This is a genomic window from Parahoeflea alexandrii (assembly GCF_027214025.1).
In the GTDB taxonomy this organism is placed as follows: Bacteria; Pseudomonadota; Alphaproteobacteria; order Rhizobiales; family Rhizobiaceae; genus Hoeflea; species Hoeflea alexandrii_A.
In genome coordinates, this window is the sequence record NZ_JAPWHB010000009.1 from 57,672 (window position 1) to 115,342 (window position 57,671).

44 protein-coding genes, 2 tRNA genes and 5 pseudogenes (1 of these 51 only partly in view) are annotated in these 57,671 nt (G+C 62.2%); 20 read left to right on the forward strand and 31 right to left on the reverse strand.

The genetic code is table 11. The features are described 5' to 3' along the window. The 6 genes from O4H62_RS23955 to O4H62_RS23980 all read right to left on the reverse strand — a co-directional run. A protein-coding gene (locus O4H62_RS23955; RefSeq protein ID WP_269391402.1) for a hypothetical protein crosses the window boundary here: on the reverse strand, positions 1 to 40 show its 5' portion. It extends 1,472 nt beyond the left edge of the window; only the first 40 of its 1,512 coding nucleotides appear in the window; it begins with the start codon at positions 38 to 40; its stop codon lies off the left edge, out of view. 15 nt (positions 41 to 55) lie between these two features. Continuing rightward, positions 56 to 874 carry a hypothetical protein gene (locus O4H62_RS23960; RefSeq protein ID WP_269391403.1) on the reverse strand — a complete coding sequence of 273 codons (819 nt, stop codon included), beginning with the start codon at positions 872 to 874 and terminating at the stop codon, positions 56 to 58. A 10-nt stretch (positions 875 to 884) separates the two neighbouring features. Continuing rightward, positions 885 to 4,109, reverse strand: coding sequence for a hypothetical protein (locus O4H62_RS23965; protein ID WP_269391404.1), 3,225 nt, complete (start codon positions 4,107 to 4,109; stop codon positions 885 to 887). Positions 4,110 to 4,417: 308 nt separating this feature from the next. Continuing rightward, the gene (locus O4H62_RS23970) at positions 4,418 to 5,341 is read right to left on the reverse strand and encodes a hypothetical protein (protein ID WP_269391405.1); all 924 of its coding nucleotides are present in this window, start codon (positions 5,339 to 5,341) and stop codon (positions 4,418 to 4,420) included. A 246-nt stretch (positions 5,342 to 5,587) separates the two neighbouring features. Continuing rightward, positions 5,588 to 6,421 carry a shikimate dehydrogenase family protein gene (locus O4H62_RS23975; protein WP_269391406.1) on the reverse strand — a complete coding sequence of 278 codons (834 nt, stop codon included), beginning with the start codon at positions 6,419 to 6,421 and terminating at the stop codon, positions 5,588 to 5,590. 60 nt (positions 6,422 to 6,481) lie between these two features. Beyond that, on the reverse strand, positions 6,482 to 7,519 hold the full coding sequence (locus O4H62_RS23980) for a Gfo/Idh/MocA family protein (RefSeq protein ID WP_269391407.1): 1,038 nt from the start codon (positions 7,517 to 7,519) through the stop codon (positions 6,482 to 6,484). Between the two features lie 237 nt (positions 7,520 to 7,756). Here O4H62_RS23980 and O4H62_RS23985 point away from each other — a divergent pair, with 237 nt between their 5' ends. The 10 genes from O4H62_RS23985 to O4H62_RS24030 all read left to right on the forward strand — a co-directional run bounded on the left by O4H62_RS23985 (position 7,757) and on the right by O4H62_RS24030 (position 18,442). After that, positions 7,757 to 8,425: a GntR family transcriptional regulator gene (locus O4H62_RS23985; protein ID WP_269391408.1), complete on the forward strand. Its 669-nt coding sequence runs from the start codon at positions 7,757 to 7,759 to the stop codon at positions 8,423 to 8,425. Between the two features lie 144 nt (positions 8,426 to 8,569). Further along, positions 8,570 to 9,574, forward strand: a complete 1,005-nt coding sequence (gene dctP, locus O4H62_RS23990; RefSeq protein ID WP_269391409.1) for a TRAP transporter substrate-binding protein DctP — start codon at positions 8,570 to 8,572, stop codon at positions 9,572 to 9,574. 37 nt (positions 9,575 to 9,611) lie between these two features. Further along, positions 9,612 to 10,175, forward strand: a complete 564-nt coding sequence (locus tag O4H62_RS23995) for a TRAP transporter small permease (RefSeq protein ID WP_269391410.1) — start codon at positions 9,612 to 9,614, stop codon at positions 10,173 to 10,175. Then, positions 10,172 to 11,467 (forward strand): TRAP transporter large permease, encoded by a 1,296-nt coding sequence (locus tag O4H62_RS24000; protein WP_269391411.1) that lies wholly within the window; start codon positions 10,172 to 10,174, stop codon positions 11,465 to 11,467. The genes O4H62_RS23995 and O4H62_RS24000 overlap by 4 nt, the downstream gene beginning before the upstream one ends. 90 nt (positions 11,468 to 11,557) lie before the next feature. After that, positions 11,558 to 12,463, forward strand: coding sequence for a LysR family transcriptional regulator (locus tag O4H62_RS24005; RefSeq protein WP_269391459.1), 906 nt, complete (start codon positions 11,558 to 11,560; stop codon positions 12,461 to 12,463). A 146-nt stretch (positions 12,464 to 12,609) separates the two neighbouring features. Further along, the gene (locus O4H62_RS24010; RefSeq protein ID WP_269391412.1) at positions 12,610 to 13,605 is read left to right on the forward strand and encodes a tripartite tricarboxylate transporter substrate binding protein; all 996 of its coding nucleotides are present in this window, start codon (positions 12,610 to 12,612) and stop codon (positions 13,603 to 13,605) included. A 69-nt stretch (positions 13,606 to 13,674) separates the two neighbouring features. Then, positions 13,675 to 14,166 carry a tripartite tricarboxylate transporter TctB family protein gene (locus O4H62_RS24015; protein ID WP_269391413.1) on the forward strand — a complete coding sequence of 164 codons (492 nt, stop codon included), beginning with the start codon at positions 13,675 to 13,677 and terminating at the stop codon, positions 14,164 to 14,166. A 1-nt stretch (position 14,167) separates the two neighbouring features. Beyond that, entirely contained in the window at positions 14,168 to 15,673 is a 1,506-nt protein-coding gene (locus tag O4H62_RS24020) for a tripartite tricarboxylate transporter permease (protein ID WP_269391414.1), read from the forward strand. A 15-nt stretch (positions 15,674 to 15,688) separates the two neighbouring features. Continuing rightward, the gene (locus tag O4H62_RS24025) at positions 15,689 to 16,546 is read left to right on the forward strand and encodes a shikimate dehydrogenase family protein (protein WP_269391415.1); all 858 of its coding nucleotides are present in this window, start codon (positions 15,689 to 15,691) and stop codon (positions 16,544 to 16,546) included. Between the two features lie 3 nt (positions 16,547 to 16,549). Beyond that, positions 16,550 to 18,442: a bifunctional sugar phosphate isomerase/epimerase/4-hydroxyphenylpyruvate dioxygenase family protein gene (locus O4H62_RS24030; RefSeq protein WP_269391416.1), complete on the forward strand. Its 1,893-nt coding sequence runs from the start codon at positions 16,550 to 16,552 to the stop codon at positions 18,440 to 18,442. Between the two features lie 25 nt (positions 18,443 to 18,467). On the opposite strand, the gene O4H62_RS24035 is transcribed toward O4H62_RS24030, so the two are convergent. The 7 genes from O4H62_RS24035 to O4H62_RS24065 all read right to left on the reverse strand — a co-directional run bounded on the left by O4H62_RS24035 (position 18,468) and on the right by O4H62_RS24065 (position 27,107). After that, the gene (locus tag O4H62_RS24035; protein WP_269391417.1) at positions 18,468 to 19,880 is read right to left on the reverse strand and encodes a phosphomannomutase; all 1,413 of its coding nucleotides are present in this window, start codon (positions 19,878 to 19,880) and stop codon (positions 18,468 to 18,470) included. 67 nt (positions 19,881 to 19,947) lie between these two features. Continuing rightward, the gene (locus O4H62_RS24040; protein ID WP_269391418.1) at positions 19,948 to 22,194 is read right to left on the reverse strand and encodes an AGE family epimerase/isomerase; all 2,247 of its coding nucleotides are present in this window, start codon (positions 22,192 to 22,194) and stop codon (positions 19,948 to 19,950) included. 141 nt (positions 22,195 to 22,335) lie between these two features. Further along, positions 22,336 to 23,328: an NAD(P)H-dependent glycerol-3-phosphate dehydrogenase gene (locus tag O4H62_RS24045; protein ID WP_269391419.1), complete on the reverse strand. Its 993-nt coding sequence runs from the start codon at positions 23,326 to 23,328 to the stop codon at positions 22,336 to 22,338. 104 nt (positions 23,329 to 23,432) lie between these two features. After that, complete coding sequence (locus O4H62_RS24050; RefSeq protein ID WP_269391420.1) at positions 23,433 to 24,773, reverse strand: FAD-binding protein; 1,341 nt, start codon at positions 24,771 to 24,773, stop codon at positions 23,433 to 23,435. Between the two features lie 2 nt (positions 24,774 to 24,775). Further along, the gene (locus O4H62_RS24055) at positions 24,776 to 26,215 is read right to left on the reverse strand and encodes a UbiA family prenyltransferase (RefSeq protein ID WP_269391421.1); all 1,440 of its coding nucleotides are present in this window, start codon (positions 26,213 to 26,215) and stop codon (positions 24,776 to 24,778) included. 241 nt (positions 26,216 to 26,456) lie between these two features. Then, positions 26,457 to 26,532 (reverse strand) — tRNA-Ala (locus O4H62_RS24060). Positions 26,533 to 26,708: 176 nt separating this feature from the next. Continuing rightward, entirely contained in the window at positions 26,709 to 27,107 is a 399-nt protein-coding gene (locus O4H62_RS24065; RefSeq protein WP_269391422.1) for a TIGR02300 family protein, read from the reverse strand. A gap of 221 nt (positions 27,108 to 27,328) precedes the next feature. Between O4H62_RS24065 and aroA the strand changes: the two genes are divergently transcribed. From aroA to O4H62_RS24095, 6 genes are all read left to right on the forward strand, one after another. Continuing rightward, positions 27,329 to 28,687: a 3-phosphoshikimate 1-carboxyvinyltransferase gene (aroA, locus tag O4H62_RS24070; RefSeq protein ID WP_269391423.1), complete on the forward strand. Its 1,359-nt coding sequence runs from the start codon at positions 27,329 to 27,331 to the stop codon at positions 28,685 to 28,687. Next, positions 28,684 to 29,325, forward strand: a complete 642-nt coding sequence (locus O4H62_RS24075; RefSeq protein ID WP_269391424.1) for a 2-hydroxychromene-2-carboxylate isomerase — start codon at positions 28,684 to 28,686, stop codon at positions 29,323 to 29,325. Before aroA ends, O4H62_RS24075 begins: the two co-directional genes overlap by 4 nt. A gap of 37 nt (positions 29,326 to 29,362) precedes the next feature. Continuing rightward, positions 29,363 to 29,998, forward strand: a complete 636-nt coding sequence (locus O4H62_RS24080; RefSeq protein WP_269391425.1) for an FMN-binding negative transcriptional regulator — start codon at positions 29,363 to 29,365, stop codon at positions 29,996 to 29,998. Between the two features lie 9 nt (positions 29,999 to 30,007). Further along, a complete protein-coding gene (cmk, locus tag O4H62_RS24085) occupies positions 30,008 to 30,667 on the forward strand; it encodes a (d)CMP kinase (protein ID WP_269391426.1) in 660 nt (219 codons plus the stop codon). 138 nt (positions 30,668 to 30,805) lie between these two features. Next, positions 30,806 to 32,512 carry a 30S ribosomal protein S1 gene (gene rpsA / locus O4H62_RS24090; RefSeq protein ID WP_269391427.1) on the forward strand — a complete coding sequence of 569 codons (1,707 nt, stop codon included), beginning with the start codon at positions 30,806 to 30,808 and terminating at the stop codon, positions 32,510 to 32,512. Positions 32,513 to 32,968: 456 nt separating this feature from the next. Then, positions 32,969 to 33,493, forward strand: a complete 525-nt coding sequence (locus O4H62_RS24095) for a GNAT family N-acetyltransferase (protein WP_269391428.1) — start codon at positions 32,969 to 32,971, stop codon at positions 33,491 to 33,493. A 966-nt stretch (positions 33,494 to 34,459) separates the two neighbouring features. Here the strand turns inward: O4H62_RS24095 and O4H62_RS24100 are convergent. Next, positions 34,460 to 34,882 (reverse strand): DUF7282 domain-containing protein, encoded by a 423-nt coding sequence (locus O4H62_RS24100; RefSeq protein ID WP_269391429.1) that lies wholly within the window; start codon positions 34,880 to 34,882, stop codon positions 34,460 to 34,462. A 197-nt stretch (positions 34,883 to 35,079) separates the two neighbouring features. Between O4H62_RS24100 and O4H62_RS24105 the strand changes: the two genes are divergently transcribed. Next, positions 35,080 to 35,421: a DUF6665 family protein gene (locus O4H62_RS24105; protein WP_269391430.1), complete on the forward strand. Its 342-nt coding sequence runs from the start codon at positions 35,080 to 35,082 to the stop codon at positions 35,419 to 35,421. A gap of 57 nt (positions 35,422 to 35,478) precedes the next feature. Here the strand turns inward: O4H62_RS24105 and O4H62_RS24110 are convergent, their stop codons facing one another. From O4H62_RS24110 to O4H62_RS24125, 4 genes are all read right to left on the reverse strand, one after another. Beyond that, positions 35,479 to 36,102, reverse strand: a complete 624-nt coding sequence (locus O4H62_RS24110; RefSeq protein ID WP_269391431.1) for a ribonuclease D — start codon at positions 36,100 to 36,102, stop codon at positions 35,479 to 35,481. A 177-nt stretch (positions 36,103 to 36,279) separates the two neighbouring features. Further along, entirely contained in the window at positions 36,280 to 37,272 is a 993-nt protein-coding gene (locus O4H62_RS24115; protein WP_269391432.1) for a BMP family lipoprotein, read from the reverse strand. A gap of 207 nt (positions 37,273 to 37,479) precedes the next feature. Further along, the gene (gene msrA / locus O4H62_RS24120) at positions 37,480 to 38,133 is read right to left on the reverse strand and encodes a peptide-methionine (S)-S-oxide reductase MsrA (RefSeq protein WP_269391433.1); all 654 of its coding nucleotides are present in this window, start codon (positions 38,131 to 38,133) and stop codon (positions 37,480 to 37,482) included. A gap of 171 nt (positions 38,134 to 38,304) precedes the next feature. Then, on the reverse strand, positions 38,305 to 38,622 hold the full coding sequence (locus O4H62_RS24125; RefSeq protein WP_269391434.1) for a hypothetical protein: 318 nt from the start codon (positions 38,620 to 38,622) through the stop codon (positions 38,305 to 38,307). A 609-nt stretch (positions 38,623 to 39,231) separates the two neighbouring features. Between O4H62_RS24125 and O4H62_RS24130 the strand changes: the two genes are divergently transcribed. Both O4H62_RS24130 and O4H62_RS24135 read left to right on the forward strand, forming a co-directional pair. Next, positions 39,232 to 39,321, forward strand: a tRNA-Ser gene (locus O4H62_RS24130). A gap of 153 nt (positions 39,322 to 39,474) precedes the next feature. Continuing rightward, positions 39,475 to 41,274, forward strand: coding sequence for a hypothetical protein (locus O4H62_RS24135; protein ID WP_269391435.1), 1,800 nt, complete (start codon positions 39,475 to 39,477; stop codon positions 41,272 to 41,274). Positions 41,275 to 41,285: 11 nt separating this feature from the next. On the opposite strand, the pseudogene O4H62_RS24140 reads toward O4H62_RS24135, so the two are convergent. From O4H62_RS24140 to O4H62_RS26570, 13 genes and pseudogenes are all read right to left on the reverse strand, one after another. Next, positions 41,286 to 41,519, reverse strand: a pseudogene (locus tag O4H62_RS24140) (UvrD-helicase domain-containing protein); the annotation flags it as partial. Positions 41,520 to 41,664: 145 nt separating this feature from the next. Next, complete coding sequence (locus O4H62_RS24145) at positions 41,665 to 42,669, reverse strand: LysR family transcriptional regulator (protein WP_269391436.1); 1,005 nt, start codon at positions 42,667 to 42,669, stop codon at positions 41,665 to 41,667. 266 nt (positions 42,670 to 42,935) lie between these two features. Next, a complete protein-coding gene (locus tag O4H62_RS24150) occupies positions 42,936 to 43,934 on the reverse strand; it encodes a dipeptidase (RefSeq protein ID WP_269391437.1) in 999 nt (332 codons plus the stop codon). A gap of 29 nt (positions 43,935 to 43,963) precedes the next feature. Next, positions 43,964 to 45,028, reverse strand: coding sequence for an ABC transporter ATP-binding protein (locus O4H62_RS24155; protein ID WP_269391438.1), 1,065 nt, complete (start codon positions 45,026 to 45,028; stop codon positions 43,964 to 43,966). Then, entirely contained in the window at positions 45,025 to 46,002 is a 978-nt protein-coding gene (locus O4H62_RS24160; protein ID WP_269391439.1) for an ABC transporter ATP-binding protein, read from the reverse strand. The genes O4H62_RS24155 and O4H62_RS24160 overlap by 4 nt, the downstream gene beginning before the upstream one ends. A gap of 5 nt (positions 46,003 to 46,007) precedes the next feature. Continuing rightward, entirely contained in the window at positions 46,008 to 46,853 is an 846-nt protein-coding gene (locus O4H62_RS24165; RefSeq protein ID WP_269391440.1) for an ABC transporter permease, read from the reverse strand. 53 nt (positions 46,854 to 46,906) lie between these two features. Further along, positions 46,907 to 47,842 (reverse strand): ABC transporter permease, encoded by a 936-nt coding sequence (locus tag O4H62_RS24170; RefSeq protein WP_269391441.1) that lies wholly within the window; start codon positions 47,840 to 47,842, stop codon positions 46,907 to 46,909. Positions 47,843 to 47,890: 48 nt separating this feature from the next. Further along, positions 47,891 to 49,420: an ABC transporter substrate-binding protein gene (locus O4H62_RS24175; RefSeq protein ID WP_269391442.1), complete on the reverse strand. Its 1,530-nt coding sequence runs from the start codon at positions 49,418 to 49,420 to the stop codon at positions 47,891 to 47,893. A 41-nt stretch (positions 49,421 to 49,461) separates the two neighbouring features. Beyond that, complete coding sequence (locus O4H62_RS24180) at positions 49,462 to 51,609, reverse strand: hydantoinase/oxoprolinase family protein (RefSeq protein ID WP_269391443.1); 2,148 nt, start codon at positions 51,607 to 51,609, stop codon at positions 49,462 to 49,464. Then, the gene (locus O4H62_RS24185) at positions 51,609 to 53,258 is read right to left on the reverse strand and encodes a hydantoinase B/oxoprolinase family protein (RefSeq protein ID WP_269391444.1); all 1,650 of its coding nucleotides are present in this window, start codon (positions 53,256 to 53,258) and stop codon (positions 51,609 to 51,611) included. The genes O4H62_RS24180 and O4H62_RS24185 overlap by 1 nt, the downstream gene beginning before the upstream one ends. Positions 53,259 to 53,763: 505 nt before the next feature. Then, positions 53,764 to 53,922 (reverse strand): annotated as a pseudogene (locus tag O4H62_RS24190) (integrase core domain-containing protein); the annotation flags it as partial. 55 nt (positions 53,923 to 53,977) lie between these two features. After that, positions 53,978 to 54,789, reverse strand: a pseudogene (gene istB / locus O4H62_RS24195) (IS21-like element helper ATPase IstB). A gap of 126 nt (positions 54,790 to 54,915) precedes the next feature. Further along, positions 54,916 to 55,932 (reverse strand): annotated as a pseudogene (locus O4H62_RS26570) (DEAD/DEAH box helicase family protein); the annotation flags it as partial. A gap of 1,175 nt (positions 55,933 to 57,107) precedes the next feature. On the opposite strand from O4H62_RS26570, the pseudogene O4H62_RS24210 reads away from it, so the two are divergent. Further along, positions 57,108 to 57,533, forward strand: a pseudogene (locus O4H62_RS24210) (ISNCY family transposase); the annotation flags it as partial. Positions 57,534 to 57,671: the final 138 nt, after the last annotated feature.

Sequence of the window (57,671 nt, forward strand, 5' to 3'; positions counted from 1 at the left end):
CGGACTCATCGCTGAAACGGACTGGATTACCAAGAGACATGAAAAAGTCCGCGCCTCACCATGATCGATCAAGGATCAGTATTCGGGGGCTCTTGCGGCCGTTCGGCCCGCTCCATCCGGGACGCTCGCAATCGATCACCAGTTCCTCTCCTCCCTGCGGATTGGCAAAGCGCGAATTCACCCCAAGCGCCGCGGTGCGGATGCGCGGGATATCCCGGAGCTTTTCGCTGTCGTCGGTGGTGAAAACGCAATTCTTGACGCTTTCCACCGTAAGCGGCCGCGGCGCGATGACCTTGACCTGCCGGCGCTTGAGCAGATCGAGAACGGCATGGGCGGCAAGGCTGTAGGCATCGGTCTCCTCGCGATCGGGGAAATAGGCCTCCATGCGGCGCCAGAAGCACACGAGCTTGTCCATGTCGCCATTTGCAAGCGCGGGGACGGGATCGATGCGCTCGGCGGCAAGGCCCTCGATCAGGTCAACCACCCGCTTGTGGGTACGGCTCACTTCTTCGACGCTGTCACTGGAGGCAAAATGCGGCGGCTCGACCGAAGCCAGCGCCTTGTGCGCGGCCAGCAGCAGAGGTTCCCGCGGCGCCTCGGCGCCCGAGGCCGGCATCGCGCCTGCAACCCCGGCCTTTTCGTTGCGCAGCCGCTCCTGCCAGTCTTCGGGAAGCCGGCCATTGGTGGTCCAGCCGGTGATGTTGGCGATCTCGTTGCGCAGTTTGCCGTTCTCGCGCCGGATCGAAGCCAGCTGGGCTTCGCTCTGGCGCAGCCGCCGGACCAGCCAGACTGCCGCGACCACGGCGGCGATCAGCAACAGGGTGATTATCACTTGTGCAATTGCGGATGTGAACTCGATACCAATCACCGCCATCTTGCGCCCTCTAGGTTCCCGCCAAGCGACTTCGTGGCTGCCGGACGATAATGTCGCCGACCGTGAACTCTACATCGGAATTCCGGCGCTTCCAGGAAATCTCGACATGCTGATCCTGGCCGCCGGCGAGCCCGCCCGGCTTGACCTGGGACTGGTCGACAACGACCTTCTGGCCGAAAATGCCGAACAGGCGGACGATCTCGTCGCGGGTGATGTCGTTCTCGCTGCCGACATCGTCCAGTCCCGGCAGAACGCGGCTGAGCCAGCGATTGGGAAGGAAGCGCACGCTCTTGTTGCCTTCGGAGCGCGACCGCGTGTCGAGATACTCGATTTCCGAGACGACCCCGCGTCCGTCGTCATGCAGAACCAGCGCATAGGAATGATCGGCGCCGTCGGTGATCTCCAGTCCGGAGGTGGCCAGGCGCGCGGCGCCGTAGACCGTGGCGTTCTTCATGTCGTCCGGGCTGAACGGCCGCATGGGGGCAGCGTCGCGCGGCTGGCCGAGCAGTTGCGCGGTGCGCCCGATGCCGGTGAAAATCGAAGGCCAGAGGCTGGCGCGACCGGTGATGGCCCATTGCGGATCCCTCAGACCCAGCCGCCGCGCTTCCCTGATCAGCATGGCGGGCACAGCATAACCCAGGGTTCTGGCGACCGTTTGCGGATTGCTTCGCGATGGATTGGCGATCGATTCGCCGGCATCGAGCAGGTCCGGCGAAATCTCGATCCACACCGCCTGTCCGCCCGTCGAGGCGGTCCTGACGCGCAAGTGAACCTTGTCATTGGAACCGGGAATGGCGGTGTCGCGCTCACTCAACGGCTGGCCGGGCGAGGCGCTGCGGAGAATGTCGTTCAATTCGACCGCAAACGAGCTGCCATCGCCCTCTTCAGCCCAGTCGTACTCGCCCTCGGAGCCCGCATTCTTCATCAGCGTTTCGGAAAGCGCCCGCTTGGCTTCCTGGACCCGCGGCAGCAGGACGGTCTTGAGGGCCTCGTCGCGCAGGAAACGGTGGTCGAGTTCGAGATCCTCGAAAACCGGTTCGGTCGACGTAAACAGCTCGCGCAGGTTCTGGATCAGAATGGCCAGCAGCGCCTCATCCAGGTTCGCCCCGCCGATGGTAGCGCCGAAATGCGCAAAGACCTTCCAGCTTTCGATGCTGTCGTGCCGCATCTTCACTTCGATCAGGCTGGCGTCGACGGTGCTGGCGCCAATGTCGATGCAGGCGAAAACCTCCGTCTGCTCGCGGCGGCCCTGCGAACGGGAAATGCCAAAATAGGCGGCGGCGAGTGCTTCCGGGATCAGTTTGGGCTCGCGGGCCGAGCGGGGATCCTGGGTTCCGGTCAGGCCCTGGGCAAAGGCCCGGGCGGCGTTCTTGTAGAGATCGCGCTTGTGATGGGCGATGCCGCTTGGATGGGTGACGACCACCTGGACATCGCTGTCGGCGGACTCGAGCCACTGGTCAAACCGTTCATCGCCGGTTTCGCTCACGATCGGGCCATCGAGCTGGTCATGCGCATAAAACAGCGAATTGGGGATCATGTAGGATCCAAGCTCGTGAAACGCATCCCTGGTCAGGGCCACCAGATTGATCTCGCGGGTCGCCTGCAGGCCATTGGCCGTGCGTTCGATGACGGATTGCTTGATGCGGTGCTTGAAGCCGGGCTCCGAGTTCATCAGCATGCGCTTGAGGTCTGGGATGACGAGCGTCTGGAGTTCGAGATAGGCGGAGCTTTCACTGTCCGTGATGAAGTCGCGATCGACCGGGATCGAAATGTCATAGGTCCGGCCAAACAGGGCCATCCGCTTCTCGGCCGCCTGCAGCTTGGTGCCGACATAGGAGAGATTGCCGTAGGAGAGCGGCGCCTTGCGCGAGCGCACGTGCCTGGCCGGGTTCAGGCCGATGGTGGACGGAATGAGGACATTCTGCCAGCGCTTCTTGTTCGGATCATACTCGGAATGGGCGCCGGCGAGACTGTAGGCGTAGGAGCCGAGCGGGATCAGCTGGCGGGCCAGGTTCCGCTCGACCCGGCCGAACCAGGCGGCAATCGCCGAGGCGCCATAGTCGAGGCAGATCAGGAACTTGGGGTCGCGCTGGCGCAGCACGATGTCGACCGCAACCATGCCATATTTGTGCTCGAACAGATCGTCCTCGGCCACCAGCGACATGCCGGCCCGGATTTTCAGCCGCCTGGCTTCAAACCGGATGAACAGCTGGTAACGGTCGGTGTCGCCGGTCTCGTCCAGCGTGGTGTTGTGGAACGGGATCAGGATCTTGCCGCCATTGGCCTGATCGACCTCGATGTCCTGCACCAGCTTGAAGTCATCGCGGCTGGTGAGCGCCATTTTCTCGCCTTCCGGCAAGATGTGGGCGTGGGCGACGACATCCCAGCTGTCGTCGAGACAGACCACGTCGAACTCGATGGTATCGCCAAGCTCGAACTGGACGCCGCCGCCGGAGATCGGCACCGAAAATTCCAGCGGGAAGCGCTCGGCAAAGGGCGCTTCGCCACGGGTCATGTTGGGCACGGCCGAGGCGTCACGGTATTTCAGCGCCAGGATCTCGCCCTGCCTCAACTGCAGATCAAAATCATAGGTACCGGAAAGCGGCGCCTGGGTTTCCTCACTGAAGACGCAGCTCCAGTCGAATTGCATCTGCAGGCTGTCGGCGCCTTCGGCGACGTCGAAGATCTCGTTGATCGAGACGATGCAGGGAACGGACACCTCGTCGCCGGCGCGCAGTTCGCAGGCGATCCCGGCGGTGGAGCGCGTGACAACCGGGCCCAGCGTGAAGTTCGCCGAAACGTCCCTGATCTCGTCGTCGACGCGACAGCTCAGGCGGCCCGACACCAGCGCGCTGGTGGGCGCGCCTCCATATTCCAGCCGGGTGACGGGCTGTCTGATGTTGAGGGTGAAGAGATCGACCTCGTTGCGCTCCTGCCTTTCGACCCGGCTCAACTCCGGAATCGACAGCTGCCGGGTCTGCACCAGCGGCGGCTGCCATTTCAGCGTCTGCAGGCGCAGGCTGGCAAGTTCGACCTTGAGATTTTGCGACTGCCCATCGGCGCGTTTGGTCTGCAGCGTGATCGAGAGCGTGAAATGGTCGCGGGATGCGTCGGCTATCTCGTCTTCGGTCGGCTCGCGCGCGCACTCAAGAACCAGATCAATATTCTTTGCCTTGCCCAGCTCATACTGAAGCAGTGTCTCGCCAGTCCCCGCATTGCGCAGGGTGGCGTTCAACCATGGAGCTTCTTCTATGTATCCGGCAACAGAAATCTTCAGTGTTTCGTCGGCCAGCAAAGATGAATTGGAAATCGTAACTATACGAGAGAACCTTCCAAGATCACAGATCACGGAACAATTCTCTGCGCGCAGCAGCGTCTTCTTTGGGTTACTTAGATCCCAATTCAACATTAAAGACCCAACGCTAGTACATACCCGATACGAACCCGAACGATATAGTTTATGAATCGTTAGCGCAACAGCCTGAGGTCCAATGGCTGGCGCTAAAGTAAATGATTAAAATGCAACATAATTCTTTGAAATTATTATGAAAGCCACTTCAATGGGATGGGTTCGCTGCCGATCTTGCGGTCAAGGCTGTCGGACGATCCGGAAGTATGCTTAACGCCACTTTCGGAGCGAAGATTTTCTTCACTCCTGATGATTGCAATCCTGAGCGCATGCAAGTCCGGGGCTTCGATCGCGCTGCCGCGGTGGCCTGGGAAATAGCTGACCGCGCCCGGGGTCAATTGCGGATCCAGCCCGAGATTGAGGATGAACTGATCGGACTCGCCGGGGCGCAGCGGAAATTTTCGCGGCAGCGAGGAAATGACATCGAGATCGGCTGCGATCAGGGCCGCAGGCCTCTGCTTCTCCTCTTCCGCAACCATCCGGGACACCGTCCAGCCGACACGCCGGGTGATGGCCTGGAAGGCGGATCCGAGCTGGATCTGGCGGCGCTGGCTCAGATTGTCGAACCAGTTGACGTCCCGCGCCTCGAATGCCGGCAGCTCGACCGGCCGCATCTGCGGCACGCTCGGCTGATCGAAGACGAACGGCTGGGCGACGAGCGCCTGCTCGCACCAGGAAAACAGTCCCGGCGGGATCTCGTGCCAATCGTGCACATCCGGCAGAAGCAACGTGCGGGACAGGAGAAACTGCCGCCCGCCCTCGCCCTCGCCGGCCTCGGCACGGTAGCGCATCCGCATGATGGCCAGACCCTCGCCGACCGCCTTGACGATCAAGGCGCCACGTCCGGCGAATTCCGGATCGATCATGCTCGACGTGAGATTTGCATTTCCCAGGAAACTGGCCGGAATGAAGCGCAAGGGATCGGCGATGCCCGGGGTGACGGAACTGACGCCGTAAAGGGCGCTTTCGTGCAGCGGCCCGTCGATCGTGCGCACGGGCTTGCCGTAACAGACTTCCTCAAATCTTAAAGCTCTTGCTTCGCCAGGAACAGTTTCCACAAGATCCTCCCTTCGCAGAACTTCAAAACGAACATACTACGAATTTACAAAGCCGATCTGGAGAAAGACTGTATCGACATGCAGGCGGAAATCAACGGTGGAGCGCAAACACCGGCCTGCTCACCCGGCGACGGCCGTGACCGCCGGGACCGGCGGCAAAGCCGGTCGTCCATCTGAACGCGAGGCGGAAAGGCGTCCCGCTCAGACGGCGTCGCCGCGCGGCATGTCGCAACACCAGCTTCAGGACTAGTAGGTCAGCCTCGAAATGCCCCGCAGTTCATCCGAAGTCGCGGCGGGAAACCCGAAGAACTCGAGATAGGCCGGGATCTGTTCGTAGAGCATGTCGGCGCCGATCTGGGTCATGCAGCCGCGCGCGCGCGCTGCCGCCAGGAAGGGCGTCTCGGCCTGCTTCATCACCACCTCGCCGACAAAGGCCGCCGGATCGATGCGGGAGACGTCGACCGGCATCGGGTCGCCGGCATTCATGCCGAGCGGCGTGGCGTTGACGACAACGTCCCAGCCGGCTGGGTTATTGGAGCCCGTGCGGATGACAAGGTCCGGGCAATGACGCCGCAATCTCTCGGCCAGTTCATCGGCGACCTGGCTTCGGGTGTCGAAAAGCCCGATCTCGGCAACGCCTGCCTGCGCCAGCGAGGCGGCGATGCCGGATCCCACGCCGCCGGCGCCGACGACGAGCGCCCTGCTGCCCGCCACGTCGCGACCCTTGCGCCGCATGCCACGGACGAACCCCTCGCCGTCGAACATGTCGCCGACGAGCAGACCGTCGGCATCCTTCCTGACCGCATTGCAGGAGCCGGAGATCAGCACCGCGGGATTGGCCTTGTCGAGCAGCGCCACGGTGGCGATCTTGTGCGGCATCGTCACCAGCGCGCCATCGATGTTGCGCAGCCGGAACAGCAGCGGCAGGAAGGCCGCGTAATCCTCGGTTTCACAACCCATCGGCACGACCCTGGCGTCAATGCCCTTGGATTCGAACCAGGGATTGTAGATCAGCGGCGCGCGGAAGGATTCGGTCGGAACACCCAAATGCGCGATCAGCCTGGTTGTGCCTGATATCATGGTGTCCTCATCGGTGGCCGCGGCCATCGGGCCACGACGCTGCATCCGGCAAATGATGTTTCACGGCAGGGTCACCGTCTGGCCCGACAGCGCAGAGCGCTGAACGGCATCTATGACCTCAAGGGTTTTCAATCCTTCCCGGGCCGAAACAAGGGGCGGCTCCTCGCCCCGGATCACGCGGGCGAACTGGGCGATCTGGCGCGCGAGCGGGTCCTCGTGGCTGACCGGGTACCGGGTCGCCGAGATCGGCTCCCACCAGCTTCGTGCATTCGGATTGGTCCAGATCTTGGCGTTGGGCAGCTCGATCGAACCGTGTGTGCCGCCAATGAAGTAACAGGACTGGCCGGTGGGCGGATAGGCCGGGTTTTCCGCGGCGGTCAGTTCCCAGCTCCACGGCGAGACGATCGTGTCCGACAGGCTGAAAGTGCCGAGGGCACCGTTGTCAAACCGGAAGACGAGTGCTGCGGTTTCCTCCACCTCGTTGCCGCGCACCGCGCTGGATACGAGCGCCTGAACGGAGACGATTTCTCCGACGAGGTGACGCAGCAGATCGACATCGTGGATCAGGTTGAGGAAGATCGGGCCGCCACCGGGCTGGCGCCGCCATCCGGTGTCGAAATAGTCGTCCGGCTTCATCAGCCAGAACATGCCGTGCGCCGCGACCAGCGTTCCGAGCGCGCCGCCTTCGATGCGCGCCTTGGCTGCGGCGATCAGCGGATTGTGACGGCGGTGATGGCCGACGAGCAGCGGGACGCCCGCGGCCTCTCCGGCAACGACAAGATCACGGCCGGCGTGCAGATCGGTCGCCAGCGGCTTTTCGATCAGCGCCGGAACCCCTGCCGCAACACATTCGAGACCGTTTTCGACATGAACCTGGTTCGGGGTGGCCAGCACGATGCCGTCAGGCTTGCTGGCGGCCAGCAGGCCGGAAAGCGACCGGTACCAGTCTATGCCGGCGGACCGGGCATGATCGCCCGCGGCGTCGGAAGGATCGACGATCGAGTGCAACTCAGTGCCGGGCGTCGCGGCGATGGCATCGATATGCCGCCTGCCGATAAGGCCCGCCCCGGCCACCGCGATCCGCACTGTTCCGGTCACCGCTGAGCCCCGCGGATAGACGCGCTCGCGCCAGCCGTGATCCGCCTTGCAGCTTGCGCGGCTTTGCCGGGTTGCATCATGATGCGGGAACGATGAAACACTGTCTCTTTTCCACGTGCGGTGTGAAAGGATGGCAAGCGGATCAGGTTTCGATTGCCCCTGATTTTAAATTGCCTATATTGTTCGTTATGTCCTACATTCTCTCCTGCAGTCAAGACAAACCCCGGAGGTGACAGCGTGATAGAAGCGGCAGATCACGACACGATCGGCGACAGCGCCTACCGCAATATCAGGAACGACATCATATTCGGCCAATTGCGGCCGAGCGAGAAACTGCGGCTTGAGCCTCTGCGCAAGCGCTACAATGTCAGCGTCACCACGCTGCGGGAGATCCTCAACCGCTTGACCTCGGACGGGCTTGTCGTTGCCGAGGGGCAGAAGGGCTTCGAGGTCGCCAGCGTCTCGGATGCCAATCTGTGGGAAGTCGCGGAGTTGCGGCTGCTGGTCGAGGGGCATGCCATTGCCCGGTCGTTCGACCAAGGCGATCTCGACTGGGAAGCGCAGGTGGTGGCCGCACACCACAAGCTGCACCACTTCGAAGGCCGGATGATTTCCGGCGACATGAGTGCGCGGGAAGACTGGAAACGGGCGGACTGGGGGTTTCACCGGGCGTTGATCACCGGCTGCGGTTCGAAGACGCTGATGGACCTGCATGGGCAACTCTTCGACAAGTATCTGCGCTATCAGATCCTAACCCTGGCATTCCGTGGGCAGCCAGGCGCCGACGAACATGCCGAGCTGCTGGAGGCGGCCTTCGCGCGGGACGTCAAGCGGGCCACGGACATTCTGAGCAAGCACATCCTGGGCGGTGTCGAATTCATCATCAAGTCACGCAAGGAGGACTAGTCAGGAGCATCGTTCAATCCTGCAAAATCGATAATATCCTACGAAACCGATTATGTATGTTGAAATAACCCGTACTTTGTGACAGGTTTTTGTCAAATCCGTCAGGGCGAGACGCCAGCGGATGGTCATTGGGAGGAGAAAACCATGAATAGCATTACCCGCCGCATGCTGCTCGCATGCGCAGTATCCGTCGCTGCCGCCGGCTTCGTGCCCGCGAGCCATGCCGCGGACAAAATCACCCTGAGAATGTCGACCCCGGCATCGGAAACCGACCAGCGTTCGGTTGCTCTGGCAGGCGTCTTTGCGCCAGCAGTGGCGGACTTCGCCACCTATGAGCCGCACTACAACGGCTCGCTGATCGCACAGGGCAGCGAGCTGGAAGCCATTGCCTCGGGCGACCTGGAAATGTCGATCGCATCGGCCCAGGAACTGGCCACCTTTTTCCCTGAATTCTCGATCTTCGCAACCGGCTATGTTCACCAGAACGCCGCCCACCAGGTCGCGGTCTTCAACGATCCGCTGATGGATCCGTTCAAGAAGAAGGTCGAGGACGAGCTCGGCGTGAAACTCCTGTCGGTGATGTATCTCGGCCGCCGCAACGTCAACCTGCGCCAGAGCAAGGACGAACTGACGGTGATGAAGCCGGAAGACCTGGCCGGCGTCAATCTGCGCATGCCGGGTTCGGATGCATGGCAGTTCCTCGGCAAGGCGCTCGGCGCCAACCCGACGCCGATGGCGTTTACCGAGATCTACACCGCGCTTTCGACCGGTTCGGTCGACGGGCAGGACAATCCGCTGCCGACCGTGGTCGACGCCAAGTTCTACGAAGTCACCAAGCAGGTGGTTCTGACCTCGCATCTGGTCGATCTCAACTATGTCGCCTTCTCCAAGGCGGTCTGGGACAAGCTGACGCCGGAGCAGCAGGCAGCGGTGCAGAAGGCCGCCGACGATGCCGCCGAAAGCGGCCGCCAGGCGCAGCTGAAGAAGGAAGAGGACCTGGTCGCTTTCCTTCGCGAGAAGGGCATGGACATCTACGAGCCCGACCTCAACGCCTTCCGCACGCATGTGCAGGCGCAGTATGTCGGCTCCGAGTTTGCCAAGAGCTGGCCCGAAGGCGTGCTGGACAAGATCAACGCGCTCGGCAACTGATCTTCCGATCCGAGCCTGAAGCCACGGAGACCCTGACATGAAGACACTCGTCAAGTGGTTCCTCCGTGGTACCGAATTCGTGGCGGCCATGATGATGGCCGCCATGTTCCTGACCTTCATCCTGCAGATCGCCGTGCGCTATTCGGCGAAACTCGACTGGCTGGCCAAGGCCTTTCCGATCCTGGAACCCAGCCGATACGGCTGGACCCTGGAATTCTGCCTGGCGCTGTGGGTCTGGATCGTGTTCTGGGGAGCGGCCTTCGTGGTGCGCGAACGCGATCACGTTACCTTCGACATCATCTACGGGCATGTCAGCCCGAAAACGCGCAGATGGTTCGCGATCATCGGCGGCGCGGCGGTCTGCGCCGGGCTGTTGTGGTCGGTGGAGCCGACCTGGTCGAAGTTCTTCATCCTGCGGCTGAAGAAGACAGCGACTCTCGACAATCTGCTGGGAGACTGGGTCCGGATGCGCGACATCTACTCGGTCTACATGCTGTTTCTGATCGTGGTGTCGCTGCGCTACGGCTGGCGCGCGATCAGCGCGTTCCGCCATGGCGCCGATATCGACCAGCCGGGCCATGACGGAGCCGCAAGACCATGACTGTTCCGTTCGCGCTTTGCCTGCTGACGCTGTTCTTTCTCGCCGGCATCGGGCTTCCGGTCGCCTATTCGATCCTGATCTCGGCATTCGTCTATCTCGGCGTCAACGGCCAGGGCGTGGGGATTGCCGGCAAGGTGCTGATGGACGGGCTCTACCAGAGCTTCATCCTGCTTGCCGTGCCGCTGTTCATCGTCGCCGCCAACATCATGAACGCCGGAACGATCTCGGAGCGGCTCCTGCAGTTCTGCGTGGCGGCGGTGGGACGCTTCCGGGGCGGGCTCGGCCACGTCAACATCGTCGCCTCGCTGATCTTCTCGGGCATGTCCGGCTCGGCGGTCGCCGATGCCGCAGGCATCGGCAAGATCATCATCGGCATGATGACGAAGAGCGGTCACTACACGCGCGGCTATGCCGCTGCGATCACCGCGGCTTCGGCGACCATCGGGCCGATCATCCCGCCCTCGATCCCGATGGTGCTCTACGCGCTCGTGTCCAACACCTCGATCGGCTACCTGTTTCTGGGCGGGATCGTCCCGGGCCTGCTGATGGGCGCGGTTCTGATGGTCATGAACACCATCATCTCCACCCGCAGGCAATTCGCCATCGAGGAACCGGTTCCGCTCAGGGACCTGCCGCGCCACACCGCCAACGCCTTTCCGGCGTTGCTGATGCCGGCGATCCTGCTCTACGGCATCTATGGCGGCGTCACCACGCCGACGGAAGCCGCCGCGGTGGCTGCCGCCTATGCGCTGCTGCTCGCGGGCCTGTTCTACAGGGCGCTGTCGCTGCGCGCGCTCTACGGGATCCTGGTCGAGAGCGCCCGCTCGTCGGCAGCCGTCGGGCTGGTGATCGGCGGCGCGCTGATCCTCAACTACGTGGTCGCGTCCGAGAACATCCCGAACCTCGTCGCCCAGTCGCTGGTGGGCCTCGACGTGTCGCCGCTGACCTTCCTGATCGGCGTCAACATCCTGTTCCTGCTGCTCGGCTGCGTGCTCGACGCCACGACGATCATCCTGGTCATCATCCCGCTGTTCCTGCCTGCCTGCAGCGAGCTCGGGATCGACCTCGTGCATTTCGGCGTGGTCGCCGTGGTCAATTGCATGATCGGGCTGATCACCCCGCCCTATGGCATCCTGCTGTTCGTCATCAACGCGGTGACGCGGATTCCGCTGCGCGAGATCATCGGCGAGATCTGGGCCTTCCTCGCGGTTCTGATCCTGGCGCTCGCCGCGCTGATCCTGTTTCCGGGCATCGTGCTGTGGCTGCCGCGAATGTTCGGGTATCCGGGATGAAAAATGCGATCCCGGGCTTCGAGGGGCGCGCTTGAATGATGATCCTGACGGTCATTGAGGAGAGCGTTTGACATGAGCGGTGGCCGCGACATCAACCTCACCCTGCGTCAGATCGAGATTGTCCAGGCAATCATGATCTCCGGCTCGATTGCAGGCGCCGCGCGGTTTCTCAACGTGGCGCAACCGGGTATCAGCCGGACGCTGAAGCATCTCGAAGGCAATCTCGGCATCACGCTGTTTACCCGGCACGGCGGGCGGCTGGTTCCCGCCGCCGAAGCGAAGGATATCTTCGAGCAGCTCCAGGAAGTTCACGAAAAGCTCAGGCACTTCAATTTCTCGCTCAACCAGTTGCGGCGCGGCAAGGGGGTGGAACTCTCCATCGGCTCGGTGCCAAGCATCGCGCAGGCGATGGTTCCGCAGGCGGCCGCGCGATTCCGGGAGAGGTTTCCGGAAGTGCGGATCAATATCGAACTGCTCAAGATCGAGGAAGCGATCGACTATCTCATGCTGCGCAAGGGCGAGGTCTGCTGCATGAGCTATCGCCTCGACAATGCCTCGATCGAGTTCGTGCCGCTGGTCAAAGGACATCTCGCCTGCCTCGTGCCACGCGGGCACCCGCTGGCGGGAGCGGGACCGGTCGGCGTACGCGACATCGTCAAATATCCGCTGATCGGAATCGATCCCAAGGATCCCTACGGGAAAATCATGGCGGACCTGTTTGCCGGCCATGACCTCGACTACGACACGCCGATCAGGGCCCGTTTCGGATCAACGGTGATTGCGCTGGTGCGCCAGAAGCTCGGTGTGGCCGTTCTCGACAGTTTCACGCTGCAGGATGTCAGACACGGCAGCTCCGATCTCGTGGTCATTCCGATCCTGGAGAAAACGAGCTTCCAGACCTATATCGCGCGCCGGCGCGATATCGAGCTTTCGGGCTTCGCGCAGCACTTCCTGGCGGACCTCAAGGCGATCATGATGCAGGCATCGGGAGCATAACATGATGTTATATTCAATGGATAAAACGGTAATTGCGGTAACTCCATATCGGCGTTAGACCGCTTGCTGAGGAAGAGACACGCGAAACGGCATCCGGACAGCCGGGTGGTTTCGGTCAGGTGGAAGAACATCAAGAGGAGGAAAAGATGTTTCGAAAAATTATTGCTACGACCGCGCTGATCACGATGATGACAGGGGTTTCGGTTGCCGCCGATTTCCCCGAGCGGGAATTGCTCGGCGTGGTCATGTGGGGCGCCGGTGGCGCGACCGATACCGTCGCCCGCGCTGCCAACCCCGCAGCCGAGGAAGCGCTTGGCAAGCCCATCGTCGTGCTCAACAAGTCGGGCGGCGCAGGCGCCATCTCGACGGCCTATGTCAACGCGGCGCCCTCGGACGGATACACGTTCCTGTACGGTGCGGAGAACCCGCAGCTTCACCCCATCATGGGCGTGAGCTCGCTGGATTACTCGTCGTTCTACCCGGTCAACATCCTGGGTCGCGGCGTGGCCGTGATCGTGGTGCCCGCGGAATCCAAGTATCAGACGATGGCCGACCTGATGGCCGATATCGCGGCCAACCCCGGTGCGGTGAAAATGGGATCGACCGGCCCTGGCGGCCTGCCGAGCACCATCGCGGCCCTGATCAAGAACTCGGCGGACTTCGAAGTGACCGCCATTCCGTTCGACGGTGAAGGGCCGGGCCTCACCGCCATGCTCGGCAACGAGGTCGATTTCATGCCGGCAGGCATCTCGGCGGCCGCCGAGCAGATCAAGGCCGGCAAGATGCGCGCACTCGCCGTCGTCAACCCGGAACCGGTCGACACCCTGCCTGACGTCCCGGCGATCACAGATGCCGTCGCCGGAATGTCGAAGTTCCTGCCCTGGGGTCCGTTCTACGGCGTCTTTGTCAAGAACGACACTCCCGACGACGTCAAGGCCAAGCTGGTCTCGGCGTTCGACACAGCCGCCAAGAGCGAGGCCTTCACCACGCTGATGGCCAACAAGGGCAACATCATCATGAACATCTCGGGTGATGAAGCGTCCGCCTTCCTCAAGAAGTGGCAGCAGGTGACCGCCTGGGCTCTCCAGGACACCGGCGCGGCGAAGGTGAGCCCGGAATCGCTCGGCATCGCTCGGCCCTAAACTGCCGCACATCCAGCCCCGGCAGGGACCGGGGCTGGCTTCTTTCATCTTCGAGATCGGGAGGAATGAATGTCTGGTCAGTCAATCCGCCGGCCGGGTGAGCTGGTGTTCGCCTGCCTGCTGGTGATCTTCAGCGCAGCCGCCCTGTGGCAGGCCTACGGCATCTCCGGTTTCAAGGGACTGTCCCAGCCGGGCGTCTTCCCGATGCTCGCGGCGGCGACGATGCTGGTGAGCTGCCTGTTCGTGCTTCGCGACACGCTGCGGGCGCGCGAAACCGAACAGCCCGGCACGGCCGGCGCCTCCTGGAGCAGCATCCTGCCGCTGCGCCTCCTCGTCATCCTGGCGATGGTCGCGATCTATCTCTATGCGATGCCGTGGCTGGGGTTTGTCCTGGCGTCCGGCCTGTTCCTGTTTTCCTGCATTGCCTATCTGTGGCGCAAGGGCATCGTGATCTCGCTCGCCCTCTCGATCGCAAGTCTTGCTGCGATCTACTTCCTGTTCCGCGTCGTGTTCGAGGTGGTCCTGCCGCAGGGGTCCGTGATCCCGGCAGGAGTGTTCTGACATGCTCGAGGCGCTGGGAAATTTCGGGATCTCGTGGCTCGACCCGTGGCTCCTGCTGCTGACGGCATCGGGCACGCTCGCCGGGATATATGTCGGCGCCATTCCGGGCCTGTCGGTCACGATGGCGACGTCGATCCTGATCTCCTTCACGTTCAAATGGCCGGTCAATGATGCGCTGGCGCTGATCGCCGGCGTCTTCATGGGCGGTGTCTATGGCGGTTCGCGCACCGCCATCCTGCTCAACATCCCGGGCGCGCCGAGCGCCATTGCGACCGCGATCGAAGGCTATCCTATGGCCAGGCGCGGGGAAGCGGGCGAAGCGATCGGGCTGACGACCGTCATGTCGGTCTTCGGCGGCTTTGTCGGTATCGCAGCGCTCGCCATGCTGGCTCCGGCGATCTCCAGTTTCGCGCTGATGTTCAATTCGCGCGACTACCTTCTGCTCGGGCTGATCGGCATCCTGCTCGTTGGTACGCTGTCCGGCGAAAGCTTCGCCAAGGGCGCTTTCGCCGGCGCGCTCGGCGTTCTCATCGGCATGGTCGGCCTCGACCCGATGACAGCGGAAGGCCGCTTCACCTTCGGCTCGATCTCGCTGATGGGCGGCATTCCCTACGTGGCGGCTATGATCGGGTTCTTCGGCGTGGCCGAGGCCCTGGTCCAGCTCCAGACCCTCGACGTCCCGGCGATCAAGCAGAAGATCGACCGGGTGATCCCCAAGTTCTCGGATGTGAAGCGCTATTTCTGGCTCGCCATGCGCGCCTCAGGGATCGGCACGATCATCGGGGCCCTGCCGGGAACGGGCGGCGACATCGCGGCGCTGCTGGCCTATGACGATGCCCGACGCAGCGTCAAGAATCCCGAGGTGCCGTTCGGCGAAGGGGCAAAGGAAGGTCTGGTCGCCCCGGAGGCCGCCAACAACGCGGCCGTGGGCGGAGCCTTCATCCCGATGCTGACGCTTGGTATTCCGGGCGATGCCGTCACTGCGGTGATCATCGGCGCGCTGTTCATCCACGGCCTCAAGCCCGGGCCGCTGATGCTGGTGGAAACCCCGCACCTGTTCTGGTTCACCGTCGGCAACCTGGCGCTCGCAAACGTGTTCCTGCTGATCTTCGGGCTGACGGGGATCCGCATCTTCACCAAGATCGTCGAATGCCCGAAGGCAATCCTGATCCCGCTGATCATCGTTCTGTCGGCGGTCGGGACCTACGCGATCGAGAACAATCCGGTGCACATCTACTGGATGCTGCTGTTCGGTGTCTTCGGCTACTTCCTGAAGACCTACGGGTTCCAGGTCGGCCCGGTGATCCTGGGCGTCATTCTCGGGCCGATGATGGATTCGAACTACCGAAGGGCGATGATCGGTGCCCGTGGCGATGTCGGCGAGTTCCTCTGGAACTTCGTCTCGCACCCGATTTCGCTGGTTCTGTCGGTCGGCTTCCTGTTGATGCTCGTGTCGCAGACACCGCTCTGGCCGTGGATCAGGAAAAAGGCGGGCTTGCAGCGATGAGCCATGGGCGCTGACATGACGAACAACCTGCCTGGCCAACCGGCGCCGATGCCTGCTGTCACCGGCACCACCTGGTGCCTGCCGCTGGTGGGCCACCCGGTGGCACAGGTGCGGACACCCGCAGGCATCAATGCCTGGTTTGCGGAATGCGGCATCGACACGGTGATCTTCCCCGTCGACATTCCGCCGGACAGGATTGCCGGGTTCTTCGACATGCTTCGCGGCTGGAGCAATTGCTGCGGCTGCTCGGTCACCGTGCCGCACAAGCAGGCCGCCTTCGCCGCCATGGATGCGCTGACCGAGCGCGCCCGGTTCTGCGGCGCGGTCAACATCATTCGACGCGACGCCGACGGACGGCTCACCGGCGACGCGACCGACGGGCTGGCATTCGTCCGCGCGGTCGAGCGGAATGGACGATCGATTGCCGGCAGCAAGGTGCTCCTTGCCGGGGCCGGCGGCGGAGCGGGCTCGGCGATCGCCCATGCCGTTTGCAGCGAAGGCCCTGCCGAGATTGCCCTCCTGGAACCGCACAAGGCCAGGCGCAACGCCATAACCGCCAGGATCACGGCCAAATGGCCCGAAATACGCTGCACGGCCTCACCGGAGGGCGCGGACTACGATCTGGCGATCAATGCCTCGGCGCAGGGCATGCTTCCGACCGATGAAATGCCATTCGATCCGCGGCTTGTCCGCCAGGACGGTCTTGTCGCGGACGTGATCACGAAACCGGTCACCACCGCCCTGCTTGCGTCTGCAGAAGCGCTGGGCCTGAAGACCCAGAACGGCTTCGAAATGGCGGATGCGCAGCTCGAGTTCCAGATGCGGCATCTGCGGCTCTGGACTGAACGCAACGCGACCGAAAGGGACGATTGAGCCATGAAAACCGCAATTGCCACCGTTTCGATCGCCGGGGATCTCAGCGAGAAGCTTGCGGCGATCGCGGCGGCAGGGTTCGACGGGGTCGAGATCTTCGAGAACGACTTCCTCGCCTATGACGGCAGTCCGCGCGATGTCGGGCAGATGGTGCGGGATTTCGGGCTGGAGATCTCGCTGTTCCAGCCGTTCCGCGATTTCGAAGGCATGCCCGAGCCGCAGCGGGCAAAGGCGTTCGATCGTGCGGAACGCAAGTTCGATCTGATGGGAGAGCTCGGCGCCGACCTGGTGCTGGTCTGCTCAAATGTCTCGCCCGCTTCGCTCGGCGGCATCGACCGGGCCGCGCAGGATTTCCGCGAGCTCGGCGAACGCGCCGCCAGGCACAATATACGAGTGGGCTACGAGGCGCTCGCCTGGGGGCGCCACGTCAACGATCACCGCGATGCGTGGGAGATCGTGCGCCGGGCGGATCATCCGAATGTGGGACTCATCGTCGATTCCTTCCACACGCTGGCGCGCAAGATCGATCCCGACACGATCCGCTCGATCCCCGGCGACAAAATCTTCTTCGTCCAGCTTGCCGATGCGCCGAAGATCGACATGGACCTGCTCTACTGGAGCCGGCATTTCCGCAACATGCCGGGCGAGGGCGATCTCGATGTCTACGGCTTCATGCGGGCGGTGGCCGCGACCGGCTACAACGGCACCCTGTCGCTCGAAATCTTCAACGACCAGTTCCGCGGCGGGTCGCCGAAATTCATCTCCGTCGACGGGCACCGGTCGCTGGTCTACCTGATGGACCGGGTGCGGCGGAGCGAGCCGGACATCAGGATCGAGTGCCCGGAGATGCCCGACCGGATCGCGGTCGACGGCGTCGAATTCGTCGAGTTCGCGGCCGACGAGGAGGAAGCCACGGAACTCGGCGGCCTGCTCCGCACGCTCGGCTTCACCCGCGCGCTCCGGCACGTCTCCAAGGATGTCGAGCTGTGGCGGCAAGGGGACATCAACATCGTTATCAACACCGAGCGGGAAGGCTTCGCGCACGCCTCGCACGTGGTCCACGGCATGAATGTCTGCGACATCGGCCTGAAGGTGGAGGACGCGGTCGCCACAGTGGAGCGGGCAAGGGCGCTCAACGCCGAGCCGTTCGAGCAGCCTGTCGGACCGGGAGAGCTGACGATCCCGGCCATCCGCGGCCTGGGCGGCGGGCTCATCCATTTCATCGACGAGCGCAGCGACCTGGCCCGGGTCTGGGACATCGAGTTCCGCCCGGTTTCAGATCAGCAGGCGGCCCGGAGCGTCGGGCTGACGCGGATCGACCATGTCGCCCAGACCATGAATTACGAGGAAATGCTGACCTCACTTCTGTTCTACACCTCGATCTTCCAGACCTCGAAAACACCGATGATCGACGTGGTGGACCCGGCCGGGCTGGTGCGCAGCCAGGCGATCGAGAACGAGGCGGGTACGCTCCGGATCACGCTCAACGGTGCGGAAAACCGCCGCACGCTGGCGGGACATTTCATCGCCGAGCGGTTCGGCTCGGCGGTGCAGCACCTGGCGTTTGCGACCGCCGACATCTTCGCCACCGCCGCTGCGCTTGCCGGCAACGGATTCGAGCCGCTGGCGATCTCGGCCAATTACTATGACGACCTGGCGGCCCGTTTCGATCTCGAGCAGGACTTCGTGGACCGGCTGCAGGCCTCGCACATCCTCTATGACCGCGACGAACAGGGCGAATATTTTCAGCTCTACAGTCCCGGCTTCGGAGAGGGTTTCTTCTTCGAGATCGTTGAGCGGCGTGGCGGATATGGCGGATATGGCGCGCCCAATGCGCAGTTCCGGATCGCCGCGCAGAAGCGGCGGATGCGGCCCAAGGGCATGCCCAGGAGCTAGGGACGGACCGCGGGTCTCAATATGGTCAGGCGGAGCTCTGCCTGATCCGCTCGATGGTTCTGGCAATCACCTCGTGCGCCAATGCTTCGGTTTTCGCCTCGCTGTAGACCCGCATTTCCGGGGCATTGCCGGAGGGCCTCAGATGCACGATGTCACCGTTTCCGAACGTGACCCGGAGACCGTCGGTCAGATCGACATTCGATATCGCCCCGAAAGGCCCGAAGAAATCGGTCCGCGCCGCCTCGTCCCCTGAAAGGCGGGCGACGAGGGCCTGGCTTTCAGCCGTGGGGAAGTTCTCGATGCGGTCGCTGGCAGCGACCGGGAGACCGAGAGCGGCGACATGGACCGACAGCGTCTGACCGGCGGCGCGGGCGGCGGCAAAGGCACAGAGGATCGGCAGGGCGCTGTCGCGGGTCGGCAAGGGCGCGAGGTCGGCCGTCCCGGCGCTGATCCGGTTGCCGGTCAGAACGCCGCCATTGGCCTCAAAGCCGATGACGCATTGGCAGCCTCTCGCCAGAGCTTCGCTCATCCCGGCAATGACGAAAGGTGAGCCGACCCTGGTGCGGGATACTTCCGCCTCGCAGCGGCTTTCGATGCCCGAGTTCGACGTCACCGGCGTCACCACCGCATCGGCGCCGAGATAGCGCGCGACAATCAGACCAAGCGCATCGCCCCGGAGCACCTGCCCCGTCTCGTCGACGACCAGCGGCCTGTCGCCGTCGCCGTCGGCGGAGACCAGCCCGTCAAGCGCTTCGGACCTTACCCAGCCGGCAGCCAACGTCCGTGTCGCCTCGGAGACCGCCTCGGTGTCGACCGGGATGAAGACGCTCGATTTGCCGAGCCGGATGATTTCGGCACCCGCCTCCTGCAGAATGGTGGCCAGAGCATCGCTCGCCGCGGAACTGTGCTCGTAGAGACCGATGCGTAGGCCGGAAAGACCTCCGTCCGGAACAAAGCCGCGATAGCGTTCGATGAAGCCCGCATTGGCTTCGGAAGAGCGGTCGCGCATGAGCTTTGCCTGCGGCAGGGCGCCCGCGCAGTCCGGCGCCAGGTGGGCGATTGCCGCCTCATCGGTCTTGTCGATTTCGCCATCGGGCCGGTAGAACTTGACGCCGTTGCGGTCGTCGGGAATGTGCGAACCGGTGATCATCAGCGCCGCGGCCCGCTCACCCATGGCGTGAAGCGCCAGCGCCGGGGTCGGCAGCACGCCGCAATCCACCGGCTCGAGGCCCTCGGCGAAGAGTGCGGCGGCGCATTGGGCCGCGATCTGGGGGCTTGAGGCGCGCATGTCGCGGCCGATGAAGACCGGCGCTCCTTCGGCCGCCATGCCGGTCTGCTTGAGATGGCGGGCAAAGGCGCGGGCATGGGCGGCGGCCGTGCCGTCCGTCAGCTCGCCAACGAGGCCGCGAAGCCCGCTTGTGCCGAATTTCGCAGCCATATGCGTTTTCCTCCCGTTCGTCCCTTCACCCAGCGCAAGCCGCCAGCCGGAGCCGCTGCCACGCCCCTCAGGGCAGCATTTCCTCGTGCCTCAGATACTCCACCAACGCGCAGAACACGTGGTAGAAGGTGCTTGTCGGCATGTCCTTGGAGATCACCCGGCCCTTGGGATCGATCTGGTCGTACCAGCCGCCCGGCGCCGGCGCCGTCAGGTAGCGGTTGAAGATCACGTCGAGCATGCGGATGAACAGGGTCTCGTCGCCGGGCAGGCCTTCGGCGCGGGCCAGCAGCCCGGCCTTGAGCGCCTCGGTCTGGCACCAGAGCCGCGCCGTTCCGAGCATCTCCGAGCCGTCGGGAGCCATTGAATCGCAAACTGCGTCGGTGCCGCGCGCATGGCCGAAGGCGTGGCTGGTGGCATAGAGCTTGCGGCAGTATTCCTTGAGCTCCGGCTGACCCGCGAAGCGCGCCTGGCGCAACAGCAGCCAGACCCACTCGTAGTGATGGCCGGGCTCGACGCGGGCCGGCTTGTCCTGGCGCACCGACCAGTCGCGCTCGAAATGCTCGGTCACGCTCCAGCTCTCGGGATCGAAGAACACCGACTTGAACAGTTCCACCGCCGTCTGGGCGCGGTCGAGAAACGCCCGTTCGCCGGTAACCTCGTACCAGGCCTGCATCGCCTCGAGATAATGCATGTGCGGATTGGCGCGGCGGTAATCGAGCCTGAGGCTCGATTCGTAAAACCCGCCATTGGCGCGGTCGACCAGATGGTCGTCCATATAGGCGATGGTGCGCTCGGCCCAGACCCGGGCTTCCGGCCATTTCGTTGCCTTCCACAGCCAGGCCAGCGCCAGCAGAACGAAGCACTGGTCGTAGGTGTCGCGCTGCGGATCTTTCACCGTTCCGTCGACGTTCCAGAGGTGGATCCAGCCTCCATCGGCATGCCAGCCGGTGGTGGTGAGCGTGTTGAAGCAATGCTCGAGCACCGCGCGCGCATTGCCGTCCCATCCGAGGAGTTCGGCATTTGCAAAGCAGTAGATCTGCCGGGCCAGAACCCTCAGCCGCTTGTAGCCGAGATCGGCGGGGCTGCCGTCATGATTGAGCGCTTCGTGCACACCGCCATGCACCCGGTCGACGCCGACACCGGCCCAGAGCGGCAGCGCGGTGTCGAACAGCCACTTGCGGATCACCCTTGGCGAGGGCACCGGCCGGCCGGAATGGGCCACCGCCAGAGGGGGCCATTCGCCGGTGTTCTTGACGCCGCCGGCGATGTCCTTGACCAGGTGCGACTTGTCGCGATGGACGATCAGCAGCGCGTCGGGCTGGGAGACCACGATGATGTTGTCGAGCCCCGCGACGGCCAGCAGCCGGTCTTCCGAGCGCAGGTAACTGTTGTGCACGTCGATGGTCATCACGTCGCCGAAGCGGGCATTGCCATGTTCGTCGAGCGGCGAGCCGTCGTGAAGCTGGTTCCATGAACCCAGGTCGTTCCAGTCGAAACTCGCTGCAACCACGCCGATGCGCGGTGCGTTCTCCATCACCGCGTAGTCGATCGAGATCTTCGGGCTGGCGGCAAAGGCTTCCGGATCGAGCCGGTAGCACTTGCCCTCGACATCGGCGCGCTCGACGGCGAGCTTCGCCTGGGCCCAGACCTCGGGCTGCTGCCGGGCCAGTTCGGCGCCCATTTCGCCGGCGCGGAACATGAAGATGCCGGCGTTCCAGAAGAACCGGCCCGAGCTCAGAAAGCTCTCGGCGGTCTCGAGATCGGGCTTCTCACGGAACCGCGACACGTCGTAGACGGGGCCGTCGCCGTCTCCGCGCTCGATATAGCCGTACTGGGTCTCGGGCCGCGTCGGCGCGATGCCGATGGTCATGATGCCGCCACGCTCGGCAAGCGCCTGCGCGCCGGTACGGATCACGTCGAAAAAGGCAGCCACATCGGAAATCTGGTGGTCGGACGGCAGCACCAGCACCATCCGGTCCGGATCGGTCTCGGCCAGGTCGGCGATCGCGGCGGCGATCGCGGCGGCGGTGTCGCGGATAAGCGGCTCGAGCACGTAGCGCTCGACCTCGACGCTGCCGGTTTCACCCTGCTCGGTCAGCAACGCTTCGAAATCGATGCCGCCGACGATCCGGGTCGGCAGGTAGCGCAGGCCTTCACCCCTGTGATCGACGCGCTCGAGCGTGTTGGTCAGCAGGGTCTTGTCGTTGACCAGCTTGTGAAACTGCTTGGGCTTGGAATCCCGTGACATCGGCCAGAGCCGGGACCCCGCGCCGCCGCACAGGATAACTGGCGTGATGGTATGGCTTGCGACCATGAAATGCTCCGATTTCCGCGCGACCGAGCGGCCGTCTTACTGGATTAGCCGATTAGAAGGGCAAAAAATGAAGAATCCGCTCACGCAAAGGGACGCATATTCCGAAAGTTGAATGCCTTGCAACAGTGACCGCGTCCTCGCTCAGCCGGATGTGCCCGGGCTTTCCGCCTTGATCGGCCGCGACATCAGCGCCGCCCTTGCCTCTTCCGCCGACATCTGGCCCGCAAGCACCAGTCCCGCCGTCTGCATGACCGGGCAGGAAATCTTGTGCCTGGCGGCAATCTCGTTGGCGATCGAGACCGTATGGACGCCTTCGGCCAGCTTCAGGCCGGACACGTCCTGACCGCGCCCCACAGCGATGCCATAGGAGAAGTTGCGCGACATTTCGGACGAACAGGTCAGCACCAGGTCGCCCAGGCCCGACAGTCCCATCAGGGTTTCGGCCCGCGCGCCCATCGCCACGCCGAGCCGCACCAGCTCGGCATAGCCCCTGGTGATCAGCGCGGCTTCGGCGCTTGCTCCCATGCCGCCGCCGCGGCAGATGCCGACGGCGATCGCCATGACGTTCTTGAGCGAGCCGCCGATCTGCACCCCGAGGGTGTCGTCCGACGCGTAAAGCCGGATCGCGTCTCCCGAGAGATCCTGCGCCAGCGACCTGGCCATCTCCTGCTCCGGCATGGCAAGGGTGAGTGCGGTAGGCAGGCCGCGAACCACGTCGGCGGCAAAACTGGGGCCGGAAAGAACGCCCACCACGTGATCCGGCAACTGCCCGGCGATGACTTCGCCCTGGGTCTGTCCGCTGCGGTTGTCGATGCCCTTGGCACAGGCGATCAGCACGGCGCCGGCCGGCAGATGCGGCGCGGCCTGCGCCGCCACTTCACCGGTCGACTGGGCCGGCGCCACGAACAGCACGATGTCGGTATTGTCGAGCGCGTCCGCCATGTCGGTCGTTGCGCTCAGCGTATCGGGCAGGCCGGCGTCGCCGAGATAGGTACGGTTGGTGTGCTGACGGGAAATCTCGTCGCAGGTGCCGGCGTTGCGGCCCCAGATGCGCACATCGTGACCCTGCTTGACGAAAGCCGCGGCCAGCGCGGTTCCCCAGGCGCCGGAGCCGAGAATACATAAGCGGGACATGGTTCGAGGTCCTTCGCGGTTTCAGGCGGGCCGGAGCCGGAACAGGCTCGTCGGGCCACTCACATACTGAGCAGGCGCTATCGTGGCAAGGTGCAAGAGACCGCTCAGGCGCTCACGGCCTGCTTGAGCGACGGCTGCGCCCTGGCCAGGACCATGGCCGTGCGACGCCAGAAATCCGACATCACTGCGGGATCGCGCATGGCCTCCATCTCGCGCCACTGCGGGAACGATGCCTCGAACATCGCAGGCGACATGCGCTGGTCCTTGTAGGGATTGAGCGCGCCGCCGGCCGCAATCACGATCTCGTCCAGCGCATCGAGCATGCGCAGTGTGCGGTCGCCCGAATTGGCGAAATCCAGCGTCAGGGTGAAACCGGGCCGCGGAAACGACATCAGGCCCGGGGACGGCACATCGCCGAAGCGCTTGAGCACGGTCAGGAACGAGGCCGCGCCGTATTTCTGGGCACACTCGATCAGGGCGATGGTGGTCTCGCGGGCATTCCGGGACGGATAGACGCTTTGATGCTGGAACAGTCCGCGCGGGCCGTAGAGCCGGTTCCAGCCGGTGATGGCGTCAAGCGGATGGAAATAGGATGCCCAGGACACGATGCCGGTTTGCGGCAGCTTCGGCGCCCGTCCGTAATACAGCGCATTGAAGGCCTTGAGCGTCAGGCGGTTAAGCAGGTTGACCGGCGGCGAAAACGGAACCGCGAGCTTTGGCGCCGAAGGCGGCCTGGCCGGACCACCATCATCGGCGTGATCGCCGGCCATCAGGACGCCCCGTCCGAGATCTCGGCCGCGGGCAAGCTGATCGATCCAGGCGACGGAGTATTCATGGCCCGCGTCGATCGCGTCGATGGCATCGAAATAGCCGTCAATGGAGGCAAAGCGGAACGCGGTCTGGCGGACATTGGCGGAGGGCACCTTCATCAGCCGGATCGACGCCTGCTCGATGATGCCGGTCAGACCCATTCCGCCGATGGTGGCCTGAAAGAGGTCAGTATTGGAGTCCTGCGAACAGAGCCTGTTTTCGCCGTCACTGCCGAGCAGGCTGAAACTCACGACCGAGCCGCCGAAGGTGCCGCGCCGGTGATGGTTCTTGCCATGAACGTCATTGGCGATGGCGCCGCCGAGCGTCACCTGCGCCGTGCCCGGAGTGACTTCGAGGAAGAAGCCGTGCGGCATGACAAGCGCCAGGATCTCCGAGAGCAGGACGCCGGCATCGGCGGTCAGGATGCCGGTATCTGGATCGAAGGCGCTGATGGCGGCTCCGGGCCGCATGGCAAACAGGTGGCCCTGATCATTGTGGCAGGTGTCGCCATAGGAGCGGCCATTGCCGAAAGGCAGGAAACCGCCCGGCGCTCCGGGCCTGAAATCGCCAGGCTGTGCCGCCGCACGTGCTCGCCGGTTAACCCTGCCCCAGCTGTCGAAATCCGGACTTGCCATGGTCACAGCTGGACGGCCGCAAGCAGCACCAGGCCGGCCCCGGCGATGGTGGTGAGCTGGCTGCGCCAGTCGCGCATGATGAAGACCACCGGATCCTCGTGCATCTGCGAGCGGCGCGCCAGCACCCAGATTCTGAGCAGCATGTAGAGGATCAGCGGACACAGCGGCCACAGAAGCGCGGGCTGCGGATACATGGAGACGACCTCGTTGCTGTGAACATACATCGCAAGCACCATGGCGGAGGAAAATGCAGAGGCTATTCCGGCCTGGCCGATCATGTCCTTGTCGCTGCCGACATAACCGCGGCCCTTGAGCTGCGTATCCGATTCCTCGGCGAGCTCGTCGAGTTCGACGTAGCGCTTGACCAGAGCAAGGCTCAAGAAGAAGAAGATCGAGAAGGCCAGCAGCCAGAACGACAGGTCGACACCGGTTGCCGCCGCACCCGCGACGATGCGCACGGTATAAAGGCCGGCAAGCGTGAAGACATCGACCAGCAGCTTGCGCTTGAGCACGAAGGTGTAGGCCGTCGTGATTGCCGCATAGAGTCCGAGAACAGCCCAGAACAGCGGCGGCAGCAAGCTTGCCAGGCCGACCGACGCCAGCAGGAGTGCTGCGGCCGTGGCGCTGACGACCGGGATGGACACCGCGCCCGATGCAAGCGGGCGCAAGCGCTTGCGTGGGTGCTGGCGGTCATTGGCAAGGTCGGAAATGTCGTTGACGATGTAGACGGCCGAGGCCAGGAAGCTGAAGGAGAAAAACGCCACGATCGCCGCCAGCAGCAGGGTGAAATTGGCGAATTCGTGGTTGAGAATAAGCGGCACCACGATCAGGATGTTCTTGAGCCACTGGTGCACGCGGATGGATTTGAGGATCGCCAGCGGCGAGATCCGCTCGACCGGCAGCACTTCCGCTTCATGGCTGTTTCCCCAGCGGCTGGCGGCACGGTCGGGTGCGACGATGATGGCGCGCCGCGCCGCATCGAACACGGCGAGATCATCGCGGCTGTTGCCGGCGTAATCGAAACCGCCGTCGCCGCACAGCGACACCAGACGTTCGCGCTTGCGGCGGGAGGTGAGGTTCTCGGTATCGGACGAATGCAGGACGCGATCGAACAGGCCGAGATGGTCGGCGATGGTCCTGGCCGTCGATTCGGCCGCACCCGTGACAAGCCAGACCGGCTGGCCGGACTCGCGGGCGAGCCTGATCCGTTCGATGACCTCGTCCCGGTAGGGCCATTCGTCGCCGTTTCGCACGTAACGCGCGGCAATCTCCCGCTTCAGCACGGCTTTTCCGGAAATCGCCCAGCCAATGACGGCAAAGAACAGCCAGGGCCGCCGGATCAGCACCGCGACCAGTCCTTCCCAAAGCGTATCGGTGGCGATCAATGTGCCATCGAGATCAATGCAAAGTGGTACGTGCCGGTTGTCGCTCACAGCATCCATGATTGTTTCCCCGCTTCTGTCCAGGCCGAGCTTTGGGGGGAAAACACTTCAATTCCGGTAAAGGATGCCGCTTTCCGCCGGTTTTCTGCGACGAGGACGGGCTGTTTTGCGCGGCGTGGTTATCAAAATATTGTGTGAGAAACTGCGAGATCTGAATGTGCCGTCACACAACCGGCGCAAGAGAAGCACCGGCACGGCCGGCTGCCTGACAAGATCGCAATCCGGATTTCAAGGAAGGAAATGGTGGAGCCAAGCGGGATCGAACCGCTGACCTCCTGCATGCCATGCAGGCGCTCTCCCAGCTGAGCTATGGCCCCGGGACGCAAGGGATTGATCAAAGGCTTCAATCCCCGGCGAGTCGCCAACCACGCTTGCGTGGTGGGCAGGTGCGGCTTCATACTTCTGCAGCCGCACAAGATCAAGATGAAAATTCAATCCTTTTCGCAGTTTTGAAAACCTTGCCGGCTTTCAGCACGCGGACGGATTTGAAGTCTCAATCGTCGTCGTCGTCATTGACGCCAATGATGTCGCTGACATCGTCGTCGTCATCGTCGTCATCGTCGTCGGCGAGGAAGGTGTCGTCGTCGTCATCGTCGAGTTCGACGTCGTCGTCGAGATCGGGCAGGTCGTCCGACTTGCCGGTGCTCGACACGTCGTCATCGGCCTCTTCGAGCGATACGATTTCCACGTCAGCCGATTCTGCCTCGACTTCCGCTACTTCTTCGTCCTCTTCCTCCTTCTCGATGACGGCGATCTGGGCCGTCTCCTCGAAATAGGAAATCGGGTATTCTTTCCCGGTATAGGGGGACACGATTGGATCTTTGTTCAGATCATAGAATTTGCGCCCGGTTTCGGGGCAAACGCGTTTTGTTCCAAGTTCCGGTTTTGCCACTGTCGAAGCCTCTTGAACTGGCAGGAGGGCGAAGGTTGAAGTACCTGCCATCCCGTTTCGGCGGTCCGGTCCCCATAATGATGTTGAACGCGGCTGTCAAAGCCATTCTCGTGAAAAAATGAAGCAGGCCGGATGACGCTTCCCCCGGGCCTGTGATAGTGACCGCTGCACAACAGCCGCATGGCTGGCTTCACCCGACCAATACAGCCGGAAAACAACCCATGGGCCCTGCCGCCGCATCTCTTCGCCCCGCCAAAGCCTCGAAGAGCCATGCCCTGAAAGGCGATGTCCGCATTCCCGGCGACAAGTCGATTTCCCACCGGGCGCTGATGCTCGGTGGACTTGCGGCGGGCGAGACCCGGATCACCGGCCTGCTCGAGGGCGAGGACGTGCTCGCCACCGGCAAGGCGATGCAGGCCATGGGCGCCGCACTCCGCAAGCAGGGCGACACATGGATCATCAACGGCGTCGGCAACGGATGCCTGCTGGCGCCGGAAACCGCGCTCGATTTCGGCAATGCCGGCACCGGCTGCCGCCTGACCATGGGGCTGGTCGGGCCTTATGATTTCGAGACCAGGTTTACGGGCGATGCATCGCTGTCGCGCCGGCCGATGGGCCGCGTACTCGAGCCGTTGCGGCTGATGGGCGTCCAGGTCCACGCGGAGACCGGCGAGAAGCTGCCGGTCATCCTGCGCGGTCCGCGAACGCCCGCACCGATCAGCTACCGGGTGCCGATGGCGTCGGCGCAGGTCAAGTCCACCGTGCTGATGGCAGGCCTCAACACGCCCGGCGTCACCAGCGTCATCGAGCCGGTGATGACCCGCGATCACACCGAGAAGATGCTGAAGGGCTTCGGCGCAGCGCTGGAGGTGGAAACAGGTGCGGACGGCGTCCGGACCATCCGGCTTGAAGGCCGCGGCCAGCTTGCCGGCCAAACCATCGACGTACCCGGCGACCCCTCCTCGGCCGCCTTTCCGCTGGTCGCGGCACTGATCGTGCCGGGATCGGACGTGCTCATCCGCAACGTGCTGATGAACCCGACGCGCACCGGGCTGATCCTGACGCTTCAGGAGATGGGGGCGGATATCGAGATCCTCGATCCGCGCCAGGCCGGCGGCGAGGATGTCGCCGACTTGCGGGTCCGGGCCTCCGACCTCACCGGCATCACCGTGCCGGTCGAGCGGGCGGCGTCGATGATCGACGAATATCCGGTGCTCGCCATCGCCGCGAGTTTCGCGCGCGGCGAGACGGTGATGCGGGGGCTTGCGGAATTGCGGGTGAAGGAAAGCGACCGGCTGGCGGCCGTGGCGCGCGGGCTGGAAATCAACGGCGTCGACTGCACCGCAGGCCCGGACTGGCTGTCAGTGCGCGGGCGGCCCGATGGCAAAGGTCTCGGTGCGGTCTCGAAGGACGCCGTTGTCGCCACCCGGCTTGACCACCGCATCGCCATGAGCTTCCTTGTCATGGGCCTTGCCAGCGAGAACCCGGTGCAGGTCGATGACTGCTCGATCATCGCCACCAGCTTTCCGGAGTTCATGGCCTTGATGAGCAGCCTGGGCGGGGAGATCACCGAACAATGACATCGCGGACAATCGAACTCCATTACGACCTGATCTCGCCCTATGCCCACGTGATGCTGGCGCGGCTCGATGAATTGCCGGGCGACGTGACGGTCAGGCCGGTTCCGGTGCTGCTCGGCGCCATTCTCAATCACTGGGGCCAGCGCGGCCCGGCGGAGATTTCCGCCAAGCGGCTCCACACCTACCGGCAGTCGGTGTTTCTTGGAAAGCAGCACGGGGTGGATCTCAGGTTTCCGCCGCGCCATCCGTTCAATCCGCTGAAAGCGCTGCGGCTGATGGCCGGCGCGGATGCGGATCTCGACACCGTGCGCCGCGCTTTCGATTTCGTGTTTTCCGAAGGCCGGGCGCCGGATACCGACGAGGAACTCGCGGCCTTTGCCGAAACCGTCGGCATTCCCGTGGAACTCGCCGGCGACGACCAGGCCAAGGCGGCGCTCCGGGCCAACACCGAGCGGGCGATCGAACGCGGCGTCTTCGGCGTGCCGAGCATCGTCTGCGAAGCCGGTTCAGGACACGAGGTGTTCTGGGGCGTCGACGCCTTCGAAATGCTGCTGGCCTGGCTCGACGACGAGACGCTGTTCGACCGTGAGCCCTACCGGCATCTCGATGACGTCACCATCGGGATCGAGCGCAAATGAGCGGGCTGACAGTCTCTTCCCGCCGGGAGACAGCGTGATGTACCAGCCACCACACTTTATTGAGACGGACGAGACCGTGCTCAGGGCGCTGATCGAGGCGCATCCGCTGGGGCTGCTGATCTCGGCCTCGGGCGAGGATGTGCTGGCCAACCCGGTGCCGTTCCTCGTTTCGGTCAAAGACGGCATCACCACGTTGCGCGCGCATCTGTCCAAGGCAAATCCGCAATGGCGGCACATCAGGGACGGCGCCAGCGTGCTGGTGGTGTTCCAGGGCGCTGACAGCTACGTCACGCCGTCCTGGTATGCCTCGAAAGCCGAGCACGGCAAGGTGGTTCCGACCTGGAACTACGCGATGGTGCAGGCGCGCGGCACCGCTAGCGTTCACGAGGGGTCCGAATGGCTCAGGCCGCAGGTGAACGAGCTGACCGACCGGCACGAAGCGGATCGCCCGGCGCCGTGGAAAGTCGATGACGCGCCGGAGGCCTTCGTGGAGGCGCAGCTGCGCGGCATCGTCGGCATCGAAATCGCCGTCAGCCAGTTGACGGGCAAATGGAAAGTCAGCCAGAACCGCCCCGAAGCAGACAGGCGCGGGGTGCATGCCGGCCTCACCGGTCAGGGCGATGAGGCCATGGCCGGACTGGTCGGGCGCTATGGCGGCCTCGAGGAAACATAAGGTTTCGAGATGACAGCAGAAAAGTCCCACATCGTGCCCCACATCGTGATTGCCGTGGACGGTCCGGCTGCCGCCGGAAAGGGCACGCTGTCGCGCAGGCTCGGCCAGCATTACGGGCTCAATCACCTCGACACCGGCCTGACCTACCGCGCCACGGCCAAGGCGCTGCTTGATCGCGGGTTGCCGCTCGACGACGAGGAGGTGGCGGCAGCAACCGCGCGCGCGCTTGACCTTTCGGATCTCGACCGCTCGGTTCTCTCGGCCCACGAGATCGGCGAGGCCGCCTCGAAGGTCGCGGTGATGCCGAAGGTGCGGCGGGCGCTGGTGGAGGCGCAGCGCGCCTTCGCAACAACCGCGCCCGGCGCAGTGCTTGACGGCCGCGACATCGGCACGGTTGTCTGCCCGGACGCGCTGATCAAGTTCTATGTGACGGCAAGCCCGGAAGTGCGCGCCAGGCGACGCTACGACGAGATCACCGGCAATGGCGGTGAGGCCGATCTGGCGTCGATTCTGGCCGACATCGAGAAACGCGACGCCCGCGACACGGAACGCGCCGACTCGCCGCTCCGCCCCGCACCCGATGCGCACTTGCTAGATACAACCGAAATGGGTATAGAAGCCGCGTTCGCAGCAGCCCGTCATCTCGTTGATGCCGCGCTCGAACGTTGAACTGATACCAGCGAGCCTGTCCCGCGCCGTACTTGTCCCGCCTCGATGAAGGTCAGGGACAGACAGGCATCGCCGGTCCGACCAACACAAACCAGGCGCATCCGACTGCAGGACTATATGCGGTCGCCAGGAGAATTCATGTCTAACACTGCAAACATGACAGAGGATTTCGCATCCCTGTTTGCCGAGTCGCTTGCCACGCAGGACCTCGCCGAAGGCTACGTCGCCAAGGGCATCGTCATGGCCATCGAGAAGGACGTCGCCATCATCGACGTCGGTCTCAAGGTCGAGGGCCGCGTCCCGCTGAAGGAATTCGGCGCCAAGGCCAAGGACGGCACGCTCAAGGTCGGCGATGAAGTCGAAGTCTATGTCGAGCGTATCGAAAACGCACTTGGCGAAGCCATGCTGTCGCGCGAGAAGGCTCGCCGCGAGGAAAGCTGGGTCCGTCTCGAAGAGAAGTTCAACGCGCAGGAGCGCGTCGAAGGTGTCATCTTCAACCAGGTCAAGGGCGGCTTCACCGTCGATCTGGACGGCGCCGTGGCGTTCCTGCCACGCAGCCAGGTGGACATCCGTCCGATCCGCGACGTTTCCCCGCTGATGCACATCCCGCAGCCGTTTGAAATCCTGAAAATGGACAAGCGCCGCGGCAACATCGTGGTCTCGCGCCGCACCGTGCTCGAAGAGAGCCGCGCCGAACAGCGTTCGGAAATCGTGCAGAACCTCGAAGAAGGCCAGACCGTTGAAGGCATGGTCAAGAACATCACCGATTACGGTGCGTTCGTTGATCTTGGCGGCATCGACGGCCTGCTGCACGTCACCGACATGGCCTGGCGCCGCGTCAACCATCCGTCGGAAATCCTGTCGATCGGCCAGACCGTCAAGGTCCAGATCATCCGCATCAACCAGGACACGCACCGCATCTCGCTGGGCATGAAGCAGCTGGAAAGCGATCCGTGGGATGGCATCGGCGTCAAGTACCCTGCCGGCAAGCGCATCACCGGTACCGTGACCAACATCACCGACTACGGCGCATTCGTCGAGCTGGAGCCGGGCATCGAAGGCCTGATCCACGTTTCGGAAATGTCCTGGACCAAGAAGAACGTGCACCCCGGCAAGATCCTGTCGACGACGCAGGAAGTCGACGTGGTCGTTCTCGAAGTCGACCCGAACAAGCGCCGCATTTCGCTCGGTCTCAAGCAGACGCTCGAGAATCCTTGGGAAGTGTTCGCCCAGAGCCACCCTGCCGGCACCGAAGTCGAAGGCGAAGTCAAGAACAAGACCGAATTCGGCCTGTTCATCGGCCTCGAAGGCGATGTCGACGGCATGGTTCACCTCTCCGACCTCGACTGGAACCGTCCGGGCGAGCAGGTCATCGAGGAGTTCAACAAGGGCGACATGGTCAAGGCCGTCGTGCTTGACGTCGATGTCGACAAGGAACGCATCTCGCTGGGCATCAAGCAGCTTGGCAAGGACTCGATCGGCGAAGCAGCCGCCTCCGGCGACCTGCGCAAGAACGCCGTCGTTTCTGCCAAGGTGACCGCGATCACCGATGGCGGCCTCGAAGTGGTGCTGGTCGATCACGAAGACCTGTCTTCGTTCATCCGCCGCTCCGACCTGTCGCGTGACCGCGACGAGCAGCGCCCCGAGCGTTTCTCTGTCGGCCAGACGGTCGACGCCCGCGTCACCAGCTTCTCGAAGAAGGACCGCAAAGTCGGCCTGTCGATCAAGGCGCTGGAAATCGCCGAAGAAAAGCAGGCCGTCGCACAGTTCGGTTCGTCCGACTCGGGCGCCTCGCTCGGCGACATTCTCGGCGCAGCCCTGAAGAAGCAGAACAGCGAAGACTGATCCCTACCGGATCTCAAGTCTGAAACACGAAACCCGCCGGAGCGATCCGGCGGGTTTTTTCGTGGCGGGTGCACCAAGAGGAATGCGCCAGTCTCCGCCGCCCCGGGGTCGTGCAGGACAAGGTCGAGACGGGCCACTTCCCCGAATCTCCCCCCTTGAGGGGGAGATGTCACCGTAGGTGACAGAGGGGGGTGGAGCGAGTTGGACGCGGCCGTGTTTCAGATCGCCACCCTCACCGTCGTCATCCCAGGGCTCCGACCCTGGGATCCATTCCGCGATCTCTCCCAATCCCGCAGGGCGTCGATGGATCACGGAATGGATCCTCGGCTCGGGGGCCGAGGATGACGAAATGGGAGGACGCGGCATCCGCCTCTCACTTGGTGGACGGTCGGAGAGAACCGGCATAATAGAGTGCGCCGTAAGGTACTGGCGGTCTATCTGTCTCGAACTTGACCGATGGAAAACGAGGTGACGCGCTGGTTGCTTGAAGCTAGTCTCGATCTCATGCAAGTCCCCGGCATTCCCCCTGATTTGGCATTTCGGATGCTCACTCCAACTGATGAGGAATTTGAATTCTCATTTCAGGCGAAGAAGCAGGCCCTCGGTCCTCACATCATTCGGCAATGGGGCTGGGATGAAAAGTTCCAGCGCACCGTCCACGATCAGCGATTGCGCGACAAGCCATTCTGTCAGATCGAGCTGAATGGCCAGCCAATCGGAACTCTCTCGCTGCAATTGCTGCCTGAGTTCGTCCGCTTCGGGGAATTCTATCTGATCGACTCATATCGTGGCATCGGCATCGGCTCAAGAATTCTCGGGCACTGCCTCGAACTTGCGGACAATGAAGCTCTCCCCGTTCGCCTCGAATACCTCTTGTGGAACCCAGTTGGCAGTCTCTACCGGCGAAACGATTTCGTTGAAGTGGGACGCACTGCAACCCATGTTCTCATGGAGCGACCGAAGCGCCTCACCCCCCGCTAGAGAGCCTAGTCGAGATAGCATCAGTGACCATCGGAAGCCGGTCTTGACAGCGTCCCTCCTCTCCCCTGGTGGGAGAGGAAGAAAAATCATGGTCTTGGCGCGATAGCGCCAAGTCATAGATTTTCCAGGTGAGGGGGACGTTCCGGCGCCAAACAGACCCCCTCTCTTGCAAAATCTATGACTTAGCTAAAGCTAAGCACATGATTTTGCTTTCTCCCCCACCAAGGGGGAGAAGAGACGCGCCGCGCCATCGCACGAAAATCCCTCCATTTCTTCCACACCCTCCAAACCCCGTGCCATCATCTTTCCACTCCCGTCACCGGATGGACCGGAAACGTATCGGTCCAGGCGGGGGGAAGGCCTCCGGGTGGTTGCCGTAACGTGCGGCAACCGCCTTGAGGAGGCAGGAACCAGCGTGGCTCCGCTGGCGGATTTGGTTGCCCGCAAGGGCGGCACGGTCCAGTCAGCCACCGGGACGACCTCGCAATCCGCAGCCGCCTGATGCACTGCATCATCTCAAAGGCGGAGGGGCGGGTTGGACAGCGGCCCGGGCCTGTGGCGAAGTTCTGCCCCGTCCCGCATCAACAGCGGTGGGGAGAAGCTCCGTGCCGGAAACCGCGCGACAAGCTTCCGCAGCGCCCCTCGTCCAGGGCGTGGCTCGGGGAAACCCGAAGAACACCGCGTCGGGTGAAAGCCCATGAAGCGGAGAAGCGAAGCGGCGACTGCCTGTCGGATGCGGACATCATCCGGCGAAATTCGGGCCGCGCGCGAGCCGCGCCACCGTTTACTCATCATTTCAGAAGGCAAAGCCCGCGGGCGGCCCTCCGGAATACGAGACCCCTTCACAACCCGGCGGTTTTACCGCGCGGCGCCGTTGGCGCATGCCCGGCCGTCCGGACATGGAAAAGGCGTCCGGAGCAAAATCCGGACGCCAGGTGCTGCCAACAGGGGGGCAGTGGTATCGCCTTATTTGGCGGTGACGACCGCCATGATGAGCTTGCCGTCGACGCGGACCGGGCCGTCTTCCTTGGCGCCGAGCGTGTATTCGAAAATGCCGGTCCTGGTGCCGCCTTCCTCGCCATGCAGCATCAGCATGAGCATGTCGCCGCTCTTGACCGGCTCGGTCAGGATGGCCGTGACGTCGGTGTTCTCGCCGGCCTTCAGCGGCGCGTAACCCACCACCGGGCCGGGCTTCATGTCGGCGTCGGTGCGGTGGACCACCAGCCAGCCATTGGCGCCGGCCATGATCTGGGATGCCGTGACGGTGCCGCCGGAGACGTCCTGGTCTTCACCCATCACCGAGAGGCCCGAGTGGCTGGCGGCAAGGGCCTGGGTCACAAAAAGGCCGGCGGCAAACAGGGCGGAGGTGGTCAAAGCAGTCTTCTTCATCACGATATCCTTCTCTTCTTCGATTCCGAATGACGCGAAAGCGCCGACCCCCGCAAGGACGGGCGCGGCCCGGGGAAAGTTTCACCGGGGCAGCAATAATTCTTCGAAAGGCGAGATCCGGCCGGTCTTTTTTGATGCGGGCAGTTGACCGGGCGGCTGATCCGGCCATCTTTTGTGCAGAAGGAAACGGGAAGCCGATGCCGCTCAAACTACCGGGCGCAAACAGCCAGACCGCGACTGGCAACACGTCCGTCGACGCCATCGCCCACGAAGCGATGGCCGAGACCGCGGCGGCACTCGGGCGTATCGGCAGAAAGCTCGAGGAAGCGCTCGCGGAACTGCGCCGGCACGATGCCACCCCCGGCTCCAACCGTGACCGCGAGGACCTGGTCCAGGCGGCCGCCGACTGCGCCTGGGTGATGTTCATCCAGCGCGATTATCTCGGGCTGAAAACGGATCACCATCTGTTTGCCTGCTATGACATTCCGAGAGAGGTTCTCAACCGGGTCGGCGTGCGCCGGGCCACTCGCCAGGTCTGACCTCTGTGCGCTCCGCTTGTCCTGCACCGGCTCGGCTGCCGACGCAGGATTGCCGGTTCAGCTGTGCGCGAAGATATCGGTCTCGTCCCAGCCCAGCAGGTCGAGCTTGGCGCGGGTCGGCAGGAAATCGAAACAGGCCTTGGCATGGGCTTCCCGGCCATCACGGACGAGGCGTTCGGTGAGCTTTTCGGTCAGCGCGTGCAGATGCAGAACGTCGGACGCCGCGTAATCGAGCTGCGCCGGTGTCAGCTTCTCCGCGGCCCAGTCAGACGATTGCTGTTGCTTGGACAGATCAATCTCCAGCAGTTCCTTGGTGACGTCCTTGAGGCCGTGGCGGTCGGTGTAGGTGCGGGTCAGCCGCGAGGCAATCTTGGTGCAGAACACCGGCGTGGCGGTGACGCCGAAGGCATTGTAGAGCACGGCGATGTCGAAGCGGCCGTAATGGAACAGCTTGCGCTTCCTGCGGTCTTTCAGCAGCGCCACCAGATTGGGCGCCCGCTTCTGGCCGCTGGCGATCTGGATCACGTCGGCGGTTCCGTCGCCCGGCGACAGCTGCACGACACAGAGCCGGTCGCGGCGCGGCACCAGGCCAAGCGTCTCGGTGTCGATGGCAATGTCGCCCGTGTAGCGGGCCATTGCCTCATCGGAGATGTCGCCCTTGTGGCTGCGGATTTCGGCCATTTTCAAGTGTCCCTGTCTGCTCTGCAAATGCATGTCCTGCGGCGTCCCTTGTGCATCCAACAGGATGCGCGGCGCTGCAACGGCTATAGCGTGCGCACCGGCAGGCGCGCAACAAAACGGCCGGGCAAGAGCCCGGCCGCATGGTCTTCAGATCGGCGAGACCGCCGGACAACCGCCTCAGTACGGGCAGTTGTTGTCCGACATGTAGTCGTGGACGGAGATCTTGCCGGCAATGATGTCGGCCTTGGCGGCTTCCACGGCAGCCTTCATCTCGTCGGTGACGAGCGAGGCGTTGTTCTCGTCCATGGCGTAGTCGACGCCGCCCTCGGCCAGGCCGAGCGAGCTGAAGCCATAGGAGAACGTGCCGTTCTTGGCATCCATGAAGGCATTGTAGACAGCCACATCGACGCGCTTGACCATCGAAGTCAGCACATGGCCGGGCTGCAGGCCGTTCTGGTTGGAATCGACGCCGATGCCGAGCTTGCCGGCGTCAGCGGCGGTCTGCAGCACGCCGATGCCGGTGCCGCCGGCAGCCGCATAGACCACATCGGAGCCCTGATCGATCTGCGACTTGGTGATTTCACCGCCCTTGACCGGGTCGTTCCATGCATCCGGCGTCGTGCCGGTCATGGCTTCAAGCACCTTGGCGTCGGCTTTGGTTGCCATCACGCCGCCCTTGTAGCCGCAGGAGAACTTGCGGATCAGCGGAATGTCCATGCCGCCGATGAAGCTGACAGTACCGGTCTGGGACGCCTTGGCGGCCATCACGCCGACCAGGTAGGAGCCTTCCTGTTCCTTGTAGACCACGGAACGGACGTTTGGCGCTTCGACGACCATGTCGATGATGGCGAAATTGGTGTCCGGATATTCCGGCGCGATCTTCTCAAGCGCCGCACCCCAGGAGAAACCGGCCATGACGATCGGGTTGTTGCCGTCCTTGGCGAAGCGGCGGAGGGCCTGCTCGCGCTGCGCGTCATTGGCGATTTCGAAATCGCGGTAATCAATCCCGGTCTCGGTCTTGAACTTCTCGGCGCCGCCATAGGCAGCCTCATTGAAGGATTTGTCGAACTTGCCGCCGAGGTCATAGATGATTGCCGGCTTGATGTCGGCGGCCATGGCGGTCGCCGACATGGCGGCCATAGCGAGGAAGCTCAAAAGCGTGCGTTTCATGATGTGCAGCCCTGTAGGTTACTTGTTGATCTTGTTGTTCCTCCCGCATGCCCCTTCGGGCAGACCTGCGGAAACAGCCGGCCGTTGACGGCCGGAAGGGCATATCCTTGCATGGCTTTTGAGAAAAATCCAACGCCGATTTCAGTCGATCCCGGATAACGCAAACTCACCTTGCGGAAGCTTTGCGACCGGCCAGGCCGATGGGCTTCAGCCGGTCGCAGGGAAGCGGACGCCGGTGCCCTTGAGCACGGACTGGGTGCCGGGATTTCGGGCCGCATGCTGCTGGTGACTGGCTTCGGCATAGTAGAATGCCTCAAGCGGAGCGATGGTGGTGACGATCCTGCCGGTGTGGCCAGCCTGTTTGAGCGCCGCCTGATAGGCGTCCCGGGCCTGCCCGGCCTGCAAGGCCTGTCGGTCGCCGGTGGTGAAGATCGCCGAGCGGAAAAAGGTGCCGATGTCGCTGCCCTGGCGCATGGACTGGGTCGGATCATGGCTTTCGAAAAAGACCTTCAGCAGCGCGTCGTAGCCGGTCACGGAGGGATCGAACACCACCATGACCGTTTCGGCGTGGCCGGTCAGGCTCGACAGGACTTCCTGGTAGGTGGGGTTGGGGGTAAAGCCACCGGCATAGCCGACCGCGGTGACATGGACGCCGGGCAAGGTCCAGAACAGCTGCTCGGCGCTGGAAAACCGGCCCATGGCGAAACAGGCGATCTCGAGACCATCGGCAAAGGGCGGCTTCAACGGCCGGCCATTGACGACGTGGGCAGGTGCCGTCTCGACCGGCTCGGCGCGGCCCGCCAGCGCTTCCGCGGCGGTCGGCATCGTGGTCTTGCGCTGGAACATCTCGACAAGAAACATGGCTCACCCTTTGCCTGCCCGGCTTTCCTCTCCGGATCAAACCCGATCCGGTGCTATGCCTGGCTTGTTCACACCGGCCCCGCGAGTATGCACCGGGCGGGCCGCGGGCCACAACCGCCCCGATCCCCGCATCACCATCCCCACATCACCGGGCCAGCATGCCCGCCGCCGTCAGGCCGCAAACCGGCCCGCAGGCCTGGTGCGGCGATAGCCTGCAAGATAAAACAGCAGCGAAAAGGCCAGGAACACGGCGCTCGACGGCTGCTGCAGCGCCCATTGCAGCCCCGTCTCCCAGGCCGGGCCCGGCAGGTAGCGGGCGACCAGGTCCTGCAGGAACGCCAGCGTGTCTGGGCTGTTGGCTGTCCAGGCGGCAATCAGCGGCGTCAGCACCAGTTCGCCGGCGGCGACCGACTGAATGGCGTCGACCAGCCCGGCCAGCACCGCGAACACCAGGAAAATCAAGCTCAGCACCCGCGCGACAAATCGCATTTCGTCCTCCGGTCAGACAGCCTTGCCGCGATCACATCAGACGCCGGCATCGCAACCCAGACCCGTGACATAGAGGCCCGAAAACCATCATGCAATGGCTGGAGCCGATCATCTATGGCTGGAAGCGATTTGATGGACAGGGTTTTTCGTGTCCGCGAGGAAAAACCGCAAGCGCGATGCAGCGTATCGTGCGAGGAATTTGACGACGCTGTTGCGGAAAAGACGTCCAAGCCTGGCGAAGCGGCCGGCTGGACCAGAATCAATGCATCATGATCGCCTGAACTTGGCCTTTCGCGCCCTGGACGGCGTCGCGCGAGGCTGACGGCGCTGGCGCCGCGTCGCCTCGCGCTCCTTGCCAGATCACGAAATTCCGGCGTTCAAACGGTTCCATCCAAAGATGATCGGCTCCAGTTGGCCGCCGCCGCCGCGTCCGCCTGGATTTATGTCGCCACAACCGGCAAATAGCGGTTGCCAAGAGGAGCGTCTTGACTATAGTGCCGCCCGATCCGGACCGGGAAATTTGGTGCTTGCACACCGATGAACCGCGGCAGGGCGACCGCCTTGACAGCGGGCGGCATGGCCGGGTACTTGCCCGTCAGACGGATATGCGGAGAGGTGGCCGAGTGGTCGAAGGCGCACGCCTGGAAAGTGTGTAGGCGGGGAACCGTCTCGAGGGTTCGAATCCCTCTCTCTCCGCCAGCCCCTCGGGGCCCCAAAAGCGGAACTTCCCAAGTTTTTGATAGATATGTTTTTTTTGAAACGGGCCGCCCAAAGCAAGGGTCGTTCCAAATGTCAGAAACGCGCACTACATCGTTCCCCAAATCGTCGTATGTATCATCCGAAAACGTGGAAATGATTTCCGCGAAGCAGCGCAAGAAAGCTCGCCCCCGTTCCTCGCCTGGCCTTTACCTGATCAAAACAGGTTCGGCCTATATGTTTCAAATGCGACTGCCCAAGGAGATCGCCCCGGACTGCAAGCGACCCATTCGCATCGGTCTTGGTGTCATACCGAAAGCCGAAGCTCGAAGGATCGCCGATCAACTGGCGGCCATCGCACGACAGAAGTTCAAACAGATCGGGACCGCGATGGCTGCAGGCGATGAAACGGAATTCTGGCCGCTGATGGAGGACATGCTCGGGTTTGCGGAGAGGGACGCTTCCACTGAAGTGGATTCGAGCCAGCGAGCGTTGTTGGCCGTCACCATGCTCCTGAAATCGGCGCTCTATGACATGCGCGGGCCGGTGCCCAAACTGACGGCTGAACAGGAAAACAACTTCGCAATGATGCGCGGGCTTGTGAGGCTCGGTCAGGAGAAGGCGCGCAAGGACGCTGGGGAAGACTACGACAAGAATCTTGGCGACAATGCCGAAGTGCTGGCCGAGCGGCTTGTCGACAGATTCCAGAACGATCCCGCGGCGGCTTTGACACCGCCATCCGAAAACAGCCCTCGAACCAAGGGTAAGATCAGCGCTCGAAGCGGACTCATCAATTCGAAGGTGGAAAATGAAGCCGACAAGGATCGGAGATACATCCAGCGTGATCCATCCACAAAGCCGCTGTTCAGTGAAGCAGCAAGCGCATATCTCGCTCAAAGGGTCACGGACATGGGAGAGACGAGCAAGGACATCGGCACTGCGGAAACGCGGCTGAGCCTCTTCGTTGACCTCATCGGGGACCATCCCATCGATCGCTACACACCTACCGATCTTCAAGCTTTCATCAATCTGATCAAATTCTGGCCACCAAAGGAAAAGCATCGACCGCTGAACCTTTCGGCAAGGGAAATCATCGACGGCAATCGGGACTACAGCAAGGGAAGACTGGCGAAGTCCACGTTGCAGAACGGGTACATGGGTGTCATCAAGCCCGTGTTCAGCGACGCAGCCCCACGATACGATTTTGATAACCCCGTGAAGAACGTGGCGCTGAAATATCCAAAAAGTGCCCGACAGAAAGTTCCTGCAGAGCCGCTGTCGTCCAAGAAGCTGAACCAGCTTTTCCGGACTTGCGTCCAGTCGCCCTACATCGATGACGTCATGCTTCCGCCGCTTGGATTGCTGACCAGCCGCCGCCTGGGCCTGCTTGCGCATCTTGTTGGTACTGACATCAAGGAAAAGTTCGAGGGCATTTGGGTTGCGGAAGCTACCGGCCTTGTCGAGATAAATGGAAAGTGGACCCGTCGTCCGATCAAGACATCAGAAAGCGGACGGTATTTCGTCCTGCACAATTTCCTGGTCGAGATTGGATATGTCGAGTGGGCGAGAAACCAAGGTGAGCGATTCCTGTTCCCGCAACTCATGAATCTCGTTGATCCGTCAAAAACCGCTTCGCAATATATGCGTCGACTTTTTGACAGGGCGGGAATCAAGGAATCGCCTGGCGAACGGTTCCATTCCTTGCGCGGGGATTACATCACGCAAGCCCGTGAAGAGAAGAAGATCGGGGAGCGGGAAAGGCGAATGCAGGCAGGGCATGCGGTCACCGGTGACGACCACAACAAATATGGGTGGAAGACACTCACCGAATCGGAGGCAGAGTTGTTTGCGAACTTACCGCTGAATCCAAAGATCGACTTCACAGTATTCCGTAACCTGGATTTTGATAAGCTGGCGAGAGCCAGACGGCAGAACAAACTAATGATAAGTGCGTAAAGCTCGCTTGCAGCCTGCAGGAAAGACGAGATCACCACGCGCTCCTGCAGATGAACGTTGTCGGCGAATAAAACCCTGAGTTTTCGCGACAAGGCGGCGGCCAGGGGAGCGGAGAACGTCGTCAGCAAAATCCTGGCGTTGGCCTCGGCCTTCACTATCCTTGCCACGCGATGAAGCGCCACCACTGTCTTGCCGGTGCCGGCAGAGCCGACAATGCGGACAGGACCTGAATAATCCCGCTCCACCAGCGCCCGTTGCGACGGATGCAGGAAGACCGCCCATTTCTCGAAGGGCTGGTCCAGCGCTGCCGCAAGCTCTTCATGGTCTTCCAGAATGCGGAAACGGCGTTGGGAGCCAAGAAAGTTGCTCCCTGCCCTCGCCTGCGCGCTTTCAGGGCAGTTCGAAATACCGTTCGGCCATTGCGCCAGCCCAGCGGTCCCGATCCGGCTGCGGGTGATGGCCGACGGCTTTGGGTTCCTGCCTGCCGGAATAGGATTGCGATATCAGCTGGGTGTTCAGGGCGAAGCGCGTCAGTTCCGCCATCAGATTTTCACGCAGGATCTGTTCGGTCGGGGTCAGTGAAATCCGCCGGGTCCGGACTACCACGCCAACGTCGGGCCCGCCGACAATACGGTCGACCACACAGTCGATCGTCGCGGTTTCCGCGACCAATGCAACGATGGGAACGAAGGCGCTCCAACTTGACTGGGCGGCCAGGTTGACTGCCGCGGAGATCGAGTTGATCTCAATGGATTTCGCAGGTTTCACACCATACCCGGCGAACATGCGGTCTGCCACGGTACGCAGCGGATTGCCTTTCGGCGGCAGGATGATGTTGCGGGTGGCGAGTTCGGCCGGCAGGATATCGCGCGAGACGCCGCGCTCGTGCCTGCCGGTCACCAGAACGCATTGGCTGACAGCCCCCTGGTTGATCGTGTCGCTGTCGCAAACGTCGTTCTCGGAGACGATCAGGTTCAGATGTCCCTCGCGCAAACGGGCTTCCAACACTTCCCCGCTGGCCTCCTCCACATTCAGCGTAATGCCGGGATAGGCTGCGGCGAAACGGGCAAGAACCGGCGGCAGGATGCAACGGCTTAGCCAAGGCACCACCCCAAGCGAGATGCTGGTGCCAGACTCCGTCCCGGGCTGTTCCTTCAGATCCGAAACCGCCTCGTCATATTCCCTCAGCAGCCGCTGGCAATGCAAATAGTAAAGTTCACCCTGCGCTGTCGGTTTGACGGTCCGGGTTCCCCTGTCGAACAGCCGTATACCGACGACCTGTTCAATTTTCTTGACCTGTTGAGAGATCCCCGACTGTGTGGCATTCATGCGGAATGCGGCTCCGGTGAAAGAGCGTTCCTCGTAGACCGCCACGAAAGTTCTGAATTCACGCAAATAGCACAAGGCTTCTCATAGCTCCTTCGGAATTAAGATCGAATCCAGCCCCTCCCGAAACTCCATTCGCAACTTCGCCGCAGGCTGGGCAATGGATTCCACCGAAAAAGCGGAAATGGAAAACCCCGCCGTCGCATTCCCTGAGAGCTTTCTGCAATCAACTCCCAGAAGGGCAGTCTGCACATCTTTGGCCCGGCTGGCAACCTTTGTCCTCCGTTCAGGGGACCGGGGTTTCCCCGATCCCCTGAACATACAAGGCCGCTGGATCAGGCGCCCCAGACGTCTTTCATCACCCGCAGCCAGTTGCCCGAGGAGATCTTCTCGATCTGGTCCTCGCTGTAGCCCCGTTTGACCATTCCGTCCCAGATCAGCGGCACCTTGGTGATGGTTCCCACGTCGGCGTTGAGGCGGTTGTCATAGGTATACCAATCGCCCAGGATCCCCGTGATGTTGGGATAAAGGCCTTCGGTCCCCCAATATTCCTCCCAGTGCTCGCGGGTTTCGACTTCAGGCATGTCGCTGGCCCATGCGACATGGTCGATGCCACAGACATTTACCAGGTAGTCAATGTGATTGAGGATATGTTCCAGCGTCGGCTTTTCCGGCAGCCAGGTCACCGGCGGCCATGTCACCATGCCGGTCAAGCCGCCTGTTTTCGAGATGGCGCGCAGCAACTCGTCGGTCTTGTTGCGCGGGCTTGGGCAAATGGCCATGGCGTTGGCATGGCTGAAGACCACTGGCTGCTTCGATTCGGCAATAAAATCGGCGCTGGTTTTCAAACCGCAGTGAGACAGGTCGATGATCATGCCGTTCTTGTTCATCTCGGCGACCCAGGCCCTGCCTGCCTCGGTTATGCCGCGATCTCCGTCGCCCAGGAAGGGAGCGCCGTATCCGAAGGCGTTGCGCTCGTTGTAGGTCGGCTGCACGATGCGCAGGCCGAGCGTCTTGAAGACTTCCAGCAGGCGAACCTCCGGCTCCACCATGACCGAGTTCTGGGCGCCGATGATGACGCCGCAACGGCCGCTCGCCTTCGCCTCGAAGATATCTGCGGTGGTCCGCACGACCAGCGCCAGTTCCGGCATCGCAGCGATCTTGTCCAGCGCCGCCTGCACCTCCAGCAGGCCTTCATAGACCCCGGACTGCGGCCGGATTGCGGTCAGGTTGATGGTCGAAATGCCTCCGTCGATGGTCCGGCGGATCTGCTCGGGCGTCAGCGGCGCACAGTTCAGCCCGTCGATGACAAGGCGGGAAGTAGTCATTTTCATCGTATTGGTCTCCTTTGAAGACAGTTGGGTCACGCAACGGACCGTTCGGCTCGTTTGCGGACATAGAGATCGAATCTGCGCCGGGCGCCGGGTGTCAGCACCGCGTCTCCCTGGACAAGCGTGAACGGCTCCAGGCTTTCGGCATGATGGCAGGCGGCCAGATGACCGTCGCCGAAGGAGCGCGCATGGGGCCTTTCACTGGCACAGAGGTCGGACGCGAGCGGGCAGCGGCTTTGATAAAGACAGCCTTCGCGCCCCTTGGTCACGTTCAGGGCGGGCGGGATACGCACAGCGCGCCCGCGCCGGGCGGGGTCGGGCTGGGGCACTGTCGAAAGCAGCGTCCGTGTGTAGGGATGCATCGGCGTTGAAAAAATCTGCTGCTTGGTTCCGATCTCGATCACGCGGCCAAGATGCATGACCGCGACGCGGTCCGCGATGTGGCGAACCACTGAAAGATCGTGCGAGATAAACAGATACGACAGTCCGAGGCGTTGGCGCAGATCCATCAGCAAGTTGATCACCTGCGCCTGGATCGAAACGTCCAGCGCCGAAACAGGTTCATCGCAGATCAGCAGTTCCGGATTCAGCGCAAGCGCGCGGGCTATCCCTATCCGCTGGCGCTGACCGCCGGAAAATTCGTGGGCGAAGCGGTCTGCGTGATCGGCGCGCAATCCCACCAGCGACATCAGTTCGTCGACGCGCGCGCGATGATCGCCCTTGACGCTATGGACCTCAAGCGGCTCCGCGATGATCTTGCGGACGGGCATGCGTGGGTCGAGCGAGGCGAAGGGGTCCTGAAAAACCATTTGCATGCGCTCACGCAATGACCTGAGCGACGTTCCGCTCTCGTTGGTCACCTCCCTGCCGTCGAACAGCACATCGCCGCCGCTGGTATCGATCAGCCGCAAGGCCAAGCGGGCGGTGGTCGACTTGCCGCAGCCGGATTCACCCACCAGCGCCAGCGTCTCGCCACGCTTGACCGACAGGTTCACACCCTCGACCGCGTAGGTTCCACCACGCTCCCGCCTGAAAAGGCCGGAGCTGCGCCCGTAAACCTTGTCGACATTGCGCAGTTCGAGAAGCGGACGGGTCATAGGTTGTCCTCCAGGGGCGCGAAGTGGCAGGAGACCGCATGCCCGGCGGTGACCTCGCGCAAGACGGGGCTTTCCCCTGCGCAACGGGGCACGGCGAACACGCACCGCGGCGCGAACCGGCAACCGGGCGGCATCGCGGAGAGCGCGGGCACGGTTCCTTCTATCGCCAGCAGGCGATCGTCGCTTCCAAAGCGCGGAATGCTGCCCATCAGGCCGATGGTGTAGGGATGCTGCGGGTCCGACAGGATCTCCCCGACCGTGCCGCGCTCGACGATCCGGCCGGCATACATGACCATCACTTCGTCGGCGAATTCCGCGACCACGCCCAGATCGTGGGTGATCAGGATGACCGCCATTCCGGTGTCCCGCTGCAAATCGCCCAACAGCGCCAGGATTTCGGCCTGTACTGTCACATCCAGCGCGGTCGTCGGTTCGTCGGCGATCAGAAGTTCGGGTTCACACGACAGCGCCATGGCGATCATTACCCTCTGGCGCATGCCGCCAGACAACTCGTGCGGATAGCGATGAAACTGTGCCTCGGGAGCGGGCAGACGTACGCGCCGCAACCCCTCGACCGCCCGCTCGTGCCGCTCCGCCGCGTTGAGCTCCGGGACGTGAAGCTTGAGTGCCTCGGAAAGCTGTGCCCCCACCGTCATTATCGGATTGAGGCTCGTCATCGGCTCCTGAAAGATCATGCCGATCTTGCCGCCACGAATCTGCCGCATCCGTTGGGGTGAGACTGCTGCCAGATCCTCCCCGTCCATCAGGATCTGGCCAACGGTGCGCGCCGTGTCAGGCACCAGCCGGATCATCGAAAGCGACAGTATCGATTTGCCGCAACCGCTTTCGCCGACAATCGCCAGCGTGCGGCCCGGAGCGACAGAGAAGCTCACATCATCGACAACTGTCACCTTCTTGCTGCCATTGACGAAGGCGGTCGACAGATTGCGGACATCGAGAAGAGTTTCAGCCATCGCTCTTAGTTCTCCGTTCGCGCCAATCGCGGATCGAGCAGGTCGCGCAGCTCGTCCCCGAGGGTGTTGATGGCAAGAATGGTGATGGAGATCACCAGCCCCGGGAAAAGCGAAACCGTCCATGCCTGGGACAAATACCGTTGACCTTCGCTGATCATCCCACCCCAGGTCGGGGTTGGCGGCTGTACCCCGACGCCCAGAAAGCTAAGGGTCGCCTCGATCAATATCATCGTCGACAGCTCGAAGGTCGCCACGACCATGATCACCGACAGGACGTTCGGCACTATGTGACGAAGAATTATGCGCGATTGGGTGGCCCCGATCGAACGCGCCGCCTCGACGAACTCGCGGTCGCGCAACGTCAGCACTTCGGACCGGATGACCCTCGCGAAAGTCGGCCAACTGGCCAGTCCCATCAGGAAGATCAGAGCTGCCAGCGATTGGCCCGTGACCGCCACTGCCCCGATCACAAGCAGGATCACGGGAAAGGCAAGCTGCATATCGATCAGCCGCAGGATCACTGCGTCGGTCACACCGCCGACGTAGCCGCCGATCAGCCCCAGGAAGATGCCCAGCGCCGCGCTCACCAGAACAGCGCCGATGCTGACGATCAACGTCGTCCTGGCGCCATAGACGATCCGGGCCCAGATGTCGCGTCCGAGCTGATCGGTGCCAAGAACATGCAGGACGCCGCTTCGGTCCTCAAACATCGGACCCTTGAGCCGGGATAGAATGCTCTGCAGATTTGGATCTTGCGAGGTGAAGAGCCCCGGGAAGATCGACATGGCCACAAGCATGATCACCACAGCCACGGCGATGGCGACGCCTGGACGTCTGATCTGTTTGAGCATTCCTCGCCAGACACCGCGGCGCTGCGATGGAGATGGAACCGTATTTGTTTGGGTCATTTCAGGCGCACCCTCGGATCGACGAAGGAGTAGAGAACGTCTGCCACCAGATTGGCGAAGACGAAGACCACGGCGAAGAACAGCACCACGGCTTGCACCACGGGATAGTCGCGGGCGTAGATGGCCTGAATCGCCAGCCGCCCGACCCCGGGCCAGGAAAAGACCGTCTCGGTCACAACCACGCCGCCGAGCAGAACGCCAAACTGCAGTGCGATCACGGTAATAACCGGAATGATCGAATTGCCCAGGGCGTGCCGGACCACCACCACGAACTCGGTCTGACCCTTGGCCCGGGCGGTGCGAATATAATCCTGCTCGATGACGTTGAGCATGGACGAACGCGTCACGCGGATGATCAGCGCCATCATCGTTGTGGCGAGCGTCGTTGCTGGCAGCACCAGACTGGTCAGCCCATCGCGCCCGCCGGTCGGAAGAAGACGCATCCACAGCGCCAGCACTATGATCGAAACAATACCCCAGTAGAAGGTGGGAACCGACTGGCCCAACGCGGCGAGATAGCGGATCCCGGTGTCGATCGGCCGGCCACGCCAATAGGCGGCCATCACGCCCAACGGTATTCCTATCGTGACCGCAATCAACAATGTGGCCATCGCGAGTTCGAGTGTCGCCGGAAGCCGTTCTGCCACGAGGTTCATCGCCGGAACGGAAAAACGCAAGGAGTTGCCGAAATCCCCCTGCAGCGCATTGTAAACGAAGAGCCAGAATTGCTCCGGCAGACTGCGGTCTAGGCCGTGTTTGGCCCGAAAAGCGGCCAGCGCCTCGTCCGTCGCGTCCACGGGCATGAACAGGTGCGTCGGATCTCCGCTCAATCGTGTCAGAAAGAAACAGATGATCAAAACGCCCAGCAACGAAGGCAGGACGTATAGCAGCCGTGTCAGAAGGTATTTACCCATACAACGCTCGCTTTCCATAAGGCGCGGGCGCGGAGGCGGTCAGGCCGCCCTCGCGCCCGCGCTTTGTCACTTATCGCCGACGGAGACGCCGTAGAGCATCCAGAGCTGGTCGCCCCTGGGCAGGAAGCCCTGAACATCGGAGCCGGTCGCATAGAGATCGACATTCTGGAACAGATAGGCGACCGAGGCCTGATCTCGCATGTATTTCGAGAGCTCCTGATAGATCACTGCCCGTTTTCCGCTGTCCATCTCGGCTGCACCGGCATCGATCAGACGGTCGACCTCCGGGTCCGAAACATAGGAATAGCGCCAATCAGAGCGGTATTGCGACATCTGAAGGTCCGGATCGTCCGCCGGTCCGAGACCGACATACCCGATCGGCGCCAGTTCACGGCCGACCAGCTGTCGCAGGAACTCGCCCGCCTCAAGCTGGATCATGTTCGGACGGATACCCACCGCCTCGAGCATTCCGGCGATCGCTGTTGCGACCTCCTGATCCTGCACGTAACGCCCGGAGGGAAAGCGGAAGTCGATCTCGAACCCGTCGGGATACCCCGCCTCGGCCAGCAGTTCCTTGGCCTTTTCGGGATCATACGGATAATCCGTCAGGTCAGGATTGTAGCCGACCTGATTGCTGCGCAGCAGTTGCCCGTTGAGGTGCTTGGCGCGTCCCTCGAACAGCCCGTCGATTATCCCATCCTTGTCGATGGCATAGTTCACCGCTTGCCGCACCAGCTTGTCATGCATCGGTGAGGGATGCATCTCAAGGTTCGACAGTTCAAGCGAGAAGATGCGATAACTCGGGACTTCGACGATCTTCTTTCCGGCCGCTTCGATCGCGGCGGCGTTGGCGATCGGGATATTGGTGGCGATATCGAATTCACCGGCCTCGATCCCGGCGGCGCGCGCCATGTCGTCGGGCACCGGGCGCAGGATCACCCGCTCGATGCCCTTGAGCGGCTCACCCCAATAGGTTTCGTTGCGGGTCATGACAATCCGGTCATCCCGCCGCCACTCTTCCAGCTTGAAGGGGCCGGTGCCAACCGGCTTGGCGCCGAAACCATCCGCACCCACCTCGGCCCAATACGCGGGCGGCACGATGTAGACCTTGCCCAGCGCGAGTTCCAGTGCGGGATAGGGAGACTTGGTCTTGATGCGGACCGTGTTGTCGTCGACCTTCTCGATGCTTTCGAAGACCGACGCATATCGCCCATAGGCCGGTGCGACATCGGGGTTCATGAAGTTGGTGAAGCTCGCCACCACCGCATCGGCATTGAAGGGCTCGCCATTGGTGAAGCTGACGCCCTGGCGAAGCGAGACCAGGATCGTGGTGTCATCCTCCATCTCGTAACCCAGCGCCAGAACCGGCATCATTTTGTTTGTTTTCGGATCTGTCCAGAACAGGGGCTCGGTGATCAGGGCACCCGCATTGATCTCGTCGGAGGCGGTGTTGAAATTCGGCCAAAGCGAGGTGGGGTCAAAGGCCTGAGCCACGATCAGGTCGCTCGGTGCATTCTGAGCGAAGGCCGGAAAAATCGCGGTGGAGGCCAAGAGGCCAGCCGCCAGGGCGAGAGCGTGAAAGCTGCGTCTTTTCATGGTCTTGTCTTTCTCCTGTTGGGCTTTTGGTTGGTCGTTGGCTAATCGGCTCCCGCCCCGGTCGGGGTGATGAACAGGGCGAGGGTCGGGTGAACTTCGATGACCGCGGACGGGCCAGCGACAATGGTGCATTCGCGCTCCTCGATGATCGCGGGTCCGGCAAAGCGCAAACCGGGCGTGAGCGAAGACCGCTCATAGACCTTGGTCAGGCATGTGCCGTCTATCTCGGGGAAGTAGACCTCACGCGTCGATTTTGCCTCTGGCAGGAGCGCGATGGTGCCAGGGGCGGCTCCAGCTTCCGCCGGGTGCGCGGCTTCCACGGCCGCCGCATGAATGCTGATCGACAACCGGCACGTGATAAGCTCGGGCACTAGATCGCGGTGAACATGCCCATATCGCGCCTGATGGGCGGCATAGAATGCTGAAGCGATCCCGTCGATCACGCGGGCTTCGATGACCTCGCGGGGAATTCCGACCGTCAACTCGCGCCCCTGACCAAAATGGCGCAGGTCCATTTCATAGATGATGTCGGCGGCGGCGATCTGTTCCGGGGGAAGTCCGGTCTCCCGCAGGACAGAGCGCGCCTCTTCCAGCATCTGCGAGAGAACCTGGTCGACGTCCTCCCAGGTAAGCCGATCGAGGCGCCGGGGAAGCGACCGCGAACAATCAAAGCTGACCGGGCTCACCACCAGGCCCAGCGCCGATCCGGCACCAGCCGCGGGCGGCACAATCACCCCCTTCATGCCGAGCTGCCGCGCCAGTTCCCAGGCGTGAATGGGGCCCGCACCGCCGAAGGCGAAGAGAAAGAATTTTTGGGGGTCTTCTCCTTGTTCGGCGATGTGAACCTTGCAGGCCGCCGTCATGTTCTGGTTCACGATGCGGAAGATCCCGCGCGCCAGTTCTCTTGCCGACATTGCCATTGATTCGCCAAGCCGCGCCAGCGCCTGATTCGACGAGGCGCGGCTCAGCTGGATTTGGCCGCCGAGGAAATAGTTGGGGTTGAGATAACCCAGCAGCAGGTTGGCATCAGTCACGGTCGGCTGCTTGCCACCGAGCCCATAGCAAGCCGGCCCCGGCGCACTGCCGGCACTTTCAGGCCCAACCTGCACCAGACCCATCTTGTCGGGCGACGCAATGCTGCCTCCGCCCGCACCGATCTCGATCAAATCTATAATCGGCACCTTCACCGGCAGGCCACTGCCTCGCATCTGCCTGGAAACCCGACCGAATTCGAACTGGTTGGCCTTACGGGCCCGATGGCCCTTGACCAGGCCGAGCTTGGCGGTTGTGCCGCCCATGTCGAACGTGACCAGATCAGGAAGTCCCAGAAGCTTGGAAAAATGGATCGCGGCAAGAACACCTGCGGCCGGGCCGGATTCCAGCATCCGAATCGGCTGCGACTTGACCAGTTCGGCTCCGGCGATCCCGCCCGAGGAGACCATCATCTGCATGCGGCGGCCGAAACCGCTGTCGCACAGCATACCTTCGGTTTTGTCTATATAGCGACGCACAATCGGTTGCACATAGGCATTGGCGGCCGTGGTGCTGGAGCGTTCAAACTCCCGGATCTCTGGAGCAACGACGCTGGACCGGCTGATCTGCACGCCGGGCAACTCCTCGCGCAGAATGCGCTCTGCCTCGATTTCATGAGCTGGATTGATAAACGAATGCAGAAAGACAATAGCGACCGCCTCGACTTTCAGCGCCAGCAATTCGCGCGCGATCTCCCGCAACCTTTCGACATCCAGCGCGACCAGAACCTCACCCTTGGCGGAGATCCTCTCGGGCACGCCAAAGCGGCGCTGTCGCGGAACCAGCGGAGCCGGCATCTCAAGCGACAGCTCGTAATTGTCATAACGCACCTCAGTGCCCATTTCGAGCGTGTCGCGAAACCCCTCGGTAGCGATCAATGCCGTGATCGCACCCTTGCGTTCGATCAGGGCGTTGGTGATCAGCGTGGTGGCATGGATCGCCACACTGAGGTTACCTGCCGAGACTCCGGTATCTGCCAGAAGGCTCAGCAATCCATCGGTGATGCCTCGGGTAGGATCATCCGGTGTGGTCAGGCATTTGCCCAGGCGCATGGTGCCGTCGGCCTCGCTGACCAACGCAAAATCGGTGAAGGTTCCGCCCACGTCGAAACCCAGTCTGTAAGCGTCTGCAGTCATGTCTGGAAGATTCTGGGTCATCAATGGGCCTTCCGCGCAACACCATAGATTTCGACCGCGCAGAGTGTCGAAATATAGCCATTGGCGATATCCCGAGCGATATCCTGGGGATCGCGATCAGTCGGCGCTCCGAAACCGCCGCCACCTGGGAGCTTGAGAGTAAGGATCTGGCCTGCGTTCAGGACGAAAGGCTCGAGCGGCAACGCTTTGTCATCCAGCCAGACTTCTCCCTTGGCGCCGGGTTCACCCCCTTGGATGCCGCGCGCGGGATGGGTCAGTTTGTCCGGCCGCAGGGTCATTCGAGCGTTCTGCGCCCCGTGGGTGCGGATGCGGATGACCTGTCCCAATCCGCCTCGTTTCCGCCCCGCCCCTCCGGAATCTACGCGCAGGGACCGTTCGAGGATCATCAACGGCGACCGGTGCTCGATGATCTCGATGGGGGTAAAGGTGCCATTTCCCGGAAAAGCCATGACGGGATGCCCGTCCATGTCATCGGTTGCGCCTACGCCGCCGTTGGGCAGCACATGAAGCCCGAAGGGTTCGCCGTCACTGTCCTGCCCCGCGCAGGAAATCCACCAAAACGAGCCGCTTCCCGCCTGAACCGCGGCGGGCATCAGGTCCGCCATTGCCTCGAAGATCACGCTATGCAGGTGATAACTGGTCATGGAGCGCCCCCGCACCGGCGCGGGGAACTTCGCGTTCAGTATCGACCCTTCCGGGGCAACGGTCCGCACCGGACGGAAGAGCCCCTCATTGTTGGGGATGTCGCGGGCGAGGAGGCATTTTACCGCGAACATGGAATGCGCATGAGTGACGTTGGATACACAATTGATCGAGGCATCGGCGCGCTGCGGGCTCGACCCCGCGTAATCGAGCTTGATTTCATCACCTCGGACACAAACCGACAGCGCGATATGGGTGGAAGTCTGATACCCGTCGACGTCGATCGCGGCAGGATAGTCGCCATCAGGCAGCGCCGCGATGGCCTGGCGCATTGCATTTTCCGAGCGCTTCAGGATTTCCTCTCCAATGCGGTCGATGCCGCCAGCACCGTAGTCAGCCTCAAATTCGCGGCAGCGGCGGGCCACGATGTCACCGGCTCCGACCAGCGCGCCCAGATCGCCAAGCACCAGCCGCGGATAGCGGGTGTTGGCGCGCAGGATCTTGAACACCACGGCATTCGGTATCCCCGCCTCGTAAAGCTTCACAGGCGGAATGCGCAGACCTTCCTCGTAAACATCGCGTGCGGTCAGCTCGTCGATCCGTCCTCCCACATCGGACACATGCGCAGCACCGGCGTAGAAGGCGATCACACGGCCCTCGTTGAAAATTGGAACGATAACGTAGAAGTCGGGCAGATGACCGTGGCAGATCCAAGGATCATTCGTGAACAGCACGTCGCCTGGCTGGAGTTCTTCCAATGGAAATTCCTCCAGCATCTTGCGCGCGGCGGCTGGCAGCGAGCTCGTGAAGGCCGGAACACAGATTTGCGCTTGGGCGATGGAACGCGCCTTGCTATCGAGCAGGATCACCGCGTAGTCGCGCGAGTCGCTTACCACGGTCGAAAACGACGAATGAAGCAGCGCGACATCAGCTTCATCCATCATCGAGATCATGCGATTCCATTGGATCTGTATGTCGATGGCGTTAAGCAAAGATTGTTTATTCATGTCTGCCTTCTCCAGAGACACGGCTTTCCCGCACGGCGACGCGCCAAGCGCATCCCGCTTAGGTCCACGCGGTGACCGGTGATCTCAAATTCCGACTGCTGACAACAGACAAGCAGCCCAACGCATGGCAGTCGAATTAATATTTCTTCTTAATCCGGATCGCATTATCTATGTATTTGTAATTATGAAATAAAACAGAAATGTCATCCGATCGGATCACTGATCCGTTCGGCATCACTTCAAGTGCGTTTAGGGGTTACTCCCGCCGCCGGGCTACTCCTTGCGCTGGTTTGAGAAAATACCGGGCAGCCCAGAATGGATTGATGCCGCGCTAACAAGTCTTCGGATCGGCGCTGCCACCTGTGTCCTGACCCTCATCCTGGCGACATTGACGCTCCTCGGATTTGGTCGCGACTTCCGTTTCCAGAATACCGCCGAGGCCCTGATTCTGTCTCCCATGACGTGGTCTGCCCCCATCAGGTGGTCCGGCTTGATTGTTAGTGCATCATGGATCTCTGTCCATCGGGACAATGCTTTCCGGCGCGGGCGGGCGGTAGCCCAGAGCGCTATGCGGCCTGACGGTGTTGTAGTGGACACGCCGTTGCTCGATCAGGATTTGCGCCTACCTTAGGCTGTAGTAGATTTCGCCGTTCAGCAGTTCGTTTGTTGATTTCCAGTGAGAACTGACCAGGTATTTCCACCGAGATTTGACCCGCCTTTCAGTTATCTTTCGGGTCTGATGTTGCGGTCAAGTTCCGGTTTTTCTCCTTTGCGTTTTTGGGTTCATGGGCCGAGCTGTTCTTGAAGCGGAAGCTGTCGTTTCCGGTTTCGAGGATGTGGCAGTGATGGGTGAGCCGATCCAGAAGCGCAGTCGTCATCTTGGCGTCGCCAAACACGCTGGCCCATTCGCTGAAGCTGAGGTTGGTGGTGATGATGACGCTGGTGCGCTCATAGAGTTTGCTTAGCAGATGGAAGAGCAAAGCCCCACCTGATGCGCTGAACGGCAGATAGCCAAGCTCATCAAGGATCATGAGATCGGAATGCATCAGGCGATTGGCGAACTGACCTGACCGACCTTGTGTCTTCTCCTGCTCAAGCGCGTTGACCAGTTCGACAGTCGAGAAGAAGCGGACCCGCTTGTGATTGTGCTCGATGGCCTGCACGCCGATTGCAGTGGCGATGTGGGTCTTGCCTGTGCCGGGGCCGCCGGCCAGCACTATATTGTTGGCTTCATCGAGGAAGTCGCATCGATGCAGCTGGCGCACCAGGGCTTCATTGACCTCGCTGCTTGAGAAGTCGAAGCCGTTCAGATCACGATAGGCTGGAAAGCGGGCGTCTTCAGCTGATAGGCTGTTGATCTGACCTCCCTCTCTGCCGTCTCGGCCTTGAGCAGTTGCGACAGGACTGGAATGGCAACCTCAAAGGCTGGCGATCCCTGTTCGGTCAGTTTGCCGACGGCCTGTGCCATTCCATGCATCTTCAGTTGCCGGAGCATGATGACGATAGCGCCGCTCGCAGGGTTATGACGCATGGCGCACCTCCGCAGCCTTCCGCAGGGTGTCGTAGCGTTCGACATTGGCCTTGGGTTCATTGGCGAGCGCCAGGGCCTGCGGCGCATCGATGGAGGGCGGTGTGAAGGATTGTCTGACGTCAGACACTTGGCCTCGCTCTTCTCATCGCCCTTCAGTTCGGCTTCCTCGTTGGTATCGGGACGCTCGCGATAGCAGTGATGGGCCTCGTCGTTGATGACGACGATGTTTTTCATCTGAAGCAGGTCGCCACAGGCCCGTTGCAGCATCTGCCCTTCGGTTTCGAGCTGCTCGATATCGTCATTCTTCCACCCCTTCATGAGCCGCAGGCCGACGGCATTGAGGTCATGCGCTTTGCGACGCTGGAAGACATGGTAGTTGGTGATCTCGATCTTGGCCTTGTTGAGATCGATCATCATATCCTGCGGCACGATCTCCCGTGTGCGGTAGTAGCTGTCGGTGTCCGAGGGCTTGAGGACCCGCAGTCGATCCTTGATCGTGATACCTGGCGCGACAATCAGAAACCCCCGCGAAAACAGACTGGAATTGGGCTGGCGCGCAGCATTGATCGCCTGTCAGGCAATCAGCATGGCCATGACAGTGGTTTTGCCGGCGCCGGTTGCGAGCTTTAGCGCGATGCGGCACAGATCGGGATTGGCATCCCGGTTCGCCTCTTCGAGATGGCGAAAGATATGTGCATATTGTATTCTATTGTGGGCGACCTCGTCGAGCCAAATGGCTGCCTCGACCGCTTCGACTTGGCAAAAGAACGGGCGAGGCCCCGAGAAGCCATCTGATCGCCAGTGTTGAAGCAGCCGTTGGGTTGTTGGCGTTACGCCCCAGTCATTCGGGTTGGGCAATGACCGCCAGGTCCCGACATTCCCCCTAATTTCATTGATCAGTTTGGAGAGGTTGTAGCTGTTCGCGCCTTGGTCCTGCTGATCAAGATCGAGGGAGGTCTGCTTCTTCAGCTGGTTCTTGGTCCGCCTGCTTCTGGGCACCGGCGCAACATACTCCGAGCGCCGACGACCTTCGATGGGCGGATGGTCGAGAGGCTCCCCGCTTTCAGCCAGAGCGTGATGGCGAGACGGCGCAACGTAAGGGGAGTTGAGAATCGGCTCAGCGTAGAATGGCTCGTCATCTATGTTCCCCCCAGGAATCAATTCACCCAATCAATCCAAATGCATCCAACATTGCAACCTGGAATGCAGACACGGTACTATCTGCAGTCTTATGATGCGGAAATCATTTCCGCATCCGTGCAGGAATTCATAGCAAAGGACCCAGCCGCCGGTCACGCGGATCGCGATGGTCTGAAAGATGAAGGGCTTCTACGCCCGCGCTCTTATGTGTGGAGGCGCACGGCAAGCGGCTCTAATGAATGGTCGTGTTCAAGAAGGGCAGGTGGAGCGATAGGGGACATGGCGGCGACGACCCTATTGCAGCCTGAGGTTCTCGCCGAACACAGCGCGCCGTGAGCGCATTCGAGTTGAAATCACGAGTAGTAAATTTGTAACGTAGAAATAATACTAACTCTGCCTGTCCTGCCGACCATATTTATGGCTTGCGATCGATATGCATCCGGTGTATCTGTTGGAGCGTCGTCAATAGGCTGTCAGTTTCAAATTAGTTATAACTGTCAATCTACTAGGAAAAATTGGGCTAGTATCCCTCTCTCTTCGCCATTATTTGCCATCAAAAACTGTAACTAATGCTTCTTTTGGAATGAAGTGGGTCGCGGCCCAACCTTTATCCCTTACCGAGCATATTGCTGCCGTCGATTCGCGACACAAAAAACGAATCCATGAGGCAGTAGCGCTTGGTGCGAATCTCACTTCTCTTTCTTCCTTGCTGCGCAGGACTCGCAGTAAGCCTCCTCCCGATCGAGATAAGGAGAGGCCTCTCAATCGCACCATGAAAATCGTCTCAGTTCAGCGTTTAAAAGTCTCACCCCGGTTTTCGCTCAGGGTTCACGTGCATTGTCGTCGCCGTTTGGCGGATGCCGGCGCGATGCCCTTGCGTCGGGCCGGTGCGGCGATGGTGGCGATCCCGCCCGACGCCACGCGACGGAATCGGTACGTGGGATTCGGCTCCGTTGGAAGAAACAATGCCCGACAGCGGCCGCCGGACGATCAGTTGCTGATGGTGAACGCCGGTGGCGGTTCATAATTGCCTGACGCCCGAGCCTGGCTTCGAATCATCGCCCAGCGGTTGGTCTCCCCCTTCTGAGACGCTGCAGATGTCCAGGAAGCAGCGGATGAGGAGATGCCCGTGATCCCCGACTGATGGCGACTTCACCTAGACACTCCTGCAATCCGCCTTGCAGCACCGGGAGCAGCGCTATGCCGGATCGCAGCTGACATTTTCGTTTGAACGAAAACGGATCATGCTTGAGGAGACCGAGGTGACTCGCGGTCGGGTTGGAAAATATGCCGAAACCTATGCCTATACGGACGGACGCCTGGATGTGCACTGGAAAGGCTACTCCCTGCCCGACACGATGTTCGACAAGGATCAGCCGGTGACGCATGCAGCCGTCACCGAGAACAAGCGGCTCGGTGATACCCTGGCATATGCCAAGGAACGGCAAGCGTCGCAGGACAAGCCGACGGTCAAGAGCAACCGCGACAAGAATGGCTACGTCAAACCCACCCGCAAGCCGCGGCGACGGACGGACTTCATCAACGATCCTGCGGTGATTGCGCGGCGAAAGAACGCGCTGTCGCGGCAGAAAGCTGCAGAGTGACGTTTTGGTCGGAGGTCTCAAGGCTAAAGCAGAATGGGTGTTCCCCACCCGCCCCGATCTCACCTTGCAACCCGGACCAGCCGGTCAGATCGGGGCTGGTCGGCGTGCCGTTTGGCAGCTCAAAGTGACATCCGTGCT

What these genes read in the sequence shown, in the direction of transcription:
- O4H62_RS23960 (WP_269391403.1), bottom strand. Translation starts at nt 874, where the DNA reads ATGGCGGTGATTGGTATCGAGTTCACATCCGCAATTGCACAAGTGATA.
- O4H62_RS23975 (WP_269391406.1), bottom strand. Translation starts at nt 6,421, where the DNA reads ATGATATCAGGCACAACCAGGCTGATCGCGCATTTGGGTGTTCCGACC.
- dctP (WP_269391409.1), top strand. Translation starts at nt 8,570, where the DNA reads ATGAATAGCATTACCCGCCGCATGCTGCTCGCATGCGCAGTATCCGTC.
- O4H62_RS23995 (WP_269391410.1), top strand. Translation starts at nt 9,612, where the DNA reads ATGAAGACACTCGTCAAGTGGTTCCTCCGTGGTACCGAATTCGTGGCG.
- O4H62_RS24000 (WP_269391411.1), top strand. Translation starts at nt 10,172, where the DNA reads ATGACTGTTCCGTTCGCGCTTTGCCTGCTGACGCTGTTCTTTCTCGCC.
- O4H62_RS24010 (WP_269391412.1), top strand. Translation starts at nt 12,610, where the DNA reads ATGTTTCGAAAAATTATTGCTACGACCGCGCTGATCACGATGATGACA.
- O4H62_RS24015 (WP_269391413.1), top strand. Translation starts at nt 13,675, where the DNA reads ATGTCTGGTCAGTCAATCCGCCGGCCGGGTGAGCTGGTGTTCGCCTGC.
- O4H62_RS24020 (WP_269391414.1), top strand. Translation starts at nt 14,168, where the DNA reads ATGCTCGAGGCGCTGGGAAATTTCGGGATCTCGTGGCTCGACCCGTGG.
- O4H62_RS24025 (WP_269391415.1), top strand. Translation starts at nt 15,689, where the DNA reads ATGACGAACAACCTGCCTGGCCAACCGGCGCCGATGCCTGCTGTCACC.
- O4H62_RS24030 (WP_269391416.1), top strand. Translation starts at nt 16,550, where the DNA reads ATGAAAACCGCAATTGCCACCGTTTCGATCGCCGGGGATCTCAGCGAG.
- O4H62_RS24035 (WP_269391417.1), bottom strand. Translation starts at nt 19,880, where the DNA reads ATGGCTGCGAAATTCGGCACAAGCGGGCTTCGCGGCCTCGTTGGCGAG.
- O4H62_RS24040 (WP_269391418.1), bottom strand. Translation starts at nt 22,194, where the DNA reads ATGGTCGCAAGCCATACCATCACGCCAGTTATCCTGTGCGGCGGCGCG.
- O4H62_RS24045 (WP_269391419.1), bottom strand. Translation starts at nt 23,328, where the DNA reads ATGTCCCGCTTATGTATTCTCGGCTCCGGCGCCTGGGGAACCGCGCTG.
- O4H62_RS24050 (WP_269391420.1), bottom strand. Translation starts at nt 24,773, where the DNA reads ATGGCAAGTCCGGATTTCGACAGCTGGGGCAGGGTTAACCGGCGAGCA.
- O4H62_RS24055 (WP_269391421.1), bottom strand. Translation starts at nt 26,215, where the DNA reads ATGGATGCTGTGAGCGACAACCGGCACGTACCACTTTGCATTGATCTC.
- aroA (WP_269391423.1), top strand. Translation starts at nt 27,329, where the DNA reads ATGGGCCCTGCCGCCGCATCTCTTCGCCCCGCCAAAGCCTCGAAGAGC.
- O4H62_RS24075 (WP_269391424.1), top strand. Translation starts at nt 28,684, where the DNA reads ATGACATCGCGGACAATCGAACTCCATTACGACCTGATCTCGCCCTAT.
- O4H62_RS24080 (WP_269391425.1), top strand. Translation starts at nt 29,363, where the DNA reads ATGTACCAGCCACCACACTTTATTGAGACGGACGAGACCGTGCTCAGG.
- cmk (WP_269391426.1), top strand. Translation starts at nt 30,008, where the DNA reads ATGACAGCAGAAAAGTCCCACATCGTGCCCCACATCGTGATTGCCGTG.
- rpsA (WP_269391427.1), top strand. Translation starts at nt 30,806, where the DNA reads ATGTCTAACACTGCAAACATGACAGAGGATTTCGCATCCCTGTTTGCC.
- O4H62_RS24095 (WP_269391428.1), top strand. Translation starts at nt 32,969, where the DNA reads ATGGAAAACGAGGTGACGCGCTGGTTGCTTGAAGCTAGTCTCGATCTC.
- O4H62_RS24100 (WP_269391429.1), bottom strand. Translation starts at nt 34,882, where the DNA reads ATGAAGAAGACTGCTTTGACCACCTCCGCCCTGTTTGCCGCCGGCCTT.
- O4H62_RS24105 (WP_269391430.1), top strand. Translation starts at nt 35,080, where the DNA reads ATGCCGCTCAAACTACCGGGCGCAAACAGCCAGACCGCGACTGGCAAC.
- O4H62_RS24110 (WP_269391431.1), bottom strand. Translation starts at nt 36,102, where the DNA reads ATGGCCGAAATCCGCAGCCACAAGGGCGACATCTCCGATGAGGCAATG.
- O4H62_RS24115 (WP_269391432.1), bottom strand. Translation starts at nt 37,272, where the DNA reads ATGAAACGCACGCTTTTGAGCTTCCTCGCTATGGCCGCCATGTCGGCG.
- msrA (WP_269391433.1), bottom strand. Translation starts at nt 38,133, where the DNA reads ATGTTTCTTGTCGAGATGTTCCAGCGCAAGACCACGATGCCGACCGCC.
- O4H62_RS24125 (WP_269391434.1), bottom strand. Translation starts at nt 38,622, where the DNA reads ATGCGATTTGTCGCGCGGGTGCTGAGCTTGATTTTCCTGGTGTTCGCG.
- O4H62_RS24135 (WP_269391435.1), top strand. Translation starts at nt 39,475, where the DNA reads ATGATTTCCGCGAAGCAGCGCAAGAAAGCTCGCCCCCGTTCCTCGCCT.
- O4H62_RS24150 (WP_269391437.1), bottom strand. Translation starts at nt 43,934, where the DNA reads ATGAAAATGACTACTTCCCGCCTTGTCATCGACGGGCTGAACTGTGCG.
- O4H62_RS24155 (WP_269391438.1), bottom strand. Translation starts at nt 45,028, where the DNA reads ATGACCCGTCCGCTTCTCGAACTGCGCAATGTCGACAAGGTTTACGGG.
- O4H62_RS24160 (WP_269391439.1), bottom strand. Translation starts at nt 46,002, where the DNA reads ATGGCTGAAACTCTTCTCGATGTCCGCAATCTGTCGACCGCCTTCGTC.
- O4H62_RS24165 (WP_269391440.1), bottom strand. Translation starts at nt 46,853, where the DNA reads ATGCTCAAACAGATCAGACGTCCAGGCGTCGCCATCGCCGTGGCTGTG.
- O4H62_RS24170 (WP_269391441.1), bottom strand. Translation starts at nt 47,842, where the DNA reads ATGGAAAGCGAGCGTTGTATGGGTAAATACCTTCTGACACGGCTGCTA.
- O4H62_RS24175 (WP_269391442.1), bottom strand. Translation starts at nt 49,420, where the DNA reads ATGAAAAGACGCAGCTTTCACGCTCTCGCCCTGGCGGCTGGCCTCTTG.
- O4H62_RS24180 (WP_269391443.1), bottom strand. Translation starts at nt 51,609, where the DNA reads ATGACCCAGAATCTTCCAGACATGACTGCAGACGCTTACAGACTGGGT.
- O4H62_RS24185 (WP_269391444.1), bottom strand. Translation starts at nt 53,258, where the DNA reads ATGAATAAACAATCTTTGCTTAACGCCATCGACATACAGATCCAATGG.